This window comes from Niabella hirudinis (assembly GCF_051201075.1).
Classification (GTDB): Bacteria; Bacteroidota; Bacteroidia; order Chitinophagales; family Chitinophagaceae; genus Niabella; species Niabella hirudinis.
In genome coordinates, this window is sequence record NZ_JBPEHJ010000017.1 from 1 (window position 1) to 57,671 (window position 57,671).

The 57,671-nt window shown below is 45.7% G+C and carries 54 protein-coding genes; 25 read left to right on the plus strand and 29 right to left on the minus strand.

All coding sequences use genetic code 11. The features are described 5' to 3' along the window. Positions 1-197: 197 nt before the first annotated feature. From GGU45_RS20340 to panC, 3 genes are all read right to left on the minus strand, one after another. On the minus strand, positions 198-1,376 hold the full coding sequence (locus GGU45_RS20340; RefSeq protein WP_435227915.1) for a trans-sulfuration enzyme family protein: 1,179 nt from the start codon (positions 1,374-1,376) through the stop codon (positions 198-200). A gap of 65 nt (positions 1,377-1,441) precedes the next feature. Beyond that, complete coding sequence (locus tag GGU45_RS20345) at positions 1,442-1,870, minus strand: OsmC family protein (RefSeq protein ID WP_435227917.1); 429 nt, start codon at positions 1,868-1,870, stop codon at positions 1,442-1,444. Positions 1,871-2,102: 232 nt separating this feature from the next. Then, positions 2,103-2,954 (minus strand): pantoate--beta-alanine ligase, encoded by an 852-nt coding sequence (gene panC / locus GGU45_RS20350; protein ID WP_435227919.1) that lies wholly within the window; start codon positions 2,952-2,954, stop codon positions 2,103-2,105. 73 nt (positions 2,955-3,027) lie between these two features. Between panC and GGU45_RS20355 the strand changes: the two genes are divergently transcribed. From GGU45_RS20355 to GGU45_RS20405, 11 genes are all read left to right on the plus strand, one after another. Further along, a complete protein-coding gene (locus GGU45_RS20355; RefSeq protein WP_435227920.1) occupies positions 3,028-3,840 on the plus strand; it encodes a glycogen/starch synthase in 813 nt (270 codons plus the stop codon). 35 nt (positions 3,841-3,875) lie between these two features. Continuing rightward, positions 3,876-5,417: a DUF4270 family protein gene (locus tag GGU45_RS20360; protein WP_435227922.1), complete on the plus strand. Its 1,542-nt coding sequence runs from the start codon at positions 3,876-3,878 to the stop codon at positions 5,415-5,417. A gap of 91 nt (positions 5,418-5,508) precedes the next feature. Further along, positions 5,509-6,762: a methionine adenosyltransferase gene (gene metK / locus GGU45_RS20365; RefSeq protein ID WP_435227924.1), complete on the plus strand. Its 1,254-nt coding sequence runs from the start codon at positions 5,509-5,511 to the stop codon at positions 6,760-6,762. A 707-nt stretch (positions 6,763-7,469) separates the two neighbouring features. Continuing rightward, complete coding sequence (gene gyrA / locus GGU45_RS20370) at positions 7,470-10,082, plus strand: DNA gyrase subunit A (RefSeq protein WP_435227926.1); 2,613 nt, start codon at positions 7,470-7,472, stop codon at positions 10,080-10,082. Positions 10,083-10,188: 106 nt separating this feature from the next. Next, the gene (locus GGU45_RS20375) at positions 10,189-11,502 is read left to right on the plus strand and encodes a hypothetical protein (protein ID WP_435227928.1); all 1,314 of its coding nucleotides are present in this window, start codon (positions 10,189-10,191) and stop codon (positions 11,500-11,502) included. A 533-nt stretch (positions 11,503-12,035) separates the two neighbouring features. After that, complete coding sequence (locus GGU45_RS20380; RefSeq protein WP_435227929.1) at positions 12,036-13,022, plus strand: fumarylacetoacetate hydrolase family protein; 987 nt, start codon at positions 12,036-12,038, stop codon at positions 13,020-13,022. Positions 13,023-13,030: 8 nt separating this feature from the next. After that, the gene (locus GGU45_RS20385) at positions 13,031-13,891 is read left to right on the plus strand and encodes a flavin reductase family protein (protein ID WP_435227931.1); all 861 of its coding nucleotides are present in this window, start codon (positions 13,031-13,033) and stop codon (positions 13,889-13,891) included. 329 nt (positions 13,892-14,220) lie between these two features. After that, a complete protein-coding gene (locus tag GGU45_RS20390; protein ID WP_435227933.1) occupies positions 14,221-15,084 on the plus strand; it encodes a DUF4349 domain-containing protein in 864 nt (287 codons plus the stop codon). 9 nt (positions 15,085-15,093) lie between these two features. Beyond that, positions 15,094-15,786, plus strand: a complete 693-nt coding sequence (locus GGU45_RS20395; protein ID WP_435227935.1) for an SIR2 family NAD-dependent protein deacylase — start codon at positions 15,094-15,096, stop codon at positions 15,784-15,786. 18 nt (positions 15,787-15,804) lie between these two features. Beyond that, positions 15,805-16,800 carry a GSCFA domain-containing protein gene (locus tag GGU45_RS20400; RefSeq protein WP_435227936.1) on the plus strand — a complete coding sequence of 332 codons (996 nt, stop codon included), beginning with the start codon at positions 15,805-15,807 and terminating at the stop codon, positions 16,798-16,800. Between the two features lie 212 nt (positions 16,801-17,012). Next, positions 17,013-18,056, plus strand: coding sequence for an NAD(P)-dependent alcohol dehydrogenase (locus GGU45_RS20405; RefSeq protein ID WP_435227938.1), 1,044 nt, complete (start codon positions 17,013-17,015; stop codon positions 18,054-18,056). Between the two features lie 204 nt (positions 18,057-18,260). Here GGU45_RS20405 and GGU45_RS20410 read toward each other — a convergent pair whose 3' ends face one another. Continuing rightward, the gene (locus tag GGU45_RS20410) at positions 18,261-19,301 is read right to left on the minus strand and encodes an aldose epimerase family protein (RefSeq protein ID WP_435227940.1); all 1,041 of its coding nucleotides are present in this window, start codon (positions 19,299-19,301) and stop codon (positions 18,261-18,263) included. Between the two features lie 35 nt (positions 19,302-19,336). Here GGU45_RS20410 and GGU45_RS20415 point away from each other — a divergent pair, with 35 nt between their 5' ends. Beyond that, entirely contained in the window at positions 19,337-20,497 is a 1,161-nt protein-coding gene (locus tag GGU45_RS20415; protein WP_435227942.1) for a galactokinase, read from the plus strand. A gap of 5 nt (positions 20,498-20,502) precedes the next feature. Here GGU45_RS20415 and GGU45_RS20420 read toward each other — a convergent pair whose 3' ends face one another. The 4 genes from GGU45_RS20420 to GGU45_RS20435 form a co-directional block, all read right to left on the minus strand. Beyond that, the gene (locus GGU45_RS20420) at positions 20,503-20,958 is read right to left on the minus strand and encodes a hypothetical protein (RefSeq protein ID WP_435227944.1); all 456 of its coding nucleotides are present in this window, start codon (positions 20,956-20,958) and stop codon (positions 20,503-20,505) included. After that, the gene (locus tag GGU45_RS20425; protein ID WP_435227945.1) at positions 20,948-21,361 is read right to left on the minus strand and encodes a helix-turn-helix domain-containing protein; all 414 of its coding nucleotides are present in this window, start codon (positions 21,359-21,361) and stop codon (positions 20,948-20,950) included. The genes GGU45_RS20420 and GGU45_RS20425 overlap by 11 nt, the downstream gene beginning before the upstream one ends. A 4-nt stretch (positions 21,362-21,365) precedes the next feature. Beyond that, positions 21,366-21,902 carry a hypothetical protein gene (locus GGU45_RS20430; RefSeq protein WP_435227947.1) on the minus strand — a complete coding sequence of 179 codons (537 nt, stop codon included), beginning with the start codon at positions 21,900-21,902 and terminating at the stop codon, positions 21,366-21,368. A 233-nt stretch (positions 21,903-22,135) separates the two neighbouring features. After that, positions 22,136-23,323 carry a glycoside hydrolase family 88 protein gene (locus GGU45_RS20435; protein ID WP_435227949.1) on the minus strand — a complete coding sequence of 396 codons (1,188 nt, stop codon included), beginning with the start codon at positions 23,321-23,323 and terminating at the stop codon, positions 22,136-22,138. 107 nt (positions 23,324-23,430) lie between these two features. Here GGU45_RS20435 and GGU45_RS20440 point away from each other — a divergent pair, with 107 nt between their 5' ends. Further along, entirely contained in the window at positions 23,431-25,308 is a 1,878-nt protein-coding gene (locus GGU45_RS20440) for a heparinase II/III domain-containing protein (RefSeq protein ID WP_435227951.1), read from the plus strand. A gap of 32 nt (positions 25,309-25,340) precedes the next feature. Here GGU45_RS20440 and GGU45_RS20445 read toward each other — a convergent pair whose 3' ends face one another. Then, entirely contained in the window at positions 25,341-25,595 is a 255-nt protein-coding gene (locus tag GGU45_RS20445) for a hypothetical protein (protein ID WP_435227953.1), read from the minus strand. 180 nt (positions 25,596-25,775) lie between these two features. Continuing rightward, positions 25,776-26,339: a cupin domain-containing protein gene (locus tag GGU45_RS20450; protein ID WP_435227955.1), complete on the minus strand. Its 564-nt coding sequence runs from the start codon at positions 26,337-26,339 to the stop codon at positions 25,776-25,778. A 281-nt stretch (positions 26,340-26,620) separates the two neighbouring features. On the opposite strand from GGU45_RS20450, the gene GGU45_RS20455 reads away from it, so the two are divergent. Then, complete coding sequence (locus tag GGU45_RS20455) at positions 26,621-27,529, plus strand: aminoglycoside 6-adenylyltransferase (protein ID WP_435227957.1); 909 nt, start codon at positions 26,621-26,623, stop codon at positions 27,527-27,529. Positions 27,530-27,792: 263 nt separating this feature from the next. On the opposite strand, the gene GGU45_RS20460 is transcribed toward GGU45_RS20455, so the two are convergent. The 4 genes from GGU45_RS20460 to GGU45_RS20475 form a co-directional block, all read right to left on the minus strand. Beyond that, positions 27,793-28,152 (minus strand): DUF2200 domain-containing protein, encoded by a 360-nt coding sequence (locus tag GGU45_RS20460; RefSeq protein ID WP_435227959.1) that lies wholly within the window; start codon positions 28,150-28,152, stop codon positions 27,793-27,795. Positions 28,153-28,247: 95 nt separating this feature from the next. After that, positions 28,248-29,042, minus strand: coding sequence for a patatin-like phospholipase family protein (locus tag GGU45_RS20465; RefSeq protein ID WP_435227960.1), 795 nt, complete (start codon positions 29,040-29,042; stop codon positions 28,248-28,250). Between the two features lie 43 nt (positions 29,043-29,085). Then, positions 29,086-30,279: a hypothetical protein gene (locus GGU45_RS20470; RefSeq protein ID WP_435227962.1), complete on the minus strand. Its 1,194-nt coding sequence runs from the start codon at positions 30,277-30,279 to the stop codon at positions 29,086-29,088. Between the two features lie 84 nt (positions 30,280-30,363). Continuing rightward, positions 30,364-30,543, minus strand: a complete 180-nt coding sequence (locus GGU45_RS20475) for a DUF5053 domain-containing protein (RefSeq protein WP_435227963.1) — start codon at positions 30,541-30,543, stop codon at positions 30,364-30,366. Positions 30,544-30,587: 44 nt separating this feature from the next. On the opposite strand from GGU45_RS20475, the gene GGU45_RS20480 reads away from it, so the two are divergent. Together GGU45_RS20480 and GGU45_RS20485 are read left to right on the plus strand one after the other, a co-directional pair. Continuing rightward, entirely contained in the window at positions 30,588-32,432 is a 1,845-nt protein-coding gene (locus GGU45_RS20480) for an ABC transporter ATP-binding protein (RefSeq protein ID WP_435227965.1), read from the plus strand. Positions 32,433-32,604: 172 nt separating this feature from the next. Continuing rightward, positions 32,605-33,129, plus strand: coding sequence for a DUF3276 family protein (locus tag GGU45_RS20485; RefSeq protein ID WP_435227967.1), 525 nt, complete (start codon positions 32,605-32,607; stop codon positions 33,127-33,129). A gap of 163 nt (positions 33,130-33,292) precedes the next feature. Here GGU45_RS20485 and GGU45_RS20490 read toward each other — a convergent pair whose 3' ends face one another. The 5 genes from GGU45_RS20490 to GGU45_RS20510 all read right to left on the minus strand — a co-directional run bounded on the left by GGU45_RS20490 (position 33,293) and on the right by GGU45_RS20510 (position 39,134). Continuing rightward, entirely contained in the window at positions 33,293-34,969 is a 1,677-nt protein-coding gene (locus GGU45_RS20490) for a metallopeptidase TldD-related protein (RefSeq protein WP_435227969.1), read from the minus strand. Between the two features lie 35 nt (positions 34,970-35,004). Continuing rightward, complete coding sequence (locus GGU45_RS20495) at positions 35,005-36,684, minus strand: metallopeptidase TldD-related protein (protein WP_435227971.1); 1,680 nt, start codon at positions 36,682-36,684, stop codon at positions 35,005-35,007. Positions 36,685-36,846: 162 nt separating this feature from the next. Further along, positions 36,847-37,272 (minus strand): hypothetical protein, encoded by a 426-nt coding sequence (locus tag GGU45_RS20500; RefSeq protein ID WP_435227973.1) that lies wholly within the window; start codon positions 37,270-37,272, stop codon positions 36,847-36,849. Between the two features lie 79 nt (positions 37,273-37,351). Further along, the gene (locus GGU45_RS20505; protein ID WP_435227975.1) at positions 37,352-38,314 is read right to left on the minus strand and encodes an electron transfer flavoprotein subunit alpha/FixB family protein; all 963 of its coding nucleotides are present in this window, start codon (positions 38,312-38,314) and stop codon (positions 37,352-37,354) included. A gap of 76 nt (positions 38,315-38,390) precedes the next feature. Continuing rightward, positions 38,391-39,134 (minus strand): electron transfer flavoprotein subunit beta/FixA family protein, encoded by a 744-nt coding sequence (locus tag GGU45_RS20510; RefSeq protein WP_435227976.1) that lies wholly within the window; start codon positions 39,132-39,134, stop codon positions 38,391-38,393. Positions 39,135-39,235: 101 nt separating this feature from the next. Here GGU45_RS20510 and GGU45_RS20515 point away from each other — a divergent pair, with 101 nt between their 5' ends. From GGU45_RS20515 to GGU45_RS20545, 7 genes are all read left to right on the plus strand, one after another. After that, the gene (locus GGU45_RS20515; protein ID WP_435227978.1) at positions 39,236-39,547 is read left to right on the plus strand and encodes a tetratricopeptide repeat protein; all 312 of its coding nucleotides are present in this window, start codon (positions 39,236-39,238) and stop codon (positions 39,545-39,547) included. Between the two features lie 10 nt (positions 39,548-39,557). Then, complete coding sequence (gene tilS / locus GGU45_RS20520) at positions 39,558-40,883, plus strand: tRNA lysidine(34) synthetase TilS (protein ID WP_435227980.1); 1,326 nt, start codon at positions 39,558-39,560, stop codon at positions 40,881-40,883. A 198-nt stretch (positions 40,884-41,081) separates the two neighbouring features. Next, entirely contained in the window at positions 41,082-42,122 is a 1,041-nt protein-coding gene (gene mltG / locus GGU45_RS20525; protein WP_435227981.1) for an endolytic transglycosylase MltG, read from the plus strand. Next, complete coding sequence (locus GGU45_RS20530) at positions 42,119-43,096, plus strand: YihY/virulence factor BrkB family protein (protein WP_435227983.1); 978 nt, start codon at positions 42,119-42,121, stop codon at positions 43,094-43,096. The genes mltG and GGU45_RS20530 overlap by 4 nt, the downstream gene beginning before the upstream one ends. A gap of 301 nt (positions 43,097-43,397) precedes the next feature. Then, on the plus strand, positions 43,398-45,917 hold the full coding sequence (locus GGU45_RS20535) for a phosphocholine-specific phospholipase C (protein WP_435227985.1): 2,520 nt from the start codon (positions 43,398-43,400) through the stop codon (positions 45,915-45,917). Between the two features lie 352 nt (positions 45,918-46,269). Then, positions 46,270-47,307, plus strand: a complete 1,038-nt coding sequence (locus tag GGU45_RS20540; RefSeq protein ID WP_435227986.1) for a hypothetical protein — start codon at positions 46,270-46,272, stop codon at positions 47,305-47,307. Between the two features lie 188 nt (positions 47,308-47,495). Beyond that, the gene (locus GGU45_RS20545) at positions 47,496-47,744 is read left to right on the plus strand and encodes a TFIIB-type zinc ribbon-containing protein (RefSeq protein ID WP_435227988.1); all 249 of its coding nucleotides are present in this window, start codon (positions 47,496-47,498) and stop codon (positions 47,742-47,744) included. A gap of 35 nt (positions 47,745-47,779) precedes the next feature. Here GGU45_RS20545 and GGU45_RS20550 read toward each other — a convergent pair whose 3' ends face one another. The 9 genes from GGU45_RS20550 to GGU45_RS20590 all read right to left on the minus strand — a co-directional run bounded on the left by GGU45_RS20550 (position 47,780) and on the right by GGU45_RS20590 (position 55,584). Beyond that, positions 47,780-48,367, minus strand: coding sequence for a dihydrofolate reductase family protein (locus tag GGU45_RS20550; RefSeq protein WP_435227990.1), 588 nt, complete (start codon positions 48,365-48,367; stop codon positions 47,780-47,782). A gap of 71 nt (positions 48,368-48,438) precedes the next feature. Next, positions 48,439-48,741 carry a hypothetical protein gene (locus GGU45_RS20555; protein ID WP_435227991.1) on the minus strand — a complete coding sequence of 101 codons (303 nt, stop codon included), beginning with the start codon at positions 48,739-48,741 and terminating at the stop codon, positions 48,439-48,441. 749 nt (positions 48,742-49,490) lie between these two features. Continuing rightward, the gene (locus GGU45_RS20560; RefSeq protein WP_435227993.1) at positions 49,491-50,141 is read right to left on the minus strand and encodes a hypothetical protein; all 651 of its coding nucleotides are present in this window, start codon (positions 50,139-50,141) and stop codon (positions 49,491-49,493) included. Between the two features lie 18 nt (positions 50,142-50,159). Further along, a complete protein-coding gene (locus tag GGU45_RS20565; RefSeq protein ID WP_435227994.1) occupies positions 50,160-50,576 on the minus strand; it encodes a very short patch repair endonuclease in 417 nt (138 codons plus the stop codon). Positions 50,577-50,586: 10 nt separating this feature from the next. Further along, on the minus strand, positions 50,587-51,186 hold the full coding sequence (locus tag GGU45_RS20570) for a hypothetical protein (RefSeq protein ID WP_435227995.1): 600 nt from the start codon (positions 51,184-51,186) through the stop codon (positions 50,587-50,589). Next, positions 51,183-51,806: a hypothetical protein gene (locus tag GGU45_RS20575; RefSeq protein WP_435227996.1), complete on the minus strand. Its 624-nt coding sequence runs from the start codon at positions 51,804-51,806 to the stop codon at positions 51,183-51,185. Before GGU45_RS20575 ends, GGU45_RS20570 begins: the two co-directional genes overlap by 4 nt. Before the next feature lie 4 nt (positions 51,807-51,810). After that, positions 51,811-53,949 carry an ATP-binding protein gene (locus GGU45_RS20580; RefSeq protein ID WP_435227998.1) on the minus strand — a complete coding sequence of 713 codons (2,139 nt, stop codon included), beginning with the start codon at positions 53,947-53,949 and terminating at the stop codon, positions 51,811-51,813. Next, entirely contained in the window at positions 53,942-55,012 is a 1,071-nt protein-coding gene (locus GGU45_RS20585) for a DNA cytosine methyltransferase (protein ID WP_435227999.1), read from the minus strand. The genes GGU45_RS20580 and GGU45_RS20585 overlap by 8 nt, the downstream gene beginning before the upstream one ends. A gap of 161 nt (positions 55,013-55,173) precedes the next feature. Next, positions 55,174-55,584: an XRE family transcriptional regulator gene (locus GGU45_RS20590; RefSeq protein ID WP_435228001.1), complete on the minus strand. Its 411-nt coding sequence runs from the start codon at positions 55,582-55,584 to the stop codon at positions 55,174-55,176. Between the two features lie 184 nt (positions 55,585-55,768). Between GGU45_RS20590 and GGU45_RS20595 the strand changes: the two genes are divergently transcribed. Together GGU45_RS20595 and GGU45_RS20600 are read left to right on the plus strand one after the other, a co-directional pair. Further along, positions 55,769-56,377 carry a hypothetical protein gene (locus tag GGU45_RS20595; RefSeq protein ID WP_435228002.1) on the plus strand — a complete coding sequence of 203 codons (609 nt, stop codon included), beginning with the start codon at positions 55,769-55,771 and terminating at the stop codon, positions 56,375-56,377. 36 nt (positions 56,378-56,413) lie between these two features. Next, complete coding sequence (locus GGU45_RS20600; protein WP_435228003.1) at positions 56,414-57,010, plus strand: hypothetical protein; 597 nt, start codon at positions 56,414-56,416, stop codon at positions 57,008-57,010. A gap of 240 nt (positions 57,011-57,250) precedes the next feature. Here GGU45_RS20600 and GGU45_RS20605 read toward each other — a convergent pair whose 3' ends face one another. Beyond that, positions 57,251-57,556, minus strand: a complete 306-nt coding sequence (locus GGU45_RS20605; protein WP_435228004.1) for a hypothetical protein — start codon at positions 57,554-57,556, stop codon at positions 57,251-57,253. Between the last annotated feature and the right edge of the window lie 115 nt (positions 57,557-57,671).

The window sequence follows — 57,671 nt, forward strand, 5'->3', positions numbered from 1 at the left end:
TCGCCCGAAAAGGCACTACTCAACAAGATTAAAAATCACGGGAAAACATCTCAATGCAACCTGTTTGCTCCAACATAGGGGCTTGTAAATTATTTTACAGCAGACAAAACCCCTATTTATTGAATTCTGACACCCTGATTTCCACATTTAATAATTTTACCGGACACCTGAAACTTGAAACCTGAAACAAAGAAGGGCTATGCCCGCTCCAACGCCTGTTCAATATCGTAAATAATATCATCTACATGTTCCAGTCCCACAGAAATACGGATCAAACCGGGTGTAATACCCACGGCAAGCTGATCCTGCGGCGGAACTTTTGAATGGGTGGTACTTGCCGGGTGTGATGCAATGCTTCGTGAATCACCCAGGTTGGGGGTAAGCGATAAAATTTCCAGGGCATCCATAAATTTCCGCCCGCTTTCCAGACCGCCGCTCAGCTCAAAACAAACAATGCCGCCGCCGGCCTTCATTTGTTTTATCGCAATTTCATATTGGGGATGTGAGGGAAGGAAGGGGTATTTTACCCATTTTAATTTGGGGTGATTTTCGAAATATTTGGCCACTGCCAGCGCATTTTCGGAATGCCGCTGGATTCTTACATCCAGTGTCTCCAGGCTTTTAGACAGCACCCATGAATTAAAGGGCGACAGGGCGGGGCCGGTATTGCGGCAAAAAAGATAGATATCATGGATCAGCTCTTTTTTACCCACAACAACGCCTCCCAAAACACGTCCCTGCCCATCCAGCCATTTGGTGGCAGAATGGATCACCAGGTCGGCGCCAAAATCAACAGGAGTTTGAAGTACAGGAGTGGCAAAACAGTTGTCTACATTGTAGATGATTCCATGTTTACGGGCCAGTTGGCCAACGGCTTCCAGGTCAATCAGCTCCAGTTGGGGATTGGTAGGGGATTCCAGGTAGATCATCTTTGTATTGGGACGTATCGCCGCTTCCCAGGCCGAAATATCATCGGCCGGAACAAGGGTGTACTCAATCCCAAAGCGGGGCAGGAATTTTGTAACCACGGTATTGGTGCCGCCAAACATAGAGCGGCAGCAAAGCAGGTGATCTCCCGCTTTCAGCAGTGCAAAGAACGACATGGATACGGCGGCCATGCCACTGGCCACTGCAAAGCCGGCCTCCGCTTTTTCAAGTAACGCCATTTTATGGGCAAACTCATCTACATTGGGATTGCTGTAACGGCTGTAAATATTGGCTTCAACCTCATCTGCAAAAGCAGCACGCATGTTCTCTGCCGATTCAAATGCAAAGCTGCTGGTAAGATAAAGGGGGGCAGAATGTTCCATTTGTGCGCTGCGCTCCATTTGCGCACGAACGGCCAGGGTAGCGGGATGTAATTTTCTATTGTTCATTGAAGGGGATAGGGAATGATAATGTGAATAGTAAATAGGGAGTAGTGAATGGGGGATGAGCGATCTTAAACCGTGGGGTGAATGATCACTTTGGTGCGGATGAGTGCCCCGGCTTTTGTAAGCGTAATGGCAACGGAGCAATATTTGTTCATCGAGATGTCTACTGCCCGCTGGGCCTTGCCCTCATCTACATTGCCCGTGATCTCAAATACGAGGTCGATCTCTTTCCACAGGGAAGGTTCTACGCCCGCTTCCCGCTCGCCGGTTACGGTTACCGCATAGTCTTTTATTTCCTGGCGCTGCTTTTTGAGAATGCTGATCACATCAATGCTGGCACAGCCGGCCAGTGCGTTTAACAATACCTGCATCGGACGGGCGCCATATTCTGTACCACCCATATCCGGGTTACTATCCATCCTGATAATGGTTCCGTTCTCATTAATGGTGTCAAAACCATAGTCGCCGCTCACTCTTTTTAATACAACTTTAGCCATGTGCTCTTATGTTTAGGTCGCAAAATTATTTGAAAACATTGAGAATTTGAGAATTTGAAAATTTGAAGATGTGGAAATGTGAAAATAAAGATGCCGGTCCTGTTCGATGATACATATCCTGATGGAGTACCAACGGCTATCAGAAATGAGAAATCAGAAGTGAAACACATTGAGTATAAAACGGATCCAACTTGAAACTTTAAACCTGGAACCTGGAACCTCAAACCTCAAACTAAACCAGCTCCATATTGTCAATAAGCCGCACTTCGCCCAGGTAAGCCGCAATAAGGCCGGTTAGCGGTGTTTGCCCGTTCCAGGAAGGACAGGCTTCTAACGTTGAAGTGTCAACAATGGATACATAGTCGGGGCGAAAGCCCTCCCGGATCAGGCGTATTTTTGCCGCTTCCTGCAAGGGAGCAAGATCCCCGGGGGCAAGGTGCTCCTTCAGGTATAACAGCGTTTGGTAAATGGCCGGCGCCTTCCGGAGTTCCTCTGCACTTAAGCGGGTATTGCGGCTGCTCATGGCCAGACCGCCGGGCTCCCGCAGGGTGGGCACCATCTGCATCCGGATGCGCTCAAAGTCGGGATTATCGGCCATAAGCCGCTCAATCACCCGGCATTGCTGCAGGTCCTTCTGACCAAAAAAGACCTTATCCGGGCGGATGGTGTAAAAAAGCCGGCTCACCACATCCGCTACTCCCTGGAAATGCCCCGGGCGGTATGCCCCTTCCAGGATCGATTCCAGCCGCCCCAGGTTGTAATGCGGTGCAGGTCCGGCATTGGGGGGATAAATTTCTTCTACCCCGGGGTAAAAAACGGCATCACAGCCATGAAGTTCCAGCAGATAAAGGTCTTTTTCAATGGTCCGGGGATATTTCTGCAGGTCTCCCGGGTCATTAAACTGGGTGGGATTTACGAAGATGCTGCAAACAGTAAAATCAGACTGTTGCCGGGCCGCCTGTATCAGGCTGATATGTCCTGCATGCAGGGCTCCCATGGTGGGTACAAAGCCAATTACCCGTTTTTTATCCTTTAAATGAGTAATAAAACCCTGAATATCACTCTTGTTTTTATACAAACGCATACTGCAAAATAGAATATTCGCGCCAATTTTGGCTATAATAGCGTACCTTTGCAGCCTTTAAAGTTTGTAAAACATGTCAGTAAAGAAAAGAATTTTATTTATAGCCAATGAAATGTCGCCTTACCTTGAATTGACAGAATTTTCCGAAACCGTAAACAAACTTGCCATAAAAGCCAATGATAATGGTTTTGAAGTGCGCTGCATTATGCCGCGTTTTGGCAGCATTAATGAACGTCGCCACCGGCTGCATGAAGTGGTGCGGCTTTCAGGAATCAATGTTACGGTAGACAATGACGACATGCCTTTACAAATAAAGGTAGCTTCTTTGCCAAGCGCCCGTTTGCAGGTTTATTTTTTAGAGAATGAAGAACTGTTTAAACGGAAAACGCTTTTTCATGATGAAAACGACCAATGGTTTGATGACAATGACCTGAGAACGGTTTTTTATTGCAAGGGAGCCCTCGAAACGGTTAAAAAGTTTGGCTGGTCGCCGGATATCATTCAATGCAGCGGCTGGATGACCGGACTGATCCCCGCTTACCTCAAAACCGTATACAAAAAAGAACCGGTATTTGCGCATAGCAAAATCGTATACACCATCGGGGAAACCACATTTAAGGAAAAACTGGGCAAGGGATTTATACAAAAAGCGCTGATTCACCCATCCCTGAAGGAAAAAGACCTGGAGCTGTATAAGGATGGTACCAATATTGCCCTGATGCGGGGCGGCGCAGCCTTTTCAGATGCGATCAGTTTTGGCTCCGCTGATGTGGATAAAAAACTGGTTACCGAGTTTTCGAAAGTGCGGGGTAAAAAGACCCTGTTGTTTAAAGAAGATTCTGATTTAACAGAGTATTTACAACTGTATCACGATCTTGCAAGCTGATGAATCTATTACGCTTATTAAATTCAATTTTTTTTGTGAGAAAAAGGCATTTTTTTGCACTCGGTCTGTTTTTTTTGGCAACCGGATTTATTGTTTCCTGCAGCAAAATTAACCTGGCCACCGAGCTGGGACAGGGGCTGATACCTGAGGTTGATAATATTCACACCTTTGACACAACGCTGGAAGTAGAGGCTTTTAACGGCATCTTTACAGCAGCCAATGACAGCACGCATTCATCTTTTGCATTTCCCCAGGTACTGGGCAAGATCGATAATGACCCCATTTTTGGAAAAACGGATGCCCGCGTCTATTTCCAGGTGAGCCCGCAAACCAAAACCCCGTTTAAAAATGAGCCGTCAAAATTGCAGCTCGATTCGGTGGTGCTGGTAATGAACAATACGTTTATCTATGGCGATACGGCAGCGATGCAAACCATCCATGTTTCTGAAATTGGGGGGACGGACGACTTTAGAGGAGATACAGCCTATCTGTTATCCAAACAGCTGACAACCGCCGGCCTCCTGGGCTCAAAAGATGTAATTCCCTATACGCTGAAGGACTCGGTAACGGTGATCGATTTTACAAATGGGACGCCCGATACAACAAAAGTAGCCAATCAGCTCAGGGTACGGTTAGACGATGTATTTGGCCGGCGCCTGCTGGCTTATGATTCTACCGGGGCCAACGATGGCTACTCTACCGACTCGGTGTTCCGTTCCAAATTTAAAGGACTGGCGCTCGAAGCTGCAGGGGCAGGCAATACGCTGCTGGGTCTTAGCCTGAAAGATGCACAGCTTCAGGTGTATTACCGGTATGAAAATAAAACCACGGCCGGTGATATGGATACGGCTACCAGCTTTTTTAATTTTGAAAAGGCTTCCAGCGTAACGCTTACCGGCAATGAGAATGGCTCTGCCAACTATATTGCGCGCGACTTCAGCGGTACACAAATAGAAGCTACCAGCGGAGATGCCGTGGCGGATCGCCTGGTGTATATCGACAATACCCCGGGTACCTATGCCACCCTCAAAATACCCGGACTGGCAACATTCCCCAACTCCGTAATTCACCTGGCGGAATTGCAGATGGAATCTGTTTTTGATAATTCGGACACCACTTTCACCAGCCCGGAAAATATGTTCCTGGATGTGCTGGATACCACCGATCAAAAGTACAAACTGGTACCCTATGTTTTCGGGCTTACCTATTCCGGCGGATACTCCATCACCAACTTCCCGGCATTCTACAGCGTTAACAGTACGGGTAACGGAGGCCATAACTATTATTTCAAAAGGGATCCGCAAGGGCACCTCGTGCGGCAATGGCGCTTCAATATCACCGGTTATGCACAAAAAATTGCTTTAGAAAAAGTTCCGCTGTTTAATTTCCGGTTGTATGCCCCGGCGGCTGTTGGTTTACCCCTGGGCGACCGTAACCCGGTTACGGGCGACAGCAAGTTTACGGTTCCGCAATCCGGTGATCTTCTTGGTAAGCCGGCGGTGGGCCGGGTACGGCTTGGCGGCGGCGACCACCCCAGCCAGAAGATGAAGCTGCGCATCGTTTATTCAAAGCTTTAATCCCTAATCATTGATATTTTTTATTTAAATACGAACGGGTGCTATATTTGCACCCGTAAATTTTAATCATTTCTTAATAACCCAATCGTTTATGCCGTATTTATTTACCTCTGAAAGTGTTTCTGAAGGACATCCGGATAAAGTTGCTGATCAGATCTCTGATGCACTCATCGATAATTTTTTAGCATTTGATCCGCAATCGAAGGTTGCCTGTGAAACACTGGTAACTACAGGGCAGGTTATTTTAGCGGGGGAAGTAAAATCAAAGGCCTACCTCGATGTGCAGGAAATTGCCCGGGGAGTGGTAAGCAAAATCGGGTATACCAAAAGTGAATACATGTTTGAAGCCCGCTCCTGTGGCGTGTTGTCGGCCATTCATGAACAATCGGCCGATATCAACCAGGGCGTGGTGCGTACAAAAAAAGAGGAGCAGGGTGCCGGCGATCAGGGAATGATGTTTGGCTATGCAACGAATGAAACGGCCAATTATATGCCGCTGGCCCTGGACCTGGCGCATACCTTATTGATTGAACTGGCTGCCATTCGCCGTGAAAATAAAAAGATTCAATACCTGCGCCCGGATTCAAAAAGCCAGGTAACACTGGAGTATGATGATAATAACAAACCGGTGCGGATTGAGGCCATCGTGATCTCTACCCAACACGATGATTTTGATACCGAAGCAAAAATGCAGGCGCAGATCAGCAAAGATGTAAAGGAAATCCTGATCCCCCGTGTTATAAAAAAATATCCGCAATACAAACACCTGTTCAATAATAAGATCAAATACCACATTAATCCCACCGGAAATTTCGTGATCGGCGGGCCACATGGTGATACCGGTTTAACCGGAAGAAAGATCATTGTAGACACTTATGGAGGCAAAGGCGCCCATGGCGGCGGTGCGTTCAGTGGTAAGGATCCCAGTAAGGTAGACCGCTCCGCTGCCTACGCTACCCGGCATATTGCCAAAAACCTGGTAGCTGCAGGACTTTGTGATGAAGTGCTGGTGCAGGTTTCCTATGCCATTGGCGTGGCACAGCCTACCAGCATTAATGTAAATACCTATGGCACGGCAAAAGTAGACCTTACCGATGGCCAGATCAGCAAGGTGGTGGAAATCATTTTTGATATGCGTCCTTACTTTATTGAGCAGCGTCTGAAGCTCCGGAACCCGATTTACAGCGAAACCGCCGCTTATGGACACATGGGACGCGAAAACCGCATCGCAGAAAAAGTATTTGTAGCGCCCGATGGTAAAAAAGTGACCAAAAAAGTGGAACTGTTTACCTGGGAAAAGCTGGACTATGTATCAAAAGTAAAAAAAGCATTTGGTCTGAAATAAATCGGGATCTGAAGAGATTAACAAAAGCTGCTCTGTAAGGAGTGGCTTTTTTGTTTGAGGTTCCCCGAAGTTTCGCATGCGCGTCAAGTTAATTTTTGCCCCGGGAGCTGCAGCGCAGCGCTGATCCTGTTAGTAAACGACAATACGGGTAATAAAGGTGCCGCGCACCGGTAATCATTGCGGTTTGTACAAGCCGTGCACAGGAAATTACCGCCGCGCTGCGGCTACGGGAGGTTTTGGAGGTTCATCGTTATAAGGGTCAACGGCGCGCTGCGCCTGTTTGCCATTAAAAGATGCGATCTTTTTGGCGCGAAAGGCTTACCCGTACTACATTTCATGGCAACATGATCTGTTCTTAACCTGACGCACATGCGAAGTTTCGGGGCTCAATGCTCAACGCCGGTAGCCGGAAAAGCCCCCTCTGAATACATATCCGTTCCCGATAGCCATCGCATTTTCGTCAGGTCAAAAGTTGTACTTGCTATTTAAACATTCCAATTTTAACTGTTAAAGATCTGAACCTCTGCGGCTCTGACGAACCGGTATTGACCGATCATTGACCATTCCCACATTTCCAAATCTTCAAATCTTCAAATTATCTCATTTCCACCAAAAAACAGCCCTCCGGAAGCGGAAATACGCTCTGGAAAAGTTAAATTTGCGCATAGTGCATTTTGCAATATTCAGAATGATTTAGAATAAATTAGATGGAAGAAAATTTAGATCCGCAAGCAACGCAGGACGGCAATCGCATCATCCCCGTAAATATTGAAGAACAAATGAAAACGGCCTACATCGATTACTCGATGTCGGTGATCGTTGGCCGGGCTCTGCCCGATGTAAGAGATGGATTAAAGCCCGTGCACCGCCGTATTCTCTATGCCATGAATGAGCTGAACCTGAGGTCCAACCGGCCGCACCGGAAATCGGCGCTTGTAGTAGGGGAGGTACTGGGTAAATACCACCCGCATGGCGATAGTTCCGTGTATGATGCCATGGTGCGTATGGCGCAGGACTGGAGCATGCGCTACATTATGGTGAATGGCCAGGGTAACTTTGGTACACAGGACGGCGACGGACCGGCGGCCATGCGTTACACAGAGGTAAAGCTGCAAAGCATTGCCGAGCACATGCTGGACGATATCGAAAAAGAAACGGTAGACTTTCAGCCCAACTACGATGACTCCCGGGAGGAGCCCGTGGTGCTGCCTACCCGGATTCCGCAACTCCTGGTAAACGGATCCAGCGGTATCGCCGTTGGGATGGCCACCAATGTAATGCCACACAACCTCTCCGAAGTAATTGACGGCTGTATTGCATATATAGAAAATAAAGAGATCACCATTGACGAGCTGATGCAGCACGTAAAAGCGCCCGACTTTCCTACCGGGGGCATCATTTATGGTATGGAGGGCATCCGGGCGGGTATGCATACCGGCCGTGGCCGCGTGGTGCTGCGGGGAAAGGTTCGTGTAGACACCAAACCCAGCGGAAGGGAGCAGATCGTTATCTCTGAAGTGCCCTACCAGGTAAACCGCGATGCGCTTACCAGCCGGATTGGTGAACTGGTCAACAATAAGATCATTGATGGCATTGCCCACGTTAACAACGAATCCAATAAAAAAGAAGGCACCCGTATCGTTATCGATCTCAAGCGGGATGCCATCGCCAACGTGGTCATCAACCAGCTGTATAAAAATACAGACCTGCAGACCTCCTATGGTATCAACAATGTAGCCATTACCCAGGGACGCCCAAAGATCCTGAACCTGAAGGACCTCATCAGTGAATTTATTGCTTTTAGACATGAAGTGGTGGTGCGCCGCACAAAATACGAGCTGAAGGAGGCTGAAAAACGCGCGCATATTTTACAGGGCTACCTGATTGCGCTCGATCACCTGGATGAAGTGATCCGCCTGATCCGTAACTCGCCCACGCCGGAAGTGGCAAAGGATAACCTGATCAATGCAGGGTGGGGGCTGGATGAGATTCAGGCAAAAGCTATACTGGAATTGCGTTTGCAGCGGCTTACCGGCATGGAGCGGGAGAAGATCAAAGAAGAGTTTGATGAGCTGATGAAACTGATTACCCATCTGAAGGCGGTGCTCGCCAATGAAGGGATGCGGTATGAGATCATTACATCCGAACTGCTGGAAATAAAAGAAAAATACGGCGATGCCCGTAAAACAGAGATCACTTACCTGAATGATGAAGTATCAATAAAAGATCTCATCAAGGAGGAAGATGTAGTGATCACTATCTCGCACCTCGGATATATTAAGCGCACGCCGGTAGATGAATTTCGTGCGCAGCGCCGGGGCGGCCGGGGCGTTATTGGCGGCAAAACCCGGGAAGAGGATTTTATCGAACATTTATTTGTAGCATCTACCCATCATACCCTTTTATTCTTTACAGAAAAAGGAAGGTGTTACTGGCTCAATGTATATGAGATCCCCGAGGGGGAAAAGACCGGCAAAGGAAGGGCCATCCAGAACCTGATGCAGCTGCCGCCGGATGATAAGATCCGCGCCATTATTGACGTAAAGGATCTGAAGAATGAAGAATTTGTAAATACCCACAATATTGTGCTGTGCACACAAAAGGGAATTATTAAGAAAACAGCACTGGGAGACTTCAGCCGTCCGCGCCAGACGGGGGTTAACGCCATTACCATCAATGAAGGCGACCGCCTGCTCGAAGCCCGTCTTACCGATGGCAACTCCGAAATCATGATGGCCGTTAAAAGCGGCCGGGCCATCCGTTTCTCGGAAGAAAAAGTACGGGCAACCGGCCGGGGCGCTATCGGCGTAGGAGGCATAGAGGTAGACGATGAAAAAGATGAAGTAATCGGGATGATCTGCCTGGCTGCCGAAGATCCCAAATCGGTGCTGGTGGTCAGCGAAAAAGGATATGGAAAACGGACAAAGGTAGATGAGTATCGCTTTACCAACCGGGGCGGAAAAGGCGTTAAAACAATTAACGTGACCGAAAAAACCGGGGCACTGGTTGGACTGCTGGATGTGGATGAAACCCAGGATTTGCTGATCACCTGCAAAAGCGGCATCACCATCCGCATGCGGGTGCGGGACATCAGTGAGCTGGGGCGCGCTACCCAGGGCGTGAAACTGATCCGCCTGGAAGAAGATGACCAGATCGCAGCCATCAGCCAGGTTGAGGAACAGGAAATGGTTGAAGAATCCGGGGCAGAAGTCAACGCAACGGAATCGGCAACAGAAACGTCAACCGATGAAAAAGACGTAACTTCAGGAAACGATCCCGGTGAAGAAAAAAATAATGAAGAGCCGCCGTCAGAAAATTAACAGTTCCGCGTTATATACTGAGCAGGGATGAAGTATAACCCGGAACGAAAATTGCCGGTTTATGATGCCGGAAACAATTTTGAACTCAAAAAACTTAAAAACGAATATGATGAAGAAAACGACACTTTTTGCGTCCATTCTACTGATGGGTTCAGCAACATTTGCGCAAAAATACGATCCTATTAAAGGTGCGCTGTTAACAAACAATATGGCGGAAGCGCACAAACTCTTTAATAAAGAGTCTGCCAGCGAAAAGTTCTTCTCCAAGCCCGAAGGCTACATTATTAAATCGTATATCCTTGCTTTTGATGCGCAGGACAGTGCCAAGGCCGCCGATGCCGAAAAGAACCGCGAAGCAGGGCTTGAGGCCTTTAATAAGTACAAAGAGATGGACCCTTCCATGAAGGATCTTGATACCTATAAGAACGCTCCATATCAGTTGTATGCTTCTTACTTTAACAGCGGTGTGTCAGACATCAATGCAAAAAAATATGAAGAAGCTTATGCTAAGTTTAAAAATGTGGTAGATCTGTCGGACCTGCTGATTTCAAAGAAAATATATCTTCCCGGCCCCATCGATACCAACGCCGTGTATTATGCCGGAGTATTGGCAGAAACCAATAAGCACATGGAAGATGCGGTAAAATACAATACCCGCCTGGCCGATCTGAAGATCACCGGCAATAATTTCGAACAGGTATATCAAAGCCTTGTGCGGTACTACGCTGGCAAAAATGACGATGCTAATTTTGAAAAATACCGTAAGCTGGGTAAGGAATTGTATCCTCAAAGCGAATTTTTTAACTATAACAAGCTCGACTTTGCAATTGGCGGCAGCACCAATTTTGATGAAAAAGTAGCCGCGCTCGAGAAGATTATAACAGCCTCCCCGGATGATTATAAGGCCAACCTGACCCTGGGTGAAGCCATCTTTGAACGATTAAACCGGGCAAAAGAAGGCGAAACCAAACCGGCAAATGCTGCAGAGCTCGAAACAAAGATGCTGACCGCATTAAAAAAAGCCGAGTCGTTGAATGCAGCGGAACTACAGCCAGTATTATTGATGGGTGACCATTTTATGAATAAAGCCAGCGAAAAAGAGGAGGTCATGCGCAATGCTGAAAAAGAAATGGATAAAAAAGGAGCCAAGGCTACAGCAGCAGATAAACAAGCCTACGCCGATGCCAAAAAAGCCTATATAGCAGAATATGCTGTAGCTGCCGAAAGTTTTGAAAAAGCTGCAGACGTGTTGGGAAAGCTGCAACAGCTCGATAATGTACAGAAACGCCAGTACAAAGTAATCGCCGGTAATCTTGCACAATATTACTTTGTTATTGGGGAGGGTGCTACAGGAGCCAACAAAACGAAGTATAGCGCACTGGAAAAAAAATATGATGCGCTTTATAAAAGCATGAAATAAGCAGTACGTTATTTAGATACTAAAAGCGGCCGGGTTTTATCCGGTCGCTTTTTTAATGGGATGAGTTTGCGGATTGTATGGTTATTAAAAATCATTTAACTAACTTGCGTTAGGTTTTTTTAATGCAACGGCAAAATGGAGAATCATAATAAACCGGAGTCAATTTTACTAAAATGTGTAATCGAAAGTGGTTTGTGAGGACACAAACCGTGGCTGGCCTCGGTCAGTGTCCTCACTGACCGAAAATAGAGATAATTTTGATGTCGGTTCGTTATCACTTAGAAGCTGTCTAAAAATGAGTTCATAAAAAATAGTAGTGAGGGGCGGATATGAGGCTGTATCAAAAGTCGATTTACAGCATGTTGTTGCCCTAAAGATGTCATCCCGGGCTTGACCCGGGATCTATTCCTGTTTCAGCATCTATTGACGAACCATCATCTTTAGATACCTAAATACGGCAAGACGAAATAGCGGCTTTTGACAACCTCCTGTCGAAATTTAAATTACAAATAAATTGTTCTAAATAATTATAAATGAAATTGGTGTCGTTTTTAAAGGAAGGAAAAGAGCAGGTAGGTTTGCTTGTAAATAATGAGGTATACGAAATGCAGGATCCATTTCCCCCCACAATGGCCGGCTTACTTGAAAACTGGGACATGTATCATCCGCTTTTAATCGGGGCAGCGCAGCAGCCTGGGCAAGGCAATAACAGGGGCATGGATCCTGCAGGGCTAAGATTGCTGGCTCCTGTACCGCATCCTGCATCCTGCCGCGATGGCTATGCTTTCCGGCAGCATGTAGCCGCGGCCCGCCGGAACCGGAAACTGCCCATGATCCCCGAGTTTGACCAGTACCCCATTTTTTACTTCACCAACCATGGGGGAATACAGGGGCCCGGACCGGTAAAATGCATGCCGGATCATTTTCAGAAACTGGATTTCGAACTGGAAATAGCCATTGTAATCTGCCGGGGCGGACGTAATATCAGGGCCGCGGATGCAGATACGTATATTGGGGGACTGATGATCATGAACGACCTGAGCGCCCGCACCCTTCAAATGGAAGAAATGCTGCTGAACCTGGGCCCGGCCAAGGGCAAAGATTTTTCAACCATCATTGGCCCCTGGCTGGTAACCCCGGATGAGTTGGCTTTTTGTGAAACAGCTCCCAAACCCGGTCATACAGGCAAAAGCTGGAACCTGGCTATGCGCTGTTTTGTAAACGGCAAACAGGTTAGCAGCGGCAACGTGCAGGAAATGGACTGGACCTTTGCCGAGCTCATTGAACGGGCCTCCTACGGGGTTGATCTGTACCCGGGGGATGTGATTGGTAGCGGCACCGTAGGAACAGGCTGCTTCCTGGAACTGAATGGCACGGGTAAACTGGCAGATCCGGATTACCGGGAGCAATGGCTGCAACCGGGCGATACCGTTCGGATGGAGATAGAGGGCCTGGGTGTGTTAGAGAATACAATAGAAAGAGAAGATACAGCCTACAGTATACTGGAATTGAAGAAATGAACTGTTATATGACGATCGATTTAGCAACACTTACACCCTTAGACAAGCAACATTACCTGCAGCATATTATTGCACCAAGACCTATCTGTTTTGCCAGTACGACCGATAAAGCGGGTAATGTAAACCTGAGCCCGTTTAGCTTTTTTAACTTGTTTTCTACCAACCCGCCCGTGGTTGTTTTCAGTCCTTCAAGGCGGGTACGCGATAATACCACCAAGCATACCCTCCAGAATGTGCAGGAGGTGCCTGAGGTTGCCATCAATATAGTAGATGCTGACATGCTGCAGCAGGTTTCGCTGGCCAGTTGTGAGTATCCAAAGGGAGTCAACGAATTCGTAAAGGCCGGTTTCACCATGGAGCCGGCTACACTTATACAACCGCCCCTGGTGAAAGAAAGCAAGGCAAAAATGGAGTGCCGGGTACTGGAAATAAAGGCTTTGGGAAGTGAGGGCGGAGCCGGCAACCTGGTCATTTGCGAAGTGCTGCGGCTGCACCTCGATGCGGGCATTCTCAATGATGCCAACCGGGTAGATCAGCGCAAACTAAAGCTGGTGGCTCGTTTGGGAGCTAATTGGTATTGCGGCACAGATCAGCTTTTTGAAGTGGAAAAGCCCAATACCCAACTCGGAATGGGGATTGATACCCTGCCGGAGCCGATCCGTAACAGCACCGTACTTAGTGGCAACGACCTTGGGCAACTGGCAAATTATACGGAGCTGCCGGCCGTTGACCCGGAATTCTCCGCTGGTGAGCTACCGCAGCTGATAACCGGGCCCGGGCGCACCCGCATCATTCATCTACAGGCAAAAACACTCATCCAAAGCGGCAAACTGCACGATGCCTGGCAGGTATTGCTCAGGAGCATTTAAATGATTCAAAACGCAGGCAATACGTTTTCTTAAACCAGATTGCTGGGCCGGTAAGACGTATAGCCGGGAAGGGGTATCGGGGGCTCCGAAGCCTCAGTTGCTTACCCGCTTTGCGGGATGAAAGTCTGTACCCCCTTGCGAATATTTTGTGTTTATTAACAATCACGTACCGGTTACCTTTCTGTGGTTGCTGTATTAACCGTTAAACGAAGAACATTTTAACACCAAAAAAAATTTAAAGCGGCGCACCCGGGAACCCGCTCTATGATTGCCTTTGGCCCGTTTCGGATTAAAAAACAAAATTCACTTATTACCTAAAAAACAGTTTTATGAAACGCCTTTTTTTTGCAATAGCAATATTGCCGGGGCTGCTTATTGCCTGCAGCCGCAGCACTGAAAGATCAGCCCCCACAGGTGCAGAAATGCTTACAAAGAATGAAGCAGCAAAAACCGAAATGATACCGGTGGGCCGTGCACCGGATTCGCTGGAAGCCCCGGCAACTCTTGTTCCGGCGCAAACGGATTTTGACCGGAAGATCATCAAAGATGCAACTGTAAAAATGGAGGTAACCCATTTTGGCAACTATGCAGGTAAAGTAAGAACGCTTACAAAAAAGTACGGAGCCTATATCTCCAAAGAAGAAAATGCAGATACCGATGAAAAAAATGAAGTAACGATGTCCATAAAAGTTCCGGTATTTTATTTCGAAGACCTGCTGAACGAACTGCCGGATGCAGATGCAAAACAGTTGGAGCGCACGATTACCTCAGACGAAGCAGGCGGACAAATCGTTGATACCAAAGCAAGGCTGCTTACACAAAAGCAGACCAGGGATAAATACATTGAATTTTTAAAACAGGGGAAGAATGTGGAGGATGTGCTGAAGGTACAGGCGGAGATCAACAATCTTCAGGAGAACATTGAATCAGCAGAAAGGAGGCTGGCTTACCTTTCTGCGCAAACGCGGTTCAGCACCATCAACCTGAGCTTTTTTCAGCCCAAAGAAGGATATAATTATGATACAAAACCGGGCATTGGAAGCAGGGTTTTGGCTGCTTTTAAAAGCGGAGGCAATGGACTGATGGACCTCCTGGTAAGCCTCCTTTATTTATGGCCCCTGTGGGCGGCGGGCATCGTTGCTGGTGTTCTTATCAAAAAGTTCAGATGGAACCGTACCATAAATAATCGCTAAGTTTACGGCATGGCTAAAAAAAAACTGGTGGTACTTACAGGCGCCGGCGTTAGCGCTGAAAGCGGTATTAAAACGTTTCGGGACAGCGATGGGCTTTGGGAAGGGTATGATGTTATGGAAGTGGCATCGCCGGAAGGCTGGGCCCGCAACCCGGCCCTGGTGCTGGACTTTTATAATACCCGGCGCAGGCAGGCGCTGGAAGTGGCGCCCAATGCAGCGCACCGGGGCCTGGCCGCATTGGAAACAGATTACGAGGTACACATCATTACACAGAATATTGATGACCTGCACGAACGGGCAGGATCCACCAGGGTGCTGCACCTCCACGGGGAAATTTTTAAGATGCGGAGCGACCGCTCTGTAAATCCCTCCTATGAAATCCGGGATGATATCCGGCTGGGCGATAAAGCGCCGGACGGCGGCCAGCTGCGGCCGGATATTGTATGGTTTGGAGAAGCAGTACCAACGATCGTTCCTGCATCAAAGCTTGCCGCTGCAGCCGATATATTTGTAGTGATCGGAACCTCCATGCTGGTATATCCTGCCGCAGGATTAATCGATTATGTGGCTGCCCAGGTGCCCAAATATATTATTGACAGGGCTATCCCCGCAGTGCGCGGGATCTCGAAGCTGCATACGATCGAAAAACCGGCTACGGAAGGAGTAGCGATACTCAGAGAATTGCTAAATAGTACGGTGTAAAATCCGGATATTTGCCCAATGGATTTTATGGCTCCCATACAGATGGAACCGCTGTTACCGCCAATCCGGTACGGGGATGAGTTGTTATTGATTGGTTCCTGTTTTACTGAGCATATTGGCAACGCACTGACCGAGCATAAGTTTGCAACGCTTCAAAACCCACATGGCATTCTTTTTGACCCGGCAAGTGTATATCACAGCCTGGTTCGTTATATCGAGAATAAGCCTTATACCGAAGCCGACCTGTTTTACTTAAATGAACTATGGCAGTCCTGGCATCATCATTCGCGTTTTTCCGGTACGGATAAAGAACTTGTTCTGGCACAGATGAACACTGCGCTGGAAACGGCCCATCAGTTCTTAAAACGCTGCGGCTGGGTAATTATCACGCTGGGGTCTTCTTTTTCCTACAAGCTGAATGCAGATAATCCGCAAGCGGATTTGGTGGGACTAAAAGTTGCCAACTGTCACCGGGCGCCGGGCCAGTGGTTTGATAAGAAAATGCTGGAGATTGAGGAAACCGTTTCCCTGCTTGACAATTTGTACCACCGGCTCCGCATTTTTAATCCAGATGCAAAATTGTTATTTACCATCAGCCCCGTGCGGCATTTGCGGGATGGCGTGGTGGCCAATAACCGCAGCAAGGCCCGCCTTATTGAGGCGGTGCATCACATGGTGGATAAGTTTGACGGACTGTACTATTTCCCCGCTTATGAGTTGGTGATTGATGTGCTGCGGGATTATCGTTTTTATGATGTGGATCTGGCGCACCCCAATTACCCCGCTACGGAATTTGTATTGGAAAAATTTACAGAAAATTGTATTGACGCCACGTCCCGGCAGCTTATGAAAGAGATCCGCCCCCTGGTGATTGCCCGGAGGCATAAGCCTTTCCATCCACAAACAAAGGCGCACCGGCAGTTCCTGAAATCTCAGTACGAAAAAGCCCGGCGTCTGGCGGAACAATATCCGTTCCTTGACCTGAAGGAAGAGATGGCCTATTTCGGCCAATAAAACTCAACAAAGACTCCTCAGTGATTCAGGAGCTATAAATTTTCACCAACCCCGCTATCAGCATCCAAATTCCTGTTACCTTTATACACTGAGAATGGAGATAATGGAACCACGCCCCTGTAATATCAAACGGCCCCGGGTTTAAAAAGGAGCAACAAACCTTTCACTTCTCACAACAAAACCTCTCACTTCTCACTAAAAAACAAAAAAAAATGCTAAACGCAAAAGGATATGCCGCCCATAGTCAAACTGACGCTTTACAGCCCTGGGATTTTGAGCGCAGAGATGTGGGCGCCGATGATGTGCTGATCGATATTTTATATTGCGGCATCTGCCATTCTGATATTCACCAGGTACGCAGTGAGTGGGGACCGGCAATTTACCCGATTGTACCGGGGCATGAGATCGTAGGCCGTATTTCAGCCGTTGGAGCAAATGTATCCAGGTTTAAAGTGGGCCAATTGGCGGGCATCGGCTGTATGGTCAATTCCTGCCAGCATTGCGATAGCTGTAACCATGGGCAGGAGCAGTTTTGCGACAATAAGCAAACGGTATGGACCTATAATGCGCGCGATAAAGACGGATCGGTTACCTATGGAGGCTACTCCAACAAGATCGTTTGTGACCAGCATTTTGTACTGCATGTTTCCGGCAAACTGGATCTGAAGGGGGTAGCTCCGTTACTTTGCGCGGGGATCACTACCTATTCGCCATTGCGTAAGTGGAAGGTAGGAAAGGGGCATAAAGTTGGCGTATTAGGCCTGGGCGGATTGGGGCACATGGCCGTAAAATTTGCTGTTTCCTTCGGCGCGGAAGTAACCATGCTGAGCACTTCTCCTTCCAAGGAAGCGGATGCCAAACGCCTGGGCGCTCATAAATTTGTGCTGACAAAAGATCCGGAACAGGTAAAAAACCTCGACCGTTATTTTGATTTTATTATTGATACGGTTTCTGCCCCACACGACTATAATATGTACCTGCAAATGCTCCGGACAAACGGGGTTCAAATCTGTGTGGGTTTACCTCCCGAACCGCTGAAGATAGCCGGGGGCAGTCTTATGCGGGGCAACCGGGTACTTACGGCTTCATCTATTGGCGGCATCCCGGAAACCCAGGAAATGCTGGATTATTGTGCTGAACACCAAATTGTAAGCGATATCGAGCTGATTAATATCAAAGACGTAAATACCGCTTACGAACGTGTGCTGAAAAGCGATGTAAAATACCGGTTCGTGATTGATCTGGCTACGCTTTAGCCATCAGTTTCCAGTCTTCAGTTATCAGTAATGTGCATCAGGCATCAAACGGGGATCTAACCCGCCACGGCAGGCACGCCTGAAACCTTGTCCCGATTCTCGGGAAAACCTGGAACAAGCGTTCAGCATTTGGCATTTAGCGTTCAGCCATTAGCATTCAAAGCTGAAGGCTGATTTTTTATAGCTGGCAGCTGGTGGCTTGCGTTATCCCTTCTCCGTAAGCCGGTATGTTGTCTTCGTCTGGTATACCTCACCCGGGCGTAAGATCGTATTGGGAAAAGAGGGGATATTGATCGCGTTGGGGTGTACCTGCGTTTCAAAACAAAAAGCAGAAAAAGCAGTGTATTGCTGCCCGTTCTTCCCTTTAATATCCGGCGAGCCATAACTGTTATACAGGTGAACCAGAGGTTCCGTGGTGTATACTTCTAATTTTATGGTTTGTTCATCGCACCAGGCTTCGGCCGCAATGTTTTGTATTCCCGGGTTATCCAGCGGATAGCTGATGTCGATACCTTCCCCGGGGTTTTCGATATTCCCGGTCTCATTATAACTGCTAAAGTCGTTCCTTGTACCCTTTACCGGAAGCACATTGCCGGTGGTGCAATAGTTGGGGTCCTGTTCCAGGTAATGGGAAGCATGAATGCGCAGATGCTGCTGGTCGATGCGGCCCATCCCGTTGTTCAGGTTAAAATAGCTATGGTGGGTGATATTTACGGCCGTTGGCTGATCGGTGGTTGCCCGGTACTCATAACTGAATTCATTATCCTCGTTCAGCGAAAAAATGATGCGTACGGTAAGATTGCCAGGATATCCTTCCTCACCATCGGCACTTACATATTGCAATACAATATGGCCATCCGTTACCGAAACCCGGTCCCATACTTTTTTGTCGAATCCCTCAACGCCCCCGTGCAGCTGATAGCCGGGGTTTACGCTGTTTAAGGAATATTTTTTATCATCAATAATGATCGCTGCTTCATTGATCCGGTTAGCATACCGCCCGATGGCGGCGCCATAATAGGGATAATTCTTAAGGTACTCCCCGGACCAGTATTCCTCCGGGGTATCAAATCCTAAAACAATATCATTAAAACTTCCATCCGATTTCCGTACTTTTATCGACATGATGATGGCGCCGTAATTCGTAACTGTTGCTTCGGTACCAGAACTGTTTTTGAGGGTGAACATGTACACATTTTTACCATTGGGATGCTGTGTGGCAAGCTGCTCAGTTATTTCAATCATGAACGTTTAATTTTGATAAAAATAATATAATTGTTATGACCATCGGAGATTTGCAAAAAGAATTTGAAAAAATTTACCATAAACAGGCGGCACATATTTTCTTTTGCCCGGGCCGCGTAAACCTCATTGGGGAGCATATTGATTACAATGGCGGCCAGGTAATGCCCTGCGCCATTTCTTTGGGCACTACCTTGCTGGTAGCAAAAAATGAAGACCGGCAGTTCCGTTTTCGTGCGCTGGATTTTCCGGAAACTGCAGCTATCGCCTTCAGCCAGGATGGTTATAGCAAACAGGGCCCGGAATGGTTCAACTATCCGCTTGGGGTGATCCATGAGTTTCAGAAAAAAGGGAAAGAAGTTTCCGGACTTGATCTCTTGTTTTCGGGCAACCTGCCCATCGGATCCGGTCTGTCGTCCAGTGCATCCATTGAGGTGCTGACCGCTTTTGCGCTGAACGAACTTTTTGAGGGCGGGCTTACAAAAGTAGACCTTGCAATACTGGGAAAAAGTGTAGAGAACGATTTTATGGGACTCAATAGCGGCATCATGGATCAGTTTGCCGTGGCAATGGGTAAGGAAGCCCACGCCGTTTTACTAAATACCGGTACGCTGGAATATGAATATCTTCCTTTTGAAATAGGCGACTATGTGTTGGCCATTGTCAACAGCAATAAGCCCCGCAAACTGGTAGAATCCAAATACAATGAGCGTTTTGGCGAATGCCGGGAAGCCTTAAAACGGTTTCAGGAGAAGTTTCCGGTGCAGCATCTCGTAGAAATCAGCGTTGACGATTTTGAACAAAATAAAGTCCTGCTCAACGATCCCGTCCTGGAAAAACGTGCCCGGCATGTGATCGCCGAAAACGACCGGGTAAAAAAAGCGAAGGAGGCATTGACCAGTGGTGATATCGATACATTTGGAGCCCTGATGTATGCATCGCATAACTCGCTGCAAGAGTTGTATGAGGTGTCCGGGATAGAACTGGATACCATTGTTGATTTTTGCAGAACCTATAAGGATTGTATCGGGGCACGGATGACCGGTGCCGGTTTTGGTGGCTGCGCTATTGCCCTGATCAAACAGGATTCCTTTGATGATTTTGCCGAAAAAGTAACAGCGGCTTATGAAGAAAAGATCGGTTACAAACCGGGCGTGTTTTCTTCGGTAATTGCAGAAGGGGTACACGCATTGGTTTAAAGAAGTTATCTTTTACTGCGAAGCAACTTATTGGGGTTTATAATGGGCAACACAAAATTTTGTAGTGCCGTTCCCTGAAGCCTTGTTAGTAAAATTCCCCTTGATGTGGAGTAGGTGACAGAGGAAAGCGCATTTGCCAAGGCCGAATTTATCTTCAGAGGCGTATTTTTGTCTGGTAGGGCAAGTGCCGCCAAATTTTCGATTTGATAAACAAATACCAGGTGAAAAACGCCTGATGCTTCATTTTTGTTTTTTCCTTTACTGTCCGTTTTAATGTTTACAAAAAAATCAGCCTTGGCTAATTGGTCATCAAGATTAAATCCCAATTGCAATGAATGGTCTAACTGATGGCCCGTTACTTTACTGATGTCAAAGTTTTCAGGAGTATCGGCCTGCCCTTTGATCATTTTGAAATCAATAAAAATAATTTTTTCAGGGTCAAACGGGTGCTTATCCGACATTGATAACTTCATTAAATGGTTCTGTCTCTTCAGCAAACTGCCAGGCACTGTTGTCGGCTTTTTTGTTGTGCCTGGTGTAGCTAACAAAAGTATGCACCCTGCATATAAATCCGTCCACGGTAAATTCCGCCCGGGCTTTTTGTTTAGGCACTTCCAGCAACGGCACCCCCAGTTCAGCCGACAACTTTGCCAGTGAGCGCAAGGTAAAATTGTGCTCACCGCCTAACCACTTTGAAATTTCAGAAGGCTTCTTGTCCAGTTTTTCCGCCAGTTCTTTTTTGTTGATGCCCTGCTCTTTCAATAGTTGATTGATACGGACAACCAGATCGGCATACCAATCCACAAAGATTTCAACATCTTTGGGTGTGCTTTTCAGCAATCTATCTACGGTTTTACTTCTCATTGTTTTATAATATTATATCGGCTGTTCCATCAAAATTTTGCAAATATCGTTTGTCTTTCGAAATTTCAATCAGCCCCGTCTGAAGTGCCTCCTCAATTTTTTGAACAAAGGTTTGGGCCTCATAAAACTTCATCCTTAAATCGTTGCTTTGCTGTGTTGTTGTTGATTCTTTAATGCCTCCATTAAAAAGAACTACGATTTGTTCGGTTATGCGGTAACAAAATAACCGGAGCGGAAAGTTGATGCCTAAATCTTTTACTTCTTCCACCCATCTTTTGGGTTTTGGCGGCAATTCCTGTGCTTTATTTACATGCCGGTCAAAAAAATCGTCAATAGCTCCGTATCGGTTGCCAATGCTTTCGGTGATCAGTCGAAATAGTTGAAGGGCCCTTTCTTCCAGTGGATGCCCGGGCACAGCATATCTGTCAAAAAACCTGTCTGTTTCGGGAACGGTCTTATCATCATCTAAAACCCAACTAATGGTATAAAACGTGCAAAGAATTCCTTCATCATACCATATCTCCACAACAAATGTATTCATTTATAACTGAATTATTCATTTTTATTTCACTTTTAAGTTAATTTATTTCAAATAGTACTTTAAAATACTGGTTTGTAGCATTTTAAAACCAAATGCAACATTCCTTAAAAGCTATAAATCGATAATATCAGTATTGCTCGGTGTTCTTGTGTTAGCCGTAAACCTGCGGAACCTATTTTTCATTGTCGTTAGCCGATCAATCTGAATTAGCCCCATAAATATACGCAAAAAAGTTATTTTAATATCCATTTTTTGTAACGCTCCAATGCTTCCATATAATAGTAATCGGCATAGGACAAGGATACATTTACCTCTGATTTTCCCGGCAGGTGGCCCACGCTCTGTGTAAGAATAAAACCTTTGCTACCACCCGGCTGTGATTTGTAGGTGGCAGACATTGACCGGATCATGGTAGTAGCGTCGGCAATATACCTGGTCTTTTGTTTTGGATTGCTGTATTGAGCCAGCTCCAGCAGGGCAGAAGCCATTATTGCAGCCGCAGATACATCCCTGGGAGCATTCGGAATATCCGGGGCATTAAAATCCCAGTAAGGTACTTTATCCTTGGGCAGGTTGGGATGGTTCAGGATAAATGCAGCGATCTTATGCGCCTGTGCCAGGTATTCCGGTTTTTTGGTAAAACGGTACATCATAGTATAACCATAAAGCCCCCAGGCCTGTCCGCGTGCCCATGCAGATTCATCGGCATATCCCTGGTGGGTTACCTTCTTTAAAACAGCTCCGGTAGCGGTATCATAGTCTACCGCATGATAGCTGCTGCCATCCGGGCGGAAATGATTTTTCAAAGTAGTGTTGGCGTGGTTTTCAGCAATTTCAGCCAATCGTTTACTGCCGCCGTTACGGGAAGCCCATTCCAGCAGCTCGAGGTTCATCATATTGTCGATGATCACGGGAGCATTAAATTTCTGGCTTTTATTCCAGGATTGAATAGCCTTCATGCCAGACCGGTAGCGCTTCGTAGCTGTTTCGGCAGCAGTAAGGATCACGTTTTTGTAAAGGGGATCCTTTGTGATCGCATAGGCATTGCCAAAGCTGCAAAAGATCATAAAACCAATATCATGATTGCCTGTATAGTATTTGATCGGTTCTTCTATCAGGAGCCGTTTCCTTGCTTCTGCCAGGATCTGTGGGTCCCTGGTTGCTTTATAGATCAGCCATAACGTGCCGGGATAAAAGCCGCTGGTCCACCAATCGGTAGCAGAAGCTACCAGTTTATCTTTAACGGGATCATAGTTCTGAGGCATCTTATCAGCCGGTATGTTTTTCATCAGCAATTTGTACTGGCTCGCCGCAAAGGCTTCGTCTTTTTTGATCAGCGCCTGCATGTCTTTTTGGGCGCCTGCATTTAAAAAGCAACATAGCAGCCCGGTAGCGATTCCCAGTTGGATAAAACGTTTCATCTGCAAAGATTTAAGAATTAAGAGATCAACAGGCAAAATAATAAAAAATAAAGGGTTCGGGTAATAATCCTGATTACTTAAGTATTTTTAGTTCAAAAATCTGAATTATGAAGCTGGGTGTATCAGTCATTTTTGGGGTACTGCTTTTAATAAGCGCCAATACATTTTCACAGGAAGCATTAGATGGAACGATTGAAGCAAAAGCCCATCCACGCCTGTTGCTTACAAAAGGAGCGGAAGCGCAGGTGAAAGCGGCCATCGGTATGAGCCCGGATCTGAAACGGGTGCATAGGTTGCTGCTGGAAGCATCCGACCGGATCTGCCAAGCACCCCCGCTGGAGCATAAAAAAATAGGCAAGCGGTTGCTTTCGGTTTCCCGGGAAGCCATTCGCCGCATCTTTTTTCTTTCCTATGCCTGGCGCATGACAGGCATTAAAAAGTACCGCGATGCTGCCGAACAGCAGCTGTTAACCATCAGCTCTTTTGCCGATTGGAACCCCACACACTACCTGGACGTGGCAGAAATGACCATGGCTGCGGCCATTGGGTACGACTGGCTCTACAACGAACTCTCCCCGGATTCGAGGAAGCAGATCCGGGGCGCGATCCTGGAGAAGGGGATCCGCACTTCCTTTGATACGAAATATAATTACTGGCTTAAAGTAGAAAACAACTGGAACCAGGTCTGTAATACCGGTTTAGCCTATGGGGCATTTGCCGTTTTTGAATCGGATCCGCTGCAATGCGGCCAGGTGATCCGCCGTGCTGTTGAATCCATTAAAATTCCCATGAAGCAATATGCGCCGGACGGCGCCTACCCGGAGGGATACGGTTACTGGAGCTATGGAACCACATATAATGTGTTGTTCCTGGATGCGCTGGAGCAATTGACCGGAAATGATCAGGGGTTGAGCGCGCTGCCGGGCTTTCTGAAAACGGCCGACTATTTTCAGCAGATGATCGCTCCCAGCGGGTTGCCATTCAACTATGCAGATTCTGGCCCGGGTACCGAATCCAACGGCGCAATGCTTTGGTTCGCCAAAAAACTAAAACGGCCCTCACTTGCCTGGAATGAGCTACAATTCCTGCACAATGATAAAAACAGGCGGGCATTGGAAGGAGATCGCTTTTTGCCAATCCTCCTTATTTGGGGCAAACAGCTGGCAGAAACCGGTGTTACACCACCGGAAAAAACATTCTGGGAGGGCGGCGGCGCCAGTCCGGTAGTAATGATGCGCACCAGCTGGACCAGCCCCGATGCGTTGTTTATGGGTTTTAAGGCAGGTTCGCCCTTTGTAAATCATGCGCACATGGATGAGGGTTCCTTTGTATTTGAAGCGGAAGGTGTTCGCTGGGCCATGGATTTTGGTATGCAGAACTACGAGTCGCTGGAGTCAAAAGGGCTGAATATCTGGCAGCGCACACAAAACTCGCAACGCTGGACTGTTTTCAGGTATACCAATTATGCGCACAATACCCTTACGTTTGATGATAGCTTACAGCGTATGGACGGCGTAACTGCCATTACGCAATATGGCGACCGGCCGGGATTTAGTTTTGCACAATCGGATCTTTCGCCTGTTTATAAAGGACAGGTAAAACAAGTCCTGAGAGGAGTGGCGCTGAAGGATAAGACCTACGGACTTATTCAGGATGAAATCAAAACCGGCGATCATCCGGTAAATATGCAGTGGCGCATGCTTACATCCGCAAACGTCGAAATAAAATCGCCCAACGAGGTCCTGTTGAGAAAGGATGGCAAAACCCTGCTGATGCAGATCCTGACCGATCAGCCGGTAACGGTGAAGACCTGGAGCACAACGCCCGTTAACGATTATGATGCGCCAAACCCGGGAACGGTGCTGGTGGGTTTTGAAACCCGGCTGCCGGCAGCCAGCAGCAAACGTTTTGTAGTGCGGTTGGTTCCTGAAAATAATGCGTCAAAGGTGAATGCGAAGACGGTGCCGCTTAGGGATTGGAAATAGGGGGCAACAAATAGGTGCGCAACCTGCTGATGTTATTTGTTTACCCTCCGCAGTTTTAATTCTTCATTTATTTTATTCAAAGAGATCAGCATGGGTATCATGATGGGGAACAGTGCAGATAAAACAGCCAAAAGCCCGAAGTTAGCTTTTTTGGATACCAGCAGGTAAATATTGAGCGCTAACAATAGGGCCCATAGGAGTCCGAAGGCAATCATCAGGCCTTTAATAGTAGAGCGTTGTTTATTCAGCTCTTCGATGGTAGATTCAGAAAGCGGTTTTTGTGCCATAACATCAGGGTTTAAAATATTTGTGCCAAATTTATACAAATCATTCCGTTCCGGATAGCGTTGCAACAGGGTTATTTCAGTAATATTTTAATGGCAGGTCGCTTATTTATAAGGGGCCTGCAGGGACTACCGCTCTGTCAGAAGATTTCAATAAGCCCGATGTTAAAAATAACCGGGAGATTAATCGACCATGAGTGGTGGACCTACCACCTTCATTCCATGAGCCGCAAAAACGCCGGCAATGGCTTCCTTTGTGGGTGCGCTTGTCCACTGGCTGGTAACTGCAAAGAAATCTTCCATACGGCCTGCCGGGCAGTACGACACAATAACCCTGGCTTTTTCCGTAAGCTGGATGAAAGCATGGGGCACCTGTTTGGGAAGAAAAATGGTATCGCCCGGGTTCATTTCATATTCATCATCTCCAACCCGGAACCGGTATTTTCCCTCAAGCACATAAAACCATTCATCCTGGCTTAGGTGTATATGCAGCGGTGGGCCACCCTTATAGGTTAAACTGGTTTGTTCAAAAACGGCCAGTCCGCCAGCAGTGTCTTTCCCCGATATTTTAATATCAAGCATGTTCAGGGTAACCCCCTTCATTTTATAGTGGATGCCAAACCGGGCCTGTCCGGATGGCACTTTAAACCCCTTTACAGTTTGCAGGATCGCTGCTGTTTTTGCTTTTATCCAGGAGGACAGCGGAACTGCAGCCAGTACAGCAGAAATAAAATGATACCGTTTCATTTTACAGCATATTAAATGGTTTAAGTTGCCGTACCCTCAAATGGGTTTGTACCTGAATCTGAAGCACCGCTATTATAAATGTACATTATTTTCAAATAAATATGGCGAGCATTTTCATTGATTTTTTCTGCTGATTTGCGATGATTTTATCATTTTGTACTTCCATTGCTGAATACAATTTTCGGATATCCGCGTTGTAAATCCGGGCGAATCCGCGGGATCATAAAGCCGTTGTCAGCCCCCGTGAAAATTATGCTTAAATTTGGGTCAACGATAATACTATGATAAGCAGGAGCGAAGCAGAAATGATGGAATTAATAATGGAGGTAGCAAAGGATCCCCGGATACGGGCGGTATTGCAGGATGGATCACGCTCCAATCCGGATGTAACGCCGGATATCTTCCAGGATTTTGACATAATCTATGTTGTAGAGGAACTTGCACCGTTTTTGAACGATCACAGCTGGGTTGATGTATTTGGTGAGCAGCTGATCCTGCAGCTTCCGGAGGCGATGGAACTGTACCCGCCTACACCGGAGCTGGAAGGTGCTTTTTCCTACCTGTTACAATTTAAGGATGGTAACCGGATCGACCTGACAATAGTGTCCGTAGAACGATTGGAACCATTTACCAGGGACAGTCTTTGTAAGGTGATCTGGGATAAGGCCGGGATCTTTAATGACCACCCGCTGCCACCCTCCAGCGATGCCAGTTATATTGTACGGCAACCATCGGCGCGCTCGTTCACCGATTGCTGCAATGAGTTTTGGTATACCAATGCAGGCCTGGCAAAGGGGCTATGGAGAGGGGAGGTTGTACTGGCCCAGGAATTGATCAGCCAGGTGATCCGGGCGGCACTGCTGCAAATGATGAACTGGTATATCGGTTGTCGCCATGGGTTCGGTGTAAATACCGGTAAATTTGGAAAGTATTATCAACGCTACCTGGAGCCCGGGTTGTATCAGAAACTATTGGCTACGTATCCGGTAGCAGACCTGCAGCAGATATGGCGATCGGTATATACAGCCCAGGAGCTTTTCAGAGAGGCTGCACAGGCCATTGCGGAGGAATTGGGTTATACCTACCCGGCAGACTGGGATAAAAACGTAACGGCTTATATGCAGCATGTACAGCAGCTGCCAAAAGATGCTTCACGGATCTATAGCGGGAGGGAGTTCACCGCAGATTAGCACAGATTTTTTGTTAATTACAAGGGCTTCCGCAGATTGACACAGATCCTTTTCGGAGACGACTGTTTTGCGTACAGACGGAATAGTGTATTTGCAGGAGGGCGCCTTTCTCGGCTATTTAAAGGAGCTGCGAATACGCTCAATTTCCCGGGCATCGTCTGCATTTACAAAACAGTCAGTTGTTTTCTTATACTTTTTACCACGTAACAGACTTGTTTTCGTTATTTGTTGCCGCCTGCCGCTTTATAAAATTCCCGTAGCGCTCATTTTCTTAAGATCTTATCCATGGCTTTGCCTTTGGCCAGCTCATCGATCAACTTATCAAGGTAGCGGACTTTTTGCATAAGCGGATCCTCTATATCTTCCACACGGTAGCCGCAGATCACGCCTGTGATCTTTGAAACATTCGGGTTGAGCTGTGGGGCCTCCGCAAAAAAGGCTTCAAAGTTGGTTTTGTTGTCGATCTGGTGCTGCAGTGCTTGCTGGTTGTACCCCGTCAACCAGCAGATGATAGTATCCACTTCTTCTTTTGTACGGCCTTTTTTTTCTGCTTTTTGAATATAATGTGGGTAAACGCCTGCAAAAGACATTTTATAAACCCTGGCATTATTTGCATTATTCATTTATAGAGGTATTGGAGGTCAGGATACATCAATACAGTAGCATCCGGTTTACTGCTTAAACAAAATTATGAAAAAAATGGCTGGTATTTTCAGTTTTAGCTCCTTTGCCGGTAGCCTTTTTCTTCCAACACCCGCACGGCGTTTTTATAAGTAATATCGAGCATTTGAGGAATTCCTTTTTTATCAAAAAGACTGAACCGGGTCATGCCGGGGGGGTCAAAAAAAAGATCGCAGGCCCGGGCCTTGGGATAAACCGATTTGCCAATGGCGAGGTGCACCACCCGGTCAAATACCTTGCGGGCGCTTATCTTTTGCATATCATCATACACGAGCGAATTTACATGCGAACCAATCAGCAGGTCGCATTTATTGTAAATGGGCTCTATAGGAAAATTATTCAGGATACCGCCATCCATATATACGCTGTTGCCAATGCGGACGGGAGGAAAAATATATGGAATACTGGCCGATGCCAGCAGGGCCTGGAAGAGTTTGCCATCGGAAAAATATTCCGTTCTGCCGTGCGTAAGCTCGGTGGCCGCGGCATAGAGGGGGATATTGAGCGCGTTAAAATTATCATCCCGGAACGATTCCTTAAAAAGCCGTTGCAAAAAGACGGTATTGAAAATACCGGTAGTACCGAGGCGGAAAGAAGAGCGGGAAAAAAAAGTGGTTTTCAGCGCGATCTCCTGCATTTGCTGCGGGGAGTACCCCGCCGCATAAAAAGCCCCGATAATAGCCCCTGCACTGGTGCCGGAGATTACATGCGGCCTGAGGCCAAACTCGTCCAGTGCGCGCAGTATACCAATATGCGCTACACCGCGCATGCCTCCTCCGGAGAGGGTTAGTCCTATGATTTTTTGTTTTTTCCGGAAAGAGAAGATGCCCATATCGGAATGATGAATGTAGAATTTAAAATACGGAATTTAAAGGTTATTTTTCAAACAAAGCAAAACTGCCCCCCGTCCAGGTTTTATCTTTATTAAACCGTACCCCAATCATTTTACCTTTACTCAATCTTGCCAGGTTATTGACCGGCCGGGGCCGCGCGGCGCCTTCCTCCCAGAAATAAAAAATACGGATCTCTGCTTTTGCCGGCTCATCGGGTGTTTGTATAACGGCGGCGTACGCTACTTTTTTTTGCAGGATCCAGTTCTCCGGGTCTTTGACAGCGGCAATATCCGCGGGGCTTACATCAATAACCACGCCCTGACCAGCGAAGGAAAACAGGGGTTTTAATACGTATTGATCCAGGCGCTCCGGCATTTCCCTTATGTTGCTTAAAAACCGCGTCTCCGGTATATGAGGATGTGTTATTAACGGAAGCGTGAACTTGCTGACCCGGTAAAACCAGTTGGGATGGGTAACCCATTCCACATCCAGATCTTCAAACAGCAGGGCCGCTTTTTCCTGCACCGCCGCTTCCTGCTGTTGCAGCTCATCAAAAATAACCCGGTTATAGATCCGTTTAATGAGTGTTTCTTTTCCGTCCTTCCGATAAAAGAGCTGCCTTCCTTTTTTAATTAGCGCGGTGATGCAAACCATTTTGATACCCAGGTATTCCTCTGTACAGTAAAAGTCGATATTGGTTTTTTGCTGTTCCGGAAAGATCTCAAGCAGGATCACGTTTTCCGGGTCCTCATCGGCTACCACAATTTTGCGGAACAACTCCAGGTAAGTTTGCCGGTTTAACCCGTCGAGGTAGGAGGAGTAACCGGGAGGAATGCCAAAATGGGCGTCAAAAACATCATCCAGCAGCACCTCGTAACCAAATAGGGTAGGGAAGCCCTGCATTTCGATAAGCTGCGGCTCCAGCCCGCCACCGGCATTACGGCAAATACCAAAGTCAAAGGCTATGAAATGAGGGTGACTGTTTTCATTGGGAACCCGGTAGTTTTCCGGTATGGCCCGGGCGGTTTTTTCCTTAAAATCCGGTTGCAGTATCAGGTCCACGATCTGCTCGCAGGCATCGATCATCTGGCGTGAAAATGTTTTTGGAATAAAGACGGGGGTTTCTGCAATACGGAATTGGATGGGCGTGGCATAACCGTTTAATGCCTGAGCAAATGCCTGGAATTTTTCATTGGTAAATGCGGTATTATAGGCCTCTCTGCGTTCGGGTACCATAGTTTTAAATTGTTGTAACAAGATACTGTTTTAAACTGAAAACCCTGCGGTTGGCCAAAACTTTTAGCCACTGCCGGTGATCCGTTAAACAGAAGATGAGCCAATGTGCCTGGATACATCCTGGATAGCCAGGTTGAGTTTTTTTAATTGCTGGTCATTCAGCTTAGCCTGTTTCCTGTTTACCGTATGTCCGTAAACGCGCTGATAGAGCCATGTGCCGGATTTGTTAAAGTATTTTTTTGAAATGAATGCAGTAAGCAGCAAGTCCGGAATTTGCGATTTAGCACATTACCTTTTACTTTGCAGCTATGAAGCACTTAGGCGCGTTGGGGAAGTATTTTTGGAAGTACCGGATCCGGCTGGGAGCGGGGATCCTGTTTGTGGCTTTGTCTAACTATTTTAACGTGTTATCGCCCCAGCTGATGCGGTTTATCGTAAACTATGTAGATCAGTCGCTGGTATTAACGGGGAACGCCCACCTGGCGGAAACCCGGGGATACGATACGCTGGTAAAAAAGATCATCGGATGGGTTACGGGGTATCATAGTATTGTGCAGGTAGTGTTCATTGCCAGCATTATAATACTGGTACTGGCATTGCTTCGCGGATTTTTTATGTTCCTGATGCGGCAAACTATTATTGTAATGAGCCGCCATATTGAGTATGATCAGAAAAACGAAGTGTACAACCAATACCAGCGCCTGACGAGCCGTTTTTTTAAGAGCCATACCACCGGCGACCTTATGAACCGGATTGCAGAAGATGTAAGCCGGGTGCGCATTTTTACAGGCCCGGCCATTATGTACATCGTAAACCTGCTTACCGTAATTGTACTGTGTGTGTTTTTTATGGTTCAAAGCAGCGTGGAGCTCACTATTTATGTGCTGCTTCCGTTGCCGGTACTGGCCGTAATTATCTATTTTGTAAACAGTACCATTCACAAAAAAAGCGAACGGATTCAGGCAGCGCTTTCGGACCTTACTACCAACGCGCAGGAATCTTACTCAGGTATCCGGGTGATTAAGTCCTTTGTGCAGGAAAATGCCATGTTTGATTTTTTTGCCGTTAACAGCGAGCGTTACCGGAAAAATGCTATAGCACTGGCCGGGGTAGAAGCCATTTATTTTCCATCGATCCAGCTACTGATCGGTATCAGCACCTTGTTTACAATCATGATCGGCGGACTTTACTATATCCATCATGAGCACAATATTACGCTGGGTACCATTGTTGAGTTTATTGTTTACGTAAATATGCTCACTTTTCCGGTAAGTGCCATCGGGCTTACGGCCAGCATGGTACAAAGGGCGGCAGCTTCGCAAAAGCGGCTGAATGAATTCCTGGATATTGTACCGGAAATCAAAAATGAAACAGGCGCCACCCCCTTGCAGCTGGATGGCAGTATTGCTTTTAACACAGTTGATTTTACCTACCCCGATACGGGGATCAGGGCCCTGCAGCAGTTTGATCTTAAGATCGGCCAAGGAGAAAAGATTGCTATAACGGGGAAAACGGGCAGCGGGAAAACAACCATTGCCCAGCTGCTGCTGCGGATGTATGATACCGGTAGCGGCTCCATCGTAATGCAACACCGCAATATCCGGGATATTGACCTGTATGCACTTCGCGACCAGATCAGTTATGTGCCGCAGGATGTATTTTTATTTAGCGACACCGTAGCTAATAACATCCGGTTTGGAAAACCCGGGGCTACCATGGAGGAGGTAATTGCCGCAGCCGAAATAGCGGGTGTGGCCCGGGAAATTGAAGGGTTCGAAAAGGGCTACGACACCATGATCGGGGAGCGGGGCGTTACCCTCAGCGGGGGGCAGAAACAACGTATTTCTATTGCAAGGGCGCTGATCAAGGAATCGGCGATCATTATTTTTGACGATTCGCTGAGTGCCGTAGATGCCAAAACAGAAAAAGAAATCATGGACCGGCTGAATGCCTACCTGGAAAAACGATCGGCCATCATCATTACCCACCGGGTATTTTCGCTGCTTAGTTTTGACCGGATCATCGTGCTGGATGAGGGTGAAATTGCAGAACAGGGAACACATGAAGAACTGATGAAGATCCCCGATGGATTTTACGCCCGCCTGTATCACCGGCAGCAAATGGGTTTGGGAGCAGCAAAAAATACCGCCTGAAACCGGGTGGGGAATTCAAAATACAGGAATTTGCTTCCGCTAAATGCCTGATGGTGTGTACATAAGATTTGTTTAAAAAAATATGCTAAAACTTCAATAAATTTAATTTTTATTAAAAACATACATATATTTGTTTGTATCTTAATCTTTCTATTTAATTAAAAAGAAACACGTGGAGAACGAGCATAACGATCGGAAATTGGAGAGCATCTACAGTAAGCGACTCCGTGCCGGAAAAAGGAGGACCTATTTTTTTGATGTAAGGTCTACCAAGGGAAATGATTATTACCTCACTATTACGGAAAGCCGCAAGCGTTTTGATGATAACGGATATGACCGCCATAAGGTGTTCTTATATAAAGAGGACTTTAATAAATTTTTGAAGGCATTGAATGAGGCCATTGATTATGTAAAAACGGACCTGATGCCTGATTTTAATTTTGATGCTTTCAACCATGAAGATTATGATGAGGAGGGTGGGGCAGTACCCTATCAGCCCACTGCCGTAGCGGCGCCTGTTGCAACAGCTGCGGTGTCGCCGGTGGCAGATGCAGAACCGGCTCCGGAGGCTGATACAGATGCTGTACCGGCAACACCCGCGGCCAGCGAAGAGCCGGAAGAGCCATTGAATACAGCTCCTGCTTCGCAGGATGATATTCCCCCGGCGGCCAGTCATGAAGAAGTAGAAAAATGGTAATTATTTTTTAAGGATATGCAAGGCCGTCTGAAAAGACGGCTTTTTTTATGACGGTCATGTTATTGCCACTGAAATTCTGTGTCGTTGCCACTGAAACGCAGATTTTTCTAATACTTTAGCAACAGCCCCGTTTTTAATGTAGAAAACCCAAGCCTTCAGTGTTTCAGTGCTTCTGTGGCAAACCTTGCTTTGTTTTTTCGGCTGCAGGTTTTTTATCAAGCAATGGATTGCTAACGATAATGGGCTTGGCTTTTACAACGCTGTTTTCTGCCTCCAGCTCTATTTCACCTATGATCATGCTTTGCGGACAGATCACCGAAAAAAGCGATTGGTTCCATAAACGCGTTTGATCGGCGGCGGTAATAAACCGGCGCAGGCTGCGCATGTTTAAGCTGGTAAATTTAAAACCGGTAAGCATTTCTTCCCTTAGTGTGGCTGTGTCGATGCGGAACAGGTAAGGAACCTGGCCATAGCTTACATTTACATCGCGTACAATATAGGCATAAGGGAGGCCTTCTTCCTTAGCGGCTTTTACAAGTTCCTTTTTCATGTCTTTTAGCGGGACAACGGTATCTGCCGCAAGCCGGAGTACTCCGGCGCTATAACTGCGCTCACCTGTTGCAAAGCCGCCCGGCTCACCGAATTTCCGGGTAGGAGTTCGCCCGTTCAATAAACTTTTTAAAACGCCTCCCCGTATCAGCTCCAGGGAGTCGGGCGGCATAACGCCATTATAGTCGATATCAAAAGCACCCGTGGTATGCCGGCCGTTATATGTTTTCAAATGCGGTAAGGCCGTCAGTGTTAAATGGGATGCAATCAGTTTTTGACCGATCTTGTCCTCATAAAAAGTGGTGTTGTTATCGGGGTACAGGATGGATTTACGGTTTACTCCCAGGCTATACCGGAACAATCCCGAAATAAGATGGGCCAACGCTTCTCCTTCAAATAGTACCGGCCCCAGGTAGGACCCTTCAAATTTTGGAGCCTTATCCCGTTCCAGGATCCGGCGGATCATTGCCCGGGCTGTGTCTTCCAGTGTTTGATAAGCAGGCAGCTCATCGATATGAGTCGCATACTCATTAAAGGTTTCAAAAAGATTGCTGCCCCCATCGCCCGGCATAGCCGCAGCAATATTCAGCACTACCTGGGCTACCGGTTTGCGAATGATGGCGCCTTCGCTGGATACCAGGTACTCTTCCGCATTGCTGATGGTTAAATAGCATGACGATGTGGTGATTTGCGGATAGGCCGTAAACAATCCCGAAAGCTTTTGCAGCAGCGGGGTCCAGCGCTCAATAGCTGCGGCGGGCATTGCAGCCAGGCCTCCAAGATCCTTTACGCCGGCATTGATTTTTGTGAGGTCGTCAAGATCCAGCTCTTTTTGGTCTACGGTTACGCGCTTTAGAGCGGCCATGGTGGCATTGTATTGCTGTGCTGTTGCTTTATAGGCCCGGTCGGTTTCGAGCCAGAGGAGTCTTCGCAGTTCATCTGCATCATTTTCATCGGGCAGCATGATATAGGAACCATCATCAAAGAGGTAATCAAAATTGCGGTGATAATCGCCCACCAGCAATTTTACAGCAGCCGTTTTTGTTGTCATTGGCCCGGGGAACGGGGTAACGATACGGCCTCTTTCGGCGCGGATGGTTTGCGATACCATGTTCCTCAATTTATAGCTGATGAGGAAGGGCTTACCCAGGTTGGGGAGACTGAGTCGCTGTATATTGCGGTTCAGTTCTTCCGAAAGCACTTTTACATAAAAATTGTTGCGCAGTTCCTGGCTGCTCACTGCCAGGGTAAGTATAAAAGAACAGGCGTATAATAATAGTTTCTTTTGCATCGGTTCGTTTTAATGGATGGCGTATTGCAGATTTGTTATTGAACGGTCCTGTCAAGATCCGGCCGGGGCAATACCGGCAGCCGCTCATTGGATTTGCTTTTTTTCTGCGTTTCGATGAGGTCTACAAAGATCGCCGGGGATGAGGCTGAAACGGGCACCCAGCCGGAGCCGGAGCCGCACATGCCATTAAAGGTCTCCATGGTATTGTCCGCTGCAATGATTCTCCGGAACATCGACAAAGGGGTACCGATCAGGTCAACGCCCCGTACCAGCTGGTCGGGCCTTCCATCAACAAAAACTTTATATACCTCTACGGGCATCACATTAAAGGCGTTGGGCATAGTGCGCCCGATACTGGTAAACCCGCCTTGCACATCCTCAAAATAGTAGCCATATTCGTGCCCCTGCTTTTTTGCTTCTGCGCGCAGCAGTTCCTTCAGTTCGGCGGCCGGTTTTGATGCCGATGCCTTAACTACCAGGTTGCTTTGCCGGCTCTCGGGTATTCCTCCCGGGGCAGTGCGGGCGTGCCCGTTGGAACCGCTGGAGCCATTGATAGGGGTGCGGGTCATTAAGAAGCTGCGCAGGATGCCGGCCTCCACTACGTTCACTTTTTGAGCAGCCACGCCTTCGTCATCATAGCGGTAAAATCCGTTAACCCCGGTGTTGCCAACTTTCTTTACTGTAGGATCCAGCGTTATGCTCAGGAAGGCCGGCAATACCGGCAACCCGATCTTGTTTTTGAAAGTATGCCCGTCAAAATCGCTCTTCATCCGTTTGCCTTCCAGGCGGTGCCCAAAGATTTCATGAAAAAATACTCCGGACGCCCGGCCTGATAAAATAGCGGGACCAACAAAGGGGTCGGCTACGGGGGCAACGCGCAAAGCCGTCAGTTTGGCGCTCATTTGGCTGATCTCCTTCAAAACACTATCCTTTGACGGAAGCTCCGAAGGCTCATAGGCATAGTACATTCTAAAAAGAGGAAGCTCCATGCCGTCATCGGCCTTGGTAAGGCTGTATACCGATTGCCAGGCGCTGGTGCCATTTTCGATGATCGAAGAGCCATCCGTATCTGTAAAATATTTACGAACAATCTTAAATTCGATATTCGCCACTCCCATCAGCAGATCGGGGTTGGCCTTTAAAACGGAAGAATACGCCACCAGGTTTTTAGTAAGCATTTCCACATTCGGGCGCAGGGCGGTATAGCGGAGCGGAGGGTCATGATACACCACTTTTGGTGCGGCGGAAAAATCGGCGGCGGAATCTTCTTCTGCTGCTTTAACTTTTTTATTGGTCAGGATCTGCTCATAAGCCTGTACCGCATTTTTGTAGGCATTGTCGGTATTCTTCCAAACGGCAAGGGTAATGATATCGGCATCATCCACCACCGGGATATTACCCGGGAACTGGCCAAAGCCTACATTGTGCGTATTGTCCAGCTTATAACTGCCCAGCCTTATGGAGGGCGAAAATACCCGGTACCGGGAAGAATCAATTCCTGTTACGGCGCCAAAAGAAGTACGGATATTGTAGGTGGTAATATCGTCTACCCGGTAGCTCATATAATACAGGCGGTCATCGGCCTTCTTTAATTGCTCAAATTCCCTTTGCAGTTCTTTTGAAAGGGTGGTCATAAGCAGATCCTGGGCAAACAGGGTTTGGGAAATAAAGGTTAGTCCGACAGCAGCGAGCCCCGATCGCAGGTTAAAGATCATAAAGTGGGTTTAAATAATTGATTTGACAAAAGGTCACGTCCATCACGGAAGATACCGATTTTTAACGGGAAAACTCAACCGTAACACCCGCGTCTTTGCTCCTTTGCGCCATTGCGTGAAATAAACTACAATGGGCGGTAAAATGCAACCGCAGTAGTGAATTTAATATTGCTCCCACCGGTAACTGGGTTTTGTGTTTTTTCTTTTGAAATGATACCCCGAGCGGGCCAACAACGAGGGTGTTGAGTAGTAATACAGGGGCCGTATATACAAAGGCTGAATTCTCTTATTGCCATCACCTCCCGGTTTGTCCCATAAATTGGGCATACGATCGGTCTTATGCATACCGCCTCCTGCATTCAGCATTTTTTTTCCGGTGCCTGATGGTAACAGTACCGGCATACGATCCTGCCGGGACTCGGCTATATAAAATTTATTGTTAAGTTTTACAATAGATGATGTATCAATAATATCCGGATTAGGTATAGAGTAAAGATTCAGGTAAGAGGGCCGTTTAAGGTTTAACGTATCCTGAGCCCGGGCCGCAATACAGTAGCAACAACACAATATTAGAATGAAATATTTCATGTCCGTTTTTCGGACATGATGCAAGCGCTCCGGCTATTACATAAAAAAAGACCGGAATTTTTTTCCGGCCTTTTTTATATTATCCTTTTAATTGCTTTATAGCTTCGGTTAGTTTGGGGACTACCTCAAACAGGTCGCCTACAATACCATAGTCTGCCGCCTTAAAGAACGGCGCCTCCGGGTCTTTATTGATGACCACTATGACCTTACTGCGGTTTACACCGGCAAGGTGCTGAATGGCGCCGGAAATGCCCACTGCCAGGTAAAGATTGGGAGCAATGGCGCCACCGGTTTGACCAACGTGTTCGTTATGCGGCCGCCAATGCGCATCCGCCACCGGCCGGCTGCAGGCAAGGGCCGCATTCAATGCTTTTGCCAGATCTTCGAGGATACCCCAATTCTCTGGTCCCTTCATACCGCGTCCGCCGCTTACCACCAATGCGGCCTCGGCCAGCGGCACTTCCGAAGATTGTCGGCTTACACTCACAACTTTTACTCTTGGAACCTCTATATTTACTTCAGCAGGAACAACGGTTGCCGTTCCATCACCTGTTTCAATATTGAATGAATTCGGATTTAAGCTTATGATCTTTAACGGAGTATCTATTTTTACATCAGCAAATGCTTTACCTGAAAAAACAGATTTTTTCACAACAAAGCCCTCATTGGTTTCGGGAAGCGCCACGGCTCCCGATACCAGGCCGGCCTTTAAACGGGCCGACAGCCGGGGAGCCAATGCTTTCCCATCCGTGTTATTAGAGAAAACAATAACCGTTGCCCCGGTCTTTTCGGCCACCTGTGCAATCGCTTTTGTGTACACCTGCGCGTCAAAATGTGCCAGAGCATCATTTTGAACCTGGTGGATCTTTTGAACACCATATTTTCCAAGTGCCTGCAGTTCTTCTTTAACAGGAGCCAGCACCAGGCCTTCAGCGGCTACACCCAATTGCTGCGCCAGCCGCGCACCATAGGTTAATACTTCAAGAGAGGTTTTTTTTACCGCCCCTTCTTCATTGATATCGATAAATATTAAAACAGACATTTATAACGTTTGAAGTTTAAGGTTTAAGGTTTGACGTTCGTGTTCAGACCTTAAAGTTGTAATTTACTAAGCCGGTTCAGATCACTTTTGCTTCTTCGTGCAGCAGGCGCACCAGTTCCTGTACATTATCGGCGTCTACCAGTTTAACCCCGGCTTTTGCGGGCGGCAGGCTAAACGTGGACACCTGGGTAAGTGCATCGGCCGCTACGGGCTCCACTACTTTCAACGGTTTGGTACGGGCTGCCATAATACCCCGCATATTAGGGATGCGTTGTTCCGCCATTCCCTTGTTACAGCTGATAACCACCGGCAGGGCCACCTCGCAAACCTCTTCGCCGCCCTCTATCTCCCGGGTTACCGTAGCGGTTGTTCCGTTCAGTTCCAGTTTTGTTGCCAGCGAAATAAAAGGAAGATCCAGGAGCTCGGCTACCATCCCGCCTACGGCGCTGCCATTATAATCGATGGTTTCTTTTCCCAGTAAAATAAGATCGTAATTGTTTTCTTTTGCTACCTGTGCAATCTGCGATGCAATGCCAAAACTGTCCAGGTTTTCTGCATTTACCCGGATGGCTTCATCGCCCCCAAGGGCCAATGCCTTACGGATGATGGCATCGGCATCGGCGCCGCCAACATTTATAAGATGAATAACCGCAGCCGGGTTGGCCTCTTTTAATTCAATAGCACGCACCAGCCCGTAATATTCGTCATTAGGATTGATGATCCATTGAACACCAGCCGCATCAAATTTCGTATTATTATCCGTGAAGGCTATTTTTGCCGTGGTATCAGGGGTTTTACTAATGCAAACTAATATCTTCATTATGGTATCCTTGTTTTGTAAATGAAAGTTGTTTATGCAACCAAACAAAGATAACAGATGTAGGATAATTATGGATGGGATACTTAAAAAAAATGTCCACAATGAACCGGATCGAAAAATTAAAAGCCATGTTGCTTGAGAACAGTGAGGACGCATTCCTGAACCATGCCCTGGCCCTCGAATATGTGAAAGCGGGCGATGATGCAAAGGCGGCGGCCCTCTTTAAGTTGATCCTGGAAAAGGACCCGGATTATGTAGGTAGCTATTACCATCTTGGTAAATTACAGGAACGTAATGGAGATGAGCAGGCTGCAATTGCTGTGTATAAAAAAGGAATGGAAATGGCACAGAAACTGGGAGAGCAGCACGCCTACAATGAATTGAGAGCGGCATGTGAATACCTCGAATTTTAAAAAAATACGAATGGAGCTGTTAGCCCGTTTTTTAAAACATATACACAAGGAACACCTTTTTACAGCAAAGGACCGCCTGCTCCTGGCCATTAGCGGCGGGGTAGACTCGGTGGTACTGGGGCAGCTTTGTAAGCTGGCGGGGTTTGATTTTGGAGTGGCGCATTGCAATTTTCAATTGAGAGGGGAGGCAAGCGATGCGGACGAAGCGTTTGTAAAAGCACTTGCTGAAAGCTGGGCGGTGCCATTTTATAACATCCGTTTCAACACCGCCGAATTTGCCAGGGCAAACCGGTTATCGATACAGGAGGCCGCCCGGGAGCTCCGTTACAACTGGTTTGCTGAAATCAAAAAAAGAGAGGACTTCGATTATATATTGACGGCCCACCATGCCAATGATAACATTGAAACCCTGCTGATGAATTTTTTCCGGGGAACGGGCATGAACGGGCTCACCGGTATCAGGGAAAAAAATGGTGCGCTGGTACGGCCCCTGCTATTTGTAAAAAGAACAGAACTGGAGCAATATTTACGGGAGCAGTCGCTTTCCTTTGTGCAGGACGCTTCCAATCTGAAGGACGATTATACCCGCAACTTCATCCGCAACCGCCTGTTGCCGCAAATGGCATCCGTTTACCCGGAAGTGGAGCAGAACCTGGTGCATAATATTCAGCGCTTCGGGGAGATCAATGCCCTGTACCAGCAGTCGGTACAGCAATATCGCAGAAAACTGGTTACCGCCAAAGGCGATGAGCTGCATATTCCGGTATTGCTGCTGTTAAAAACTGCCGCGCCGCCAACGGTACTGTTTGAGATCATTAAAGACTATGGGTTTGGCGCCGGGCAGCTGCCGGAAGTATTTGCCCTGACGGGATCGGAACCCGGCCGGTATATTGTATCGGCAACCCATCGTGTTGTTCGCGACAGGAAGCACCTGGTCATTGCTCCGTTGGCAGCTTCAGAGCGGTCGCGGGTCTTTTTGGAGCAACCGGGGGTCTTCAATTTTGATGAAGGAAGGCTCCGGCTCCTTGTAAAAGAAAATGCCGGCGCCATCCCCACCGCAGCGGAAACCGCATGGCTGGATGCCCGCCAGGTACAGTTTCCGCTTATACTACGCCCCTGGAAAACGGGCGACTATTTTTATCCCCTGGGGATGATGAAAAAAAAGAAAGTGGCCCGTTTCCTGATCGACCAGAAACTGAGCGCCATCCAAAAGGAAAAAATTTGGGTGCTGGAAATGCAGCAAAAGATCATCTGGATTGTAGGGCACCGTATTGATCACCGTTTCCGGGTGACGGATGCAACAAAGGAGGTCCTTGAAATAAACTATCTAAAATAGAAGATGAAATAAATTTAAATTTCAATAAAGTGACTTGTAATAAATAACACACAACTAATAAACCCATTAAGAAGTTAAGATTCATTAAGCAATATCCTAACTTAACTATTCTTAATCCTAATGGTTTACGAAAAATAAATTTTAAACAAACGCTGAATATTATTCATAAATCCGGGATTAACACTGAATCATTTGATAATGGCAAAAAAGAAAAAAACGTTTCCCTATATCCTGCTCATGCTGCTGGCACTGGCGTGCTTTGTTGCATTTCAATTCCTTGGACCTGCGACCCATAAAACAAAAAAAGGATTCCTGTATGTAAAAACGGGCACCACCATGGAGCAATTGAAAAAACAGCTGGTGGAAGAAAAATTTCTCTCCGGGGTTACCTGGTTCAATCTGGCTTCAAAGGCACTGGGGTATAAAGTAGTAAAGCCCGGCAAATACCGGGTAAAAGGGGGGAGTGCTGTTGTATCGCTGGTGCGGATGCTGAAGAACGGAAACCAGGAGCCGGTGAATTTTGTGGTTACAAAGATCCGGACCCGCGAAGCGCTGGCAGGCCGCATTGGCAGGGCTTTTGAATGTGATTCTGCAGTAACAGCCCGGTTCCTGGGCAGCAATGATTCCCTCGCGACCTATGAGCTGGACAGTAATACGGTAATGGCGGCGGTATTGCCGCTGAGTTACGAGATCCGATGGAACACCACGCCCCGGGCTATTTTTGATAAGTTCTTTGATGCCTATAAAAAATTCTGGACCAATACCCGCCGGCAGAAGGCCGCAGCGCAGGGGCTCACCCAGCTACAGGTGATCACCCTGGCCTCTATTATTGATGAGGAAACGAACAAAGCTGCCGATAAACCCAAAATAGCCAGCACCTACATGAACCGCGTGGCCAAAGGAATGCCGTTGCAGGCAGACCCCACCGTTAAGTTTGCATTAAAGGATTTTGGGATCAAACGCGTCCTGTTTGGGCACCTGGCCGTAGCATCGCCCTATAATACTTATAAAAATAAAGGGCTGCCCCCCGGGCCCATCTGTACTCCCCAGCAATCAACCATCGATTCGGTGCTGAATGCCCCCCAAACCGATTATTTGTATTTTGTGGCCAGCAGTAATTTTGACGGATCCCATATTTTTACCAGCAATTACCAGGAACATACAAAATATGCAAAGCTATACCAGCAGGCCCTGGATGCACAGATCCGGAAAAGAGACAGTCTTCGCGCAGCCCCATGAGCCGTATAAAAAATATCGCCCAACTTGTTAGCGGTTCCCGGCGGTTAAGCTGGCTGCGGAACAAAGGAGAAACTACGGCCATACCCGGGTTTGAGCAGGTTTCTGTACTTGACACATTTAAGGGGTTTCGCAAGCAGATCCAGGACGACAATATCATTGAGCGGGCTTCTGCCATTTCGTATAATTTTTTTATGGCCATCCCGCCCACGCTGATCTTTTTGTTTACCTTGTTTCCGATCATCCTGGGGAAGCTGCCGGTAAAGATCCAATTCAAAGAAGAAATTATTGCGATCATAAAGGGGATCGTTCCGGATCCCCGGTACCACCTGCCCATTCTTGAGTTTGTTAATAATATTTTTGAAGGACAGCGGACCGACCTGCTTTCAGTGGGGATCCTGTTATCGCTTTTTTTCTCCTCCAATGCCATTATGGGATTAATGCGTTCCTTTGATAAAAATCTTCCGGGGTTTATAAAGCGAAAGGGGCTGCAAAAAAGGGGCAACGCACTGCGGGTGACGCTGGTACTGGATTTCCTGTTTATCCTGTGCGTGGGCTTACTGGCAGCGCAAGGTAATGTGCTGGAGTGGTTTGGGATTGAGCAACAATGGCTCATCAATCTCATCAGCAGCACCCGCTGGGTCCTGATCGTGATCCTGTTTTTAACCATCGTTTCCTATATCTACCGGGCGGTGCCTTCGGTGCATAAAAAATGGACCTGGATCACCCCGGGCTCCGTGCTGGCGGCTGTGCTTATGACCATACTGGCCCTGGGTTTTTCCTGGTGGGTAGGTAGTTTTGGCAGTTTCAACAAACTCTACGGCTCACTGGGAACGGTACTGTTGGTGCTGGTGTATATATTCATTAATTCGCTGATCCTGCTGGTGGGGTTCGAGATCAATGTCAGCATCCGGTCCAATGCGTTAAAAAGAGCTATACAAAAAGAAGAGCCGTTTACGGAAGATGTATTGATATAAAGGTGTTTCAGGTTAGATATTTAAAGTTTCAGGTTAGATCTGTTGTTATACTTGATATGGCCTTTTCATTTTCAAATTGTTTTTCATTATATTTATTTCCCTTTTTTTATATTAAACTTTGTTGTTTTTTTACCGTCAAAATAGTCAAAAGACCGGTTAACGATCTTTTAATGAGGCCTCGGGGGTTCTTAAATTATATTTGACAGGTATTTATACTGGGAAGGGATAAAAAGTGATTGATGGGTTATAAAGCTCATTAATTCATCCCTTTTGAAGTGTATCATTTTATAAAAACGATTGTATGGACAACAGACGTGTATTCCTGAAAAAATCAATGTTGCTATCGGGAGCAGCAGGTATGAGGGCCGCAGTTCCCGATTCCCTCTTAAAGGCCCTAGCCATCGACCCCCGGCCCGGAACTACGTTTTTAGACGCTGAGCATGTTGTGATCCTGATGCAGGAGAACCGCTCCTTTGATCATTGCTTTGGCACCCTGCAGGGCGTACGGGGCTTCAACGACCCCCGGGCCATTACACTGCCCGACCAAAAGCCTGTGTGGTTCCAGACCAACGAAAAAGGGGAGACCTATGCGCCGTTCCGGCTCAATATAAAGGAAACCAAGGCCACCTGGATGGGGGCGCTTCCACATTCCCGTCCCAGCCAGGTAGATGCATTCAATAACGGGAAATACGACCGGTGGCTGCCCGCTAAAAAAGCCGGCAATAAAAAATATGCCGCACTGCCGCTCACCATGGGTTTTTATACCCGGGAGGATCTGCCGTTTAATTACGCCCTGGCGGATGCTTTTACCGTTTGCGATCAGAATTTTTGTTCGGCCATGACGAGCACCACACCCAACCGCTCATTTTTCTGGACCGGCAAAATAAGGGATACAGACGATGGATATCCACGGGACAATATCCGGAACGATAATTTTGCCCATGCCAAAATGAGCTGGAAAACCTTCCCCGAACTACTTACGGACAACGATATCAACTGGAAATTTTATCAAAATGATATTTCCTGCGGTGGCGGATACAAAGGAGAAGAGCGCTCCTGGCTTTCAAATTTTGGATGTAACCTGCTGGAATTCTTCAAAGCCTACAACGTAAAATACACACCACGGTATGTAGAGGGGTTAAAAAAGCTGGTAGACACCCTTCCGGGCGAGATCAACCGGCTGCAGGAGGAAAGCCCTTCCAGCGAAGCTGCGGCAACAAAAATAAAAACGGCATTGAGTAAAAAACAGGAGGCGCTGGATAATGCAAGGGCCGAACTGGACCAGTGGGGCCGGAACAATTTTGAGAAGCTGACGAACAAGCAAAAAGAACTGTTCTTTAATGCGTTTATCAATAATAAAAAAGACCCGGAATACCGGTCGGTATCCGAATTAAAATACAGGGAGGGGGGCGAAGACCGTGTGGCAACCGTGCCCTCCGGCGATATACTTTACCAGTTTCGAAAGGATGTAGATGAGGGAAAACTTCCCACGGTTTCCTGGCTGGCGGGTCCGCAAAATTTTTCAGACCATCCCAGCGCGCCCTGGTACGGCGCCTGGTATGTTTCGGAAATCCTGGATATTCTTACTAAGAATCCGGAGGTATGGAAGAAAACCATCTTTATTTTGACCTATGATGAAAATGACGGGTACTATGATCATGTGCCGCCTTTTTCCATAGCCGATCTTAAAAAGCCAGGCACCGGTAAATGCAGCGCCGGTATTGATACCGAGGCGGAGCATGTGCGGATGGAGTATGAGCTGAAGCAGGGTATTCCCCAGAAACAGGCCCGCGAAGCCGCTGTAGGCCTCGGTTTCAGGGTGCCGATGGTCATCGCATCGCCCTGGAGCCGGGGTGGTAAGGTATGCTCCCAGGTGTTTGAGCATACATCAACCCTGCAGTTCCTGGAAACCTTCCTGAATCAGAAATTCAATAAAAAGATCCATATCGATAATATCAGCGCATGGCGAAGGACGATCAGCGGGGACCTCACCGCGGCTTTCAGTCCCTTTGATGGGAAGCCCGTACAGCAGTTGCCGTTCCTGAAAAGGAATGATTTTGTCGAAAGCATTTATAATGCACAGTTCCGGAAAGAGCCCGGGGGCTTTCACCGCCTGTCTGATGAGGATGCCCGGCAGGCCATTAAAGGAGGGGAGGCGTTGCCTTTTATGCCGCAGCAGGAAAAAGGAACCCGTCCTTCCTTATCGCTCCCTTATGAATTGTATGCAGACGGCAATCTTTCGAGGGATAAAAATACGCTGATTGTTTCCTTAAAAGCAGGGGCCGCCGTATTTGGGCAACGGGCCCAGGGCGCGCCATTTACAGCCTATGCGCCCGCCGTTTTTGCGGACGGCCAGGGGGTAAAAGATATTTGCCGCAACTGGTCGTTTGCCGTAAAAGCCGGCGATCAGCTGGATTATGAATGGCCGGTAAAAGCATTTGAGAACGGAAATTATTTTTTGCGGTTGCATGGCCCCAATGGCTTCTTCCGCGAGTTCAGAGGAAGCCGGAAGGACCCGGACCTGAACGTTGTGTGTTCCTACGAGATGAACCGCAACCAGCCAACGGGAAACATCTTATTACAACTGAGCAGCACAGCGTCCGTAACTATTGATATCGTTGATAACGCTTATAAAAACAACACGCTGAGCAAACCGGTAAGCGGGAGCCAGAACCTGGTGCTTAACCTTGCTAAAAGCAGGGGCTGGTACGATTTCAGCATCCGGCTCAGGGGCAACAGCAGTTTTGAAAAACGCTTTGCAGGCCGGGTAGAAACCTCCGCCGAAAGTATTACAGACCCCTTTATGGGAAGGATGATTTAGAAGCGCTCAGTTTGTTACTGAAATTCTGTGTCGTTGCCACTGAAACGCAAAAACACATATTTTTTTAATGCTATAACATATAACAACGGTCCCGTTTTTAATTTAGAAAAGTCCAGACCTTCAGTCTTTCAGAGCATCTGTGGCAAACATAGGAAACGCTGAAGACCTTGATTTTTGCTGCGTTTCAAATAAATTGCAGATGGCCGCCGGTCCGGAGCTGGTTAAACAATGTTCCGAGATCTTCGGCCATTAATATTTTTTGTTTTATATTCGCATACAAATGCTTATGAGGTCGATTACCAGGAAATAGCCCATCCACTTCATACGCTCCTCTTAACTTCAAAAATAAAAAATGAAACGGACAGCCCTCCTCATTTTAGGTGTTTTGTGCACCTTTGTTTTTTCCTTTGCCCAAACCAGTACAGAAAGTTTTGAAACCGAAAGCCACGGCAGCACCAACTTCACCGACAATGGGGTTATCTTTAAAATTATTTCCCAAACAGGAACATTTGATATACAGGGAAATTACCCTAACACTGGCTGGAGTGGAACAGCCAATGACAATAAGTATATTGACAATTCAAACGGCGGCGCAAGCGGACAGCTATGTTCTTTTAGCATTAAAACAACCTCCAATTTATTTAAGGTAAGCCGGTTTTGGATGTATTTAGGGGCCATTAATACCGATTTAAATGTAACAGGAACCCTGACTGTTACCGGAAAATTAAGCGGCGTTACCAAATTTACGCAAACGAAAACCACGGGGTTTGCCACATCTTTGGGAACCACCAATGGTTTTACGCTGATCGATTTGACGAATCTCAACGGTCAGAATTATTCCAATATTGTCATTGATCAATTACAGCTCAGTACGGGTGGAAACTATGAATATGCCGCACTGGATGCCTTTACCTGGGTAAAAGACGCCAACATTGTATTGCCATCCGGTTTTAGCACTGTGGATGCAGTGCTAAAAGACAATGCCCTGCATGTAAGCTGGCAAACAGAAACTGAAACGGGTAATGATCATTTTACTATAGAAGCGTCTACAGACGGAAAAACATTTACACCCATTGCTACCATACCATCAAAAGCCGTTAATGGAAACAGCAACACCGCCATTAACTATGAATGGACTTCAAATGGCGCATTTGCTTTAGCTGCGGTGCCGCTGCTCGCCTTTGTTTTTGGGTCGCTCATTTCTTTTCGCCGCAAAAAAATGAGGTGGCTGCCCCTGGTCCTGGCGGCCGGTGTTTCAGTGGCCGCAATAAGCTGTAATAAGAGCCAGGATGAAATTGCCGCCAGCAAAAATCATTATATACGGATGGCCCAGGTAGACAAGGACGGAACCTTCACGTATTCAAAAGTGATAAAGGTTATAAAGGATTAAAGCCGTTCGGGATAGATATTGATACAGCCCCTTATCGCTTTCTATAAATGGCAACAAACTGTTAAAAAACAGGAAAAGCCTGTTTATGTTGCGCCGGTGGCTGCATTTTCTTAAATTGCCGAAAGCTATTGTTAATACACTTAAAGCAGTAAGAAATGAAATGTCCAAATTGTAATGAAACGCTATTAATGACGGAACGGCAGACGGTTGAAATTGATTATTGCCCCAGTTGCAGAGGGGTGTGGCTCGACAAAGGGGAGTTGGATAAACTATTACAATTTGCATCCGAACAAAAAACGGTATCAACGCTTCAAAAAGAAAAGAACAACGAAGCGCATAATGATCGCTATAGCGACCCTCATGATGATAAGAAATATTATCAGCAATATCCGCGCAAGAAAAAGTCCTTCCTGTCGGATTTTTTTGATTTTGATTGATCGCCAAACCGGTGTAAGGTCCGTCCAGTCTTTGTTTAACGGCCTTGGGGTTCGTAATAAACCGTTATGGCGCCGGAGTCAAAGGTTTTTGTATTCCGGAGTTTAAGGGCCGTTCTATCATGTATGTTATCAAATAAAGGCAATCCGCTTCCTGCCACAACCGGGTGAATGGTTAGCTGGAGTTCGTCAATTAAGTTCAGGTTCAGCAGGGAAATAATCAAACTCCGGCTGCCCACTAAAATATCCCCGTTGCCGCTTCCGTTTGATGCGGGTCCGGAATGTTTAAGCGCCCGGGCTTCCTCTTCGAGGGTTTTGGTTGCCAGCCGGGCAGTTGGCCATCCGGTCATCGCCGGATCGGTATTTTTTAGTGTGCGGGAAAAGACAATTTTTGGGATCCGGTCCATGATCCTTGCAAAATCGTCTGTTGCCCGGTTGCCCGTAGGATTTTTTACCACCGTTGGCCAGTATTCCATCAGCTGGTAGGTGACCCTGCCATATAGAATAGCATCGGCGTTGCGCAACAGGTCGGCATAATGTTGATGCAATGCATCATCCGGGATGATGGCGGTATGGTCGCAAAACCCGTCCACGGTCATATTGATTCCTGCGATGAGCTTTCTCATTTTATTTCTTTTATATCCACTAATTATAAATTTTATACAATTGTTATATGAAGAATACAAAATTATCGTTTCTAAATATAAACCCTGATGATGCAAATAAACATTCGGCAAGAAATACAACCAGATATGATATATAATACGTGCACAGATTTGGCCTTGATTTTTTCGTTCTTTTGCATCAAGGCAAAAGGACAAATAAAAAACGTCGTGAGCGCCAGCACAGAAAAATGCGGATTAAATGCCTGCAAGGCACATACGCATTTTTTCGCATGCCAGCGAACGCCATAAAATTTCTTTGCGCGTGGGTCAAGGAAAAAATTAAATGCCGGGCCTGTGGGCGGCTTTGTGCGTAAAATTTGTGGCGTAAATTTCAAAAATCGCCACCAAAAATTTTACAAGCAAATAGCATGGCCGCAGCGGCTATTTAGGCGCAGCCCGGAGCGCAGCGGAGACATAATGTCTAATTATAGGAAAAACGGGCGAAGACATTCTTGCCAGACAAACGCAAAAAAAATTTCCTGCGGAGACGGAAGCTGATTAATTATTTACCCGCAGGGCAAGCGTAGTGAAACGGAGCGCAGACATAATATAGAATTATAGCTGACAAACGGATAAGGCGCCGCCTCAGCGGCGGCCCGTTTTGTCCTATAATGTTCTGGTATTATGTTAAATAGCATTGCTATTTAATTTTTTACTTGATGTAAGGCCAAAAGAAATTTTAAAAATTAAATACATGTAATGGTTGCGGCCGAGCAACCTTTACATACCGCTTTGCTTGCGAAAAATAGGTAAAGCGGCGTGGGGTCGAGGGTAGGGGCTTTACTTATTTTGAGTGCGTGAGGGATAGAAGCGGTAGCCCGCAATGGAGTGCAGCGCAATGAGGACTACAAGCGTATAGCCCGACCCCTGCCCGGCCAAAAATCATTAAAACAGGGCAGGGGGCACGCCATAAAAATTATTGATGTGCTTTAAAATATAAATACGCCTTAGCTATTGGAGCCGATGCTCACAACTAACCCCGGGTGGTGGGTGGGAGCCTGGGTTCTTTGTTTAGCGGCGGAGCCGCGTAATCCTTTCCGTTCTTTTATTTCCAAAAATCAGCAAGGGGAGGAGGATGTGTCAGTTAGCGATCATACTTTTCCCTTAGTTCCAATTTTTTAATCCTTGAATTTATTGATCCCTCATTCCTTCCAAAAACCGCCGATAATTCTTTAACCGTTTTACCTTCACAAAAAAGCAGTTCCAGTTTTTCATCATCTTCTGTTGTCCATTTTTCATAAGCGTTTTTATTCGCCTGTTGTTTTTCGGCTTTGGTGTAAGTTTTTTTACTCCCTCTTTTCCCTTTTTGGCTATAGCAGGGTTGAAGTTTATCGAAAAGTCTTTCTTCCAGTTCTTTCCTTCCTAAATCAACTAAGATATAAGATAGCCTCAAATGTTTGGTAATTCTTTCATTTAAAAGCGCCTCAATATCATCATGAAAACTTTTACTGGAACTTGCCTTCTCAAAGTTGGGATGCTCGGAAAAATGTAAGTTTCCTAAATTTCTTCGGACAGTATGATTTTTAGTGTTCAAAATATCATTCATTCGGCCTCTTAAACTACCCGTTTCGCCAACGTAGCAAATCGCATCATCTTCTCTAAAAATATATACCGCAGCTTCATCAGGAAATTGACCAGTCCATGCCCTGCTTAATTCAATAGGTATTTGCGCTGAACAATTCAACAGCTTACCTTCGAGTTTGTCTAAATATTGGTTGATTGCTTCTTTTGTCATAATGACATTGACATCAAATTACCCTGTGATTTGCTTTAATAAGGACGAAAGAGACTGTTTCAAAACTTCCTTATTTTTCAATTGGCACTCCCATATTGTAATCACCCGCCATCCCATTTTTTTTAGTGTAGCCTTGTTGTCCTTGTCCCTTTGTATATTCCTGGATATTTTTCCTGTCCAGTATTGTTTATTAGATTCAGGTATTGTTTTCCCGCAAATAGCGTGTCCGTGCCAAAAACAACCATGAATAAAAATAATCGTCTTAAATTTAGGTAGAACGACATCGGGTTTGCCCGGCAGGTTTGAAACATTTTTTCGGAATCGTAATCCCTGAGCAAACAAATATCTCCTTACTAGTATTTCAGGTTTGGTATCTGCGGACTTCACAGCCGACATTGTCTTTGTTCTTTCAGTCTTGGAAAAAGTATCCGCCATAAGAATTAATCTAACTATCTATAGAATGAGTTAAATCGCCTAATGCTAATAATGTATTTCTGTTCGCTAATAAATAAGCTGCACCGAAAAAATCATTACTGTAATTGTCGATATGCTCGTCATATTTGGCTTTCATTTGTTCAACGATTGATTCAATGTTATAACCTTGGATAAATAGTTTATAGCCGTAGTTCGCGCATTCAACAAATGGAGTTCTATTGTAATCCCAAATCGTGAATTTTTCCTTGTAACCAATGTACGAAATACATTGATTGTCTATTAACAATTGGCCTAATCGTTTTCCTGTGCTACACGAGCATGTATAAAAAAACGAGTTCTTAAAAAGAGTTATGTTTAATGTTTCGGAGATATATGGCGTTGTTCCTCCTGCTAATAGCTCCGAATCTGAGCCATGAGAATACGCCAGAAAAACAAATTTACCATTTTTCGGAATTGATAGAGATACAGCTAAATCGTTAAGTGCATTACTTTTAATCAATGTTATGGAGCATTTATCATTTTCAAAATTCTCCAAATCTGTTAAACACTCAGTATAAAAGTTGCCCAATACCTCGTCCTGTTCATCAATAGCAAGAATAGCGTTAATCATTGAATCTTTTCTTTATTTCTCATTATTAGTTCAATAGTAAGATTGTTGACCTTTTTAACGAAATCTCGCCCAATACTTGTCTCCATCCTTATTTCGTGCAAAATTTGTTTAAGTGTATATTGATTAGTCTCAGTAATCAATATAGGCTTATCATCGCTGAGATTATTAGCCATAAGCCAATCCTCAATTGCAGCGTCAACTCTCATGTCGATACTACTTACTGCTTCGTCTATCAGGCCAATAATGCTTGTATAATCGTTGGTGAATTTTTCAAGTTTAAACAGATCCTTGTTAACCAAAATCTTCAATTCATCTTCGGTAAAATCAGCAATGCTATTGGCTGAAATTAAGACAACGAACACCAAAGCCGTTTTTTCTCTGATTTTTTCAAATACTTTTAATCCAGAAATATCATTCTTATCCTTAAAGTTTTTGTCTAAAAGGACAACCATTTTTTTTCCCAAGTTATTTAGAACGAAATCTAATCCTTCTTGAGAATGTTTAAACAAAGCCACATTTTCATCTAAATACTTATCTCGTAGCATTACAATCAATGGATAGTTTTCATCCATATCATCATGAATAACTACAATTTTTGTAAGAGCTACTTCTTTATTCATTATGTTACTTATTAAATGGTAGGATTATCATAAAAGTTGCTCCGGTAGGTTTAAACTCATTTTCTACTACTTCAATATTCCCTTTTAAAGATTTCAATATGGTATTTACAATATATAAACCCATTCCAGCGCCGCCTTGCTCTGCTGTTCTTGTATTGAATAGTCCGAAAATCCATTCCCGATCTTCGTCTTGGATGCCATATCCATTATCAGAAAAATATATCACGAACTTATCTGTATCCAAAAAGCCGGTACACTTTATTTTCTTATTTGTCGTATCCTTCAGCGCCTTGACTGAATTAGACACTAAATTCTGGAAAATATCCTGAAATGCTTTTTTGTTTGTTTCAATTATGAAATTGTCCTTTATGTCTATTTCCAACGAGATAGCCTCCGCACTAAAAAGTCCTTCATACTGATTTTTTAATAAATCCGTAATAAGCGCTACAACATCAAACTCTTCAAACGTCCCATCAATATTTGCAAAACTAAGCATGAAGTCCGTTACTGTAATAAGCGTATTCATTTCGTTATATATCGAAATGGCATACATGCTATAGTATTTGTCGAACTTTGGATTGGGGTAGTTTTCTTTTATAAATTCACCTAGGTGTTTAACTTTGGCTATTGATGTTCTAACAGCATGGGCTATCATGGAAGCATACTCCTGCATAGAAATAAGACTATAAAGAACCTTTTCCTTTCGCTCTACTTCTTTTTGATATTTTTTCTGTTCAGATATGCTTTTATTAATTAAAGCATGGGTTTCTTTCGCCCGTGTGCGCAGGGTGGTAACCAACTGAGTGATTTTAGGATTTTCAATCGTTTCAGTTTGGGTAGCCAATTGATCCAATTCTCTTTCAAAATCCTTTATATCTTTTCCTGCGTCTATTAGTTCATTTTCAACTTTTGACCGCTTTGATGATCTTTCGAAATTCTTTACATCTTCAAAGGCTTTCAATTGCGCTAAAATAAATTCTTTCAAAAGACTATACTCTTCATTTGCCAAAAAGTCCTGTCTATTTGTAGCGTCAATTATTTTGGGATTTTTTTCTTTTGTTATATCTATAACACCAATAATTTCTCTCGTTCCTATTGTATCAAACGTACCGCGCCATCTTCTTTTATCTATTCCCAAAATATCTCTTCTTTTATCTGTATCGGCCTCATATTCTGCAAACGGAGTCGCAATTACTCCGTCTCTATATATCTTAATCCCATCAATTCTGGTGTCGTCATTTTTATACGTCGCGTTGTAGCGTCTTTTGGCGGCTTCGTTGAAATAAAAGAGTTTAATTTTTACTGGACCAAACTTCTGTAGAGGAATTTTCTTTTTTTCTATTATTCCTTTTTCCGAATTAAAAACAAGTGTTTCTTGTATGTTTTCAGTTTCATCAAAAGTTATTTCAGCATGATGCGAATAGAATTTTATCGGCTCAGGTCTTACTTGTCTATTAGCAAAATCTGTAATTTCATTCGATTGTATCCAGATATTAAAAGGCGGATTGATTGGATAAAAAGGTGAAACTAATTTTGAAAGTTCTTTATTCAATCGATCAACATCATTACCAGACCATGCCTCAGATACTTTGGAAATAGTAATTACTGTGCCATGTTCTTCCTCCTTTCCGTCTTCGTAAAAATATTGATTTTCTACTTCTGTAAACAAAGAAAGCTGTGCAGAGGAGCTGCCCGTACTTTTTGCTATCTTCTCATATTCATCCCAATTTATTTTTACACAAAGCCAGGTCTTTGTTCCTTGTTCTTTGGTCCGGATTTCAACTCTTTCGCCCAACTTATCAACTGCAAAACGCCCAATTCCTTTTTCTCCAACAAATTTTCTATTAAAAGGAGGATCGGAATACAGCTTTGTCCGTTTACTATTAGTGCCTACAACCATCCATTTGTCGCGTATATCGGAAAACGACATTCCTATCCCATTATCAGCGATTACTATTTTACTACTTTCATCCAACTGAGCTACATTATTAAAACTAACATCTACCTTCGTAGCGTTAGCGTCATAACAGTTTTTAACCAACTCATAAACTGCTGTGATCCTATCCGTAATTAAATCCCTTCCCAACAGTCTGAATGTGTTTACGTCAAATCTCCATTTTAGCGACTGGTCGGGCTTATCCATTTTGTTGAATGCTGTTTAAGTGTAGTTTTATACTCTTAGCAATAGCTTTACCAAGTAATACAGGGACCGCATTGCCAATATGCTTTGCGATATTTAATGCAGAAAATGTACTTTTTGAATCTATAAGGCTGTACCCTTTTGGAAACGACTGTAATAGAGCTGCCTCACGCAATGAAATAGCTCTATCTTGCTCAGGATGTCCAAACCTGCCATTATTTAAGCCTATACAGTATGTTGTCATAGTAGGCGCCACATCATCCCATTGCATTCTGCCATATACGCTACGGTATTTTTCGCCACCTTCTTTTTTATGACAAGCTAACTTAAGTTCCTCGTCCCAATCTTTCCAACTACCGCCTTCTTTGGTAGCCTGTATTCTGCGTTTTGTAAGTTCGGTAAGTTTTCTAGCTCTATGTAATTTGTCCTTCTTATCTATTTCACCATCGCTAATAGGGGATAAATCGCCAATGGCTTGCCTGACGGTAACATATTTCCCTACTTTATGAGTTGGGGCAATCATGTCTATTTTACCGTGTAAGGATCCAAGTAGTACCAACCTTTTTCGCCTTTGAGGCACCCCATAGTCCTGGGCATTAAATATGTCGTAAGATATATGATAGCCTATGTCTTCTAAAGCCTTTACAAAATCATTGAACACTACGCCGTCTCCATAATTTTTCAAAAGAGGAACATTCTCCATAGATATTACCTCAGGTCTTGTTTCTTTTATTAAGGACGAAAAAGAATAGAGCAATTTCCACCTTGGATCAGCGTCTGAATTTTCAATAACGTCTTTTTTTCTGTTGAAAATAGAGTAGGGCTGACAGGGTGCGCACCCAATTAATATTTTTCGTTTGCCCCCAAAAAGTGCTTTAAGATCGCTTGCCGAAAGCGCACCTATATCTTTATGTAAAAATTGTGTGTTATTGTTTTTCTCATACGCATACTTGCAGGAATTATCAAAATCAATTCCCGCAGCAACTTGGAAACCTTCTTTTACAAAGCCATGCGTTAACCCCCCAATCCCACAAAATAAATCTACTACTAAAAATTCATCAATCATATTGTATGTTGATAATAAGCGACTTATAAATTAAATATAATAAAAATGTAATATATATAAGCAAGATACAAAGGTATTCGCTTATACGGAAAAATTACTACAATTATTTTAACGTCAATCTCAATACCAACTTTTTGAACTCGCTTAAACGAAGATCTTCTTTATTTCTCAAGCAGGCCTTTAAGTGTTACCATCATCTCATCCTTTTCCTTCATCATCCTTTCATACAGCGCAATCTTTTCATCATGCAACTTTCTAATTTCCTCAATAGGATTGATATTGAATGTTGGCTGGGAGTTGCCAATGTAGGCGTCTTTTTCAATATTAAATGTATTTGCAATTACATTTACAGCCTGTTCTTCATCAAAGTTCTGAAACGCTTCCACAGGTATTTTTAATGCCGCTGAAATCTGTTGGAGTAAGGGCACATCAATGGTTTCTTTGGTTTCCAATATGGATATTTTTTTCTGGTTCCAGTCATCGCCCAACTCATAAGCCAGGGTTTCCTGTTTAATGCCAAGCATTTCGCGGAAACGCTTTACATTCCGGCCTTCGTGTATCTTTTTCTCCATAATAGTTGTATTTATCAATGGTTCAAATTTAGGCTTTTACGTTCAATAAGCCATTAGGATAAAGATAGCTAAAATATCCGGCAAAATGGCATAAAATATCCACTGCGTAACTTGAATATCCCCTTCGGGGATAGGTACTTTGTGGTACTGTAGATTACCAAAATGTTCACCTAAAATAGTAACCATGAAAACTAAATTACCCAAAGACCCATTTAATACAGCATGCTGGAGTAGGGGAGGCATCACCGACCCCCGGCAGGTATTAGCAGAAGTTTTTAACAGCTCGGATATTGCAACCCTGCGCACGGAAATTAAACAGATCGTAAGCTATGCACAGGTTGACAAATTATATAAAGATCACTCGCCCTGTGATGTGCTGCTGGATATGAAAATTGTACGGTCTGTATTGAAAGCCGCCCATGCGCTGAAGGATGAAAAAAGTAGCCCGGTTGCAGTTTCAGCAAACGACATTTTTGATAAAAGTTATTATTGCAGTCCGTTCAGTAAATCCGGCCTGTGGAGCGATTTTCCGCGTTGTTTATCCCCGGAAGAATTTTGTAATCCATACCGGGTATTAAAAAAGTTTTTCAAAAAACAGTCGCTCAGCAAGTGGATACAGGATTGGAAGGAAATGGTAGAATGCGCGCTTAGTCGCCATAGCAGTGATACAGACCTGGGCTCATTACAATTTTACATGCGGCTGGTAAAGTTGGTGGAAGCTGCACACCTGATAGATGTGCGGGAAGTAACGCATATTGGCGGGCGACTTAAAAACCGTTTTGTGGACAATTGAGCAAACCTATTTTAATTACACTAAAATTAAATAACCATGAAAACACAAGATTACATGAGCCAGTTAAACGGCCGGGAGCAAAACGCATTTTATTGCATAAAAAAGCTGGTGGCCGCACGCTTGCAACCATTGATCATTTATTGTTATGGCTGCGAAACAGTAGTACATACCCGCCGTCATTGTTTTATGACCAAACGGATCAATGAAGCCCGGCAATTTACCTGCGATCTGCTGTTGATTACACCGGACGAATGCGTAATTGAGGACGCGCTGAAAACCGAAGTTCAGGAAATTACAAGCCATTTAGGCAGGGTGAATATGATCATACATCCGCTAAATTTTGTAATACAGCAATTAAATACGGAGAACCTGTTTTTTAACTGGGTACGTCGGAACGGAACACTGCTATTTGAAAAAAATGCCACTACGCAATTATTGCCCGTGCCGGTGGGCAAACAATACCGCCAACAGGCGGAGCAATTTTATTTAAGAGACCCTAAAATGACTAATTATTTGCAAGAAAAATTGCAGCCTGTCATTGCAACACAGCAGCTTAAAAAAGCGAACAAGCCCGTAGAAATAAGGCTGACGTTGGATCTGGAGAACGGCTGGTGTCCAAAACCAACAGAATAAAAGAAGCCGTTGCTAACCCATAGAATATCCAGTTAACTAACGCGGGCTTGATAGTCATATCAGGCTCTTATTGACAAAGAATACATTATGTTAAATAGGAGACGGGTCGGATCTCGGGTAATCAGGAGCGTGCAAAGCGCCTATTTTCTTTGTAACGTTTAATTGTCTTTAACGTGCATTTTCACAAAGAAAATCAGCGCAATAGGTAAACTTCGATAATCAGGCAGCACGCACTTCGGTCTACACCTTCAATAAGGCCAGTGTGCTGCTTTTCGTGCCGAGTGCTCGTGTGCGTGGGCCGGCCAAACGGCGGAGCATTCGTTTGGCCTTGATTTTTTCGTTCTTTTGCATCAAGGCAAAAGGACAAATAAAAAACGTCGTGAGCGCCAGCACAGAAAAATGCGGATTAAATGCCTGCAAGGCACATACGCATTTTTTCGCATGCCAGCGAACGCCACAAAATTTCTTTGCGCGTGGGTCAAGGAAAAAATTAAATGCCGAGCCTGTGGGCGGCTTTGCGCGTAAAATTTGTGGCGTAAATTTCAAAAATCGCCACCAAAAATTTTACAAGCAAATAGCATAGCCGCAGCGGCTATTTAGGCGCAGCCCGGAGCGCAGCGGAGACATAATGTCTAATTATAGGAAAAACGGGCGAAGACAT

Excerpts from the sequence above, each read along its gene's own strand:
- GGU45_RS20540 (WP_435227986.1), top strand. The coding sequence starts at position 46,270 with ATGAAACGGACAGCCCTCCTCATTTTAGGTGTTTTGTGCACCTTTGTT.
- GGU45_RS20425 (WP_435227945.1), bottom strand. The coding sequence starts at position 21,361 with ATGAGAAGTAAAACCGTAGATAGATTGCTGAAAAGCACACCCAAAGAT.
- GGU45_RS20465 (WP_435227960.1), bottom strand. The coding sequence starts at position 29,042 with ATGGGCATCTTCTCTTTCCGGAAAAAACAAAAAATCATAGGACTAACC.
- GGU45_RS20530 (WP_435227983.1), top strand. The coding sequence starts at position 42,119 with ATGAGCCGTATAAAAAATATCGCCCAACTTGTTAGCGGTTCCCGGCGG.
- GGU45_RS20580 (WP_435227998.1), bottom strand. The coding sequence starts at position 53,949 with ATGGATAAGCCCGACCAGTCGCTAAAATGGAGATTTGACGTAAACACA.
- GGU45_RS20470 (WP_435227962.1), bottom strand. The coding sequence starts at position 30,279 with ATGGTACCCGAACGCAGAGAGGCCTATAATACCGCATTTACCAATGAA.
- GGU45_RS20535 (WP_435227985.1), top strand. The coding sequence starts at position 43,398 with ATGGACAACAGACGTGTATTCCTGAAAAAATCAATGTTGCTATCGGGA.
- GGU45_RS20590 (WP_435228001.1), bottom strand. The coding sequence starts at position 55,584 with ATGGAGAAAAAGATACACGAAGGCCGGAATGTAAAGCGTTTCCGCGAA.
- GGU45_RS20345 (WP_435227917.1), bottom strand. The coding sequence starts at position 1,870 with ATGGCTAAAGTTGTATTAAAAAGAGTGAGCGGCGACTATGGTTTTGAC.
- GGU45_RS20480 (WP_435227965.1), top strand. The coding sequence starts at position 30,588 with ATGAAGCACTTAGGCGCGTTGGGGAAGTATTTTTGGAAGTACCGGATC.
- GGU45_RS20440 (WP_435227951.1), top strand. The coding sequence starts at position 23,431 with ATGAAGCTGGGTGTATCAGTCATTTTTGGGGTACTGCTTTTAATAAGC.
- GGU45_RS20505 (WP_435227975.1), bottom strand. The coding sequence starts at position 38,314 with ATGTCTGTTTTAATATTTATCGATATCAATGAAGAAGGGGCGGTAAAA.
- GGU45_RS20400 (WP_435227936.1), top strand. The coding sequence starts at position 15,805 with ATGGATTTTATGGCTCCCATACAGATGGAACCGCTGTTACCGCCAATC.
- tilS (WP_435227980.1), top strand. The coding sequence starts at position 39,558 with ATGGAGCTGTTAGCCCGTTTTTTAAAACATATACACAAGGAACACCTT.
- GGU45_RS20510 (WP_435227976.1), bottom strand. The coding sequence starts at position 39,134 with ATGAAGATATTAGTTTGCATTAGTAAAACCCCTGATACCACGGCAAAA.
- GGU45_RS20575 (WP_435227996.1), bottom strand. The coding sequence starts at position 51,806 with ATGAATAAAGAAGTAGCTCTTACAAAAATTGTAGTTATTCATGATGAT.
- GGU45_RS20385 (WP_435227931.1), top strand. The coding sequence starts at position 13,031 with ATGACGATCGATTTAGCAACACTTACACCCTTAGACAAGCAACATTAC.
- metK (WP_435227924.1), top strand. The coding sequence starts at position 5,509 with ATGCCGTATTTATTTACCTCTGAAAGTGTTTCTGAAGGACATCCGGAT.
- GGU45_RS20600 (WP_435228003.1), top strand. The coding sequence starts at position 56,414 with ATGAAAACACAAGATTACATGAGCCAGTTAAACGGCCGGGAGCAAAAC.
- GGU45_RS20430 (WP_435227947.1), bottom strand. The coding sequence starts at position 21,902 with ATGAATACATTTGTTGTGGAGATATGGTATGATGAAGGAATTCTTTGC.
- GGU45_RS20585 (WP_435227999.1), bottom strand. The coding sequence starts at position 55,012 with ATGATTGATGAATTTTTAGTAGTAGATTTATTTTGTGGGATTGGGGGG.
- GGU45_RS20560 (WP_435227993.1), bottom strand. The coding sequence starts at position 50,141 with ATGACAAAAGAAGCAATCAACCAATATTTAGACAAACTCGAAGGTAAG.
- GGU45_RS20545 (WP_435227988.1), top strand. The coding sequence starts at position 47,496 with ATGACGGAACGGCAGACGGTTGAAATTGATTATTGCCCCAGTTGCAGA.
- GGU45_RS20415 (WP_435227942.1), top strand. The coding sequence starts at position 19,337 with ATGACCATCGGAGATTTGCAAAAAGAATTTGAAAAAATTTACCATAAA.
- gyrA (WP_435227926.1), top strand. The coding sequence starts at position 7,470 with ATGGAAGAAAATTTAGATCCGCAAGCAACGCAGGACGGCAATCGCATC.
- GGU45_RS20390 (WP_435227933.1), top strand. The coding sequence starts at position 14,221 with ATGAAACGCCTTTTTTTTGCAATAGCAATATTGCCGGGGCTGCTTATT.
- GGU45_RS20445 (WP_435227953.1), bottom strand. The coding sequence starts at position 25,595 with ATGGCACAAAAACCGCTTTCTGAATCTACCATCGAAGAGCTGAATAAA.
- mltG (WP_435227981.1), top strand. The coding sequence starts at position 41,082 with ATGGCAAAAAAGAAAAAAACGTTTCCCTATATCCTGCTCATGCTGCTG.
- GGU45_RS20570 (WP_435227995.1), bottom strand. The coding sequence starts at position 51,186 with ATGATTAACGCTATTCTTGCTATTGATGAACAGGACGAGGTATTGGGC.
- GGU45_RS20375 (WP_435227928.1), top strand. The coding sequence starts at position 10,189 with ATGATGAAGAAAACGACACTTTTTGCGTCCATTCTACTGATGGGTTCA.
- GGU45_RS20435 (WP_435227949.1), bottom strand. The coding sequence starts at position 23,323 with ATGAAACGTTTTATCCAACTGGGAATCGCTACCGGGCTGCTATGTTGC.
- GGU45_RS20405 (WP_435227938.1), top strand. The coding sequence starts at position 17,013 with ATGCTAAACGCAAAAGGATATGCCGCCCATAGTCAAACTGACGCTTTA.
- GGU45_RS20550 (WP_435227990.1), bottom strand. The coding sequence starts at position 48,367 with ATGAGAAAGCTCATCGCAGGAATCAATATGACCGTGGACGGGTTTTGC.
- GGU45_RS20495 (WP_435227971.1), bottom strand. The coding sequence starts at position 36,684 with ATGATCTTTAACCTGCGATCGGGGCTCGCTGCTGTCGGACTAACCTTT.
- GGU45_RS20380 (WP_435227929.1), top strand. The coding sequence starts at position 12,036 with ATGAAATTGGTGTCGTTTTTAAAGGAAGGAAAAGAGCAGGTAGGTTTG.
- GGU45_RS20515 (WP_435227978.1), top strand. The coding sequence starts at position 39,236 with ATGAACCGGATCGAAAAATTAAAAGCCATGTTGCTTGAGAACAGTGAG.
- GGU45_RS20490 (WP_435227969.1), bottom strand. The coding sequence starts at position 34,969 with ATGCAAAAGAAACTATTATTATACGCCTGTTCTTTTATACTTACCCTG.
- GGU45_RS20410 (WP_435227940.1), bottom strand. The coding sequence starts at position 19,301 with ATGATTGAAATAACTGAGCAGCTTGCCACACAGCATCCCAATGGTAAA.
- GGU45_RS20460 (WP_435227959.1), bottom strand. The coding sequence starts at position 28,152 with ATGAATAATGCAAATAATGCCAGGGTTTATAAAATGTCTTTTGCAGGC.
- GGU45_RS20450 (WP_435227955.1), bottom strand. The coding sequence starts at position 26,339 with ATGAAACGGTATCATTTTATTTCTGCTGTACTGGCTGCAGTTCCGCTG.
- GGU45_RS20395 (WP_435227935.1), top strand. The coding sequence starts at position 15,094 with ATGGCTAAAAAAAAACTGGTGGTACTTACAGGCGCCGGCGTTAGCGCT.
- panC (WP_435227919.1), bottom strand. The coding sequence starts at position 2,954 with ATGCGTTTGTATAAAAACAAGAGTGATATTCAGGGTTTTATTACTCAT.
- GGU45_RS20500 (WP_435227973.1), bottom strand. The coding sequence starts at position 37,272 with ATGAAATATTTCATTCTAATATTGTGTTGTTGCTACTGTATTGCGGCC.
- GGU45_RS20565 (WP_435227994.1), bottom strand. The coding sequence starts at position 50,576 with ATGGCGGATACTTTTTCCAAGACTGAAAGAACAAAGACAATGTCGGCT.
- GGU45_RS20455 (WP_435227957.1), top strand. The coding sequence starts at position 26,621 with ATGATAAGCAGGAGCGAAGCAGAAATGATGGAATTAATAATGGAGGTA.
- GGU45_RS20355 (WP_435227920.1), top strand. The coding sequence starts at position 3,028 with ATGTCAGTAAAGAAAAGAATTTTATTTATAGCCAATGAAATGTCGCCT.
- GGU45_RS20420 (WP_435227944.1), bottom strand. The coding sequence starts at position 20,958 with ATGTCGGATAAGCACCCGTTTGACCCTGAAAAAATTATTTTTATTGAT.
- GGU45_RS20340 (WP_435227915.1), bottom strand. The coding sequence starts at position 1,376 with ATGAACAATAGAAAATTACATCCCGCTACCCTGGCCGTTCGTGCGCAA.
- GGU45_RS20595 (WP_435228002.1), top strand. The coding sequence starts at position 55,769 with ATGAAAACTAAATTACCCAAAGACCCATTTAATACAGCATGCTGGAGT.